38 protein-coding genes and 2 riboswitches (2 of these 40 cut by a window edge) are annotated in these 57,671 nt (G+C 66.7%); of the genes, 13 read left to right on the top strand and 25 right to left on the bottom strand.

What is annotated here, in order from left to right:
- A protein-coding gene (gene kbl / locus AACH06_RS20805) for a glycine C-acetyltransferase (RefSeq protein WP_341427685.1) crosses the window boundary here: on the top strand, nucleotides 1-381 show its final stretch. It extends 822 nt beyond the left edge of the window; 381 of the gene's 1,203 nt are visible here — the last part of the coding sequence; its start codon lies beyond the left edge, outside the window; it ends in the stop codon at nucleotides 379-381.
- The gene (locus AACH06_RS20810; RefSeq protein WP_341427686.1) at nucleotides 378-1,337 is read left to right on the top strand and encodes an NAD-dependent epimerase/dehydratase family protein; all 960 of its coding nucleotides are present in this window, start codon (nucleotides 378-380) and stop codon (nucleotides 1,335-1,337) included. Before kbl ends, AACH06_RS20810 begins: the two co-directional genes overlap by 4 nt.
- On the opposite strand, the gene AACH06_RS20815 is transcribed toward AACH06_RS20810, so the two are convergent.
- The 3 genes from AACH06_RS20815 to AACH06_RS20825 form a co-directional block, all read right to left on the bottom strand.
- On the bottom strand, nucleotides 1,327-3,666 hold the full coding sequence (locus AACH06_RS20815; protein WP_341427687.1) for a putative bifunctional diguanylate cyclase/phosphodiesterase: 2,340 nt from the start codon (nucleotides 3,664-3,666) through the stop codon (nucleotides 1,327-1,329). The two genes, AACH06_RS20810 and AACH06_RS20815, sit on opposite strands and share 11 nt — an antisense overlap.
- Nucleotides 3,667-3,972: 306 nt before the next feature.
- A complete protein-coding gene (locus AACH06_RS20820; protein WP_341427688.1) occupies nucleotides 3,973-4,773 on the bottom strand; it encodes an alpha/beta fold hydrolase in 801 nt (266 codons plus the stop codon).
- Nucleotides 4,770-6,071, bottom strand: a complete 1,302-nt coding sequence (locus AACH06_RS20825) for an O-acetylhomoserine aminocarboxypropyltransferase (RefSeq protein WP_341427689.1) — start codon at nucleotides 6,069-6,071, stop codon at nucleotides 4,770-4,772. The genes AACH06_RS20820 and AACH06_RS20825 overlap by 4 nt, the downstream gene beginning before the upstream one ends.
- Before the next feature lie 134 nt (nucleotides 6,072-6,205).
- Here AACH06_RS20825 and AACH06_RS20830 point away from each other — a divergent pair, with 134 nt between their 5' ends.
- Nucleotides 6,206-6,673 (top strand): CBS domain-containing protein, encoded by a 468-nt coding sequence (locus AACH06_RS20830; protein ID WP_341427690.1) that lies wholly within the window; start codon nucleotides 6,206-6,208, stop codon nucleotides 6,671-6,673.
- 75 nt (nucleotides 6,674-6,748) lie between these two features.
- Here AACH06_RS20830 and AACH06_RS20835 read toward each other — a convergent pair whose 3' ends face one another.
- Nucleotides 6,749-8,968, bottom strand: a complete 2,220-nt coding sequence (locus AACH06_RS20835) for a putative bifunctional diguanylate cyclase/phosphodiesterase (RefSeq protein ID WP_341427691.1) — start codon at nucleotides 8,966-8,968, stop codon at nucleotides 6,749-6,751.
- Between the two features lie 264 nt (nucleotides 8,969-9,232).
- On the opposite strand from AACH06_RS20835, the gene aroC reads away from it, so the two are divergent.
- Nucleotides 9,233-10,330 carry a chorismate synthase gene (aroC, locus tag AACH06_RS20840; RefSeq protein WP_341427692.1) on the top strand — a complete coding sequence of 366 codons (1,098 nt, stop codon included), beginning with the start codon at nucleotides 9,233-9,235 and terminating at the stop codon, nucleotides 10,328-10,330.
- A 79-nt stretch (nucleotides 10,331-10,409) separates the two neighbouring features.
- On the opposite strand, the gene AACH06_RS20845 is transcribed toward aroC, so the two are convergent.
- A complete protein-coding gene (locus AACH06_RS20845; protein WP_341427693.1) occupies nucleotides 10,410-13,637 on the bottom strand; it encodes an efflux RND transporter permease subunit in 3,228 nt (1,075 codons plus the stop codon).
- A 3-nt stretch (nucleotides 13,638-13,640) separates the two neighbouring features.
- Nucleotides 13,641-14,864: an efflux RND transporter periplasmic adaptor subunit gene (locus tag AACH06_RS20850; protein ID WP_341427694.1), complete on the bottom strand. Its 1,224-nt coding sequence runs from the start codon at nucleotides 14,862-14,864 to the stop codon at nucleotides 13,641-13,643.
- Nucleotides 14,865-15,182: 318 nt separating this feature from the next.
- On the opposite strand from AACH06_RS20850, the gene AACH06_RS20855 reads away from it, so the two are divergent.
- Nucleotides 15,183-16,364 carry an efflux RND transporter periplasmic adaptor subunit gene (locus AACH06_RS20855; protein WP_341427695.1) on the top strand — a complete coding sequence of 394 codons (1,182 nt, stop codon included), beginning with the start codon at nucleotides 15,183-15,185 and terminating at the stop codon, nucleotides 16,362-16,364.
- An 82-nt stretch (nucleotides 16,365-16,446) separates the two neighbouring features.
- On the top strand, nucleotides 16,447-19,704 hold the full coding sequence (locus tag AACH06_RS20860; protein ID WP_341427696.1) for an efflux RND transporter permease subunit: 3,258 nt from the start codon (nucleotides 16,447-16,449) through the stop codon (nucleotides 19,702-19,704).
- Between the two features lie 86 nt (nucleotides 19,705-19,790).
- Here the strand turns inward: AACH06_RS20860 and AACH06_RS20865 are convergent, their stop codons facing one another.
- The gene (locus tag AACH06_RS20865; RefSeq protein ID WP_341427697.1) at nucleotides 19,791-22,133 is read right to left on the bottom strand and encodes a methyl-accepting chemotaxis protein; all 2,343 of its coding nucleotides are present in this window, start codon (nucleotides 22,131-22,133) and stop codon (nucleotides 19,791-19,793) included.
- Between the two features lie 294 nt (nucleotides 22,134-22,427).
- Here AACH06_RS20865 and AACH06_RS20870 point away from each other — a divergent pair, with 294 nt between their 5' ends.
- Nucleotides 22,428-23,690, top strand: a complete 1,263-nt coding sequence (locus AACH06_RS20870) for a PQQ-dependent sugar dehydrogenase (RefSeq protein WP_341427698.1) — start codon at nucleotides 22,428-22,430, stop codon at nucleotides 23,688-23,690.
- Nucleotides 23,691-23,817: 127 nt separating this feature from the next.
- Here the strand turns inward: AACH06_RS20870 and AACH06_RS20875 are convergent, their stop codons facing one another.
- The 12 genes from AACH06_RS20875 to AACH06_RS20930 all read right to left on the bottom strand — a co-directional run bounded on the left by AACH06_RS20875 (nucleotide 23,818) and on the right by AACH06_RS20930 (nucleotide 41,848).
- A complete protein-coding gene (locus tag AACH06_RS20875; RefSeq protein ID WP_341427699.1) occupies nucleotides 23,818-27,465 on the bottom strand; it encodes a pilus assembly protein in 3,648 nt (1,215 codons plus the stop codon).
- Nucleotides 27,466-27,774: 309 nt separating this feature from the next.
- The gene (locus tag AACH06_RS20880; protein ID WP_341427700.1) at nucleotides 27,775-30,201 is read right to left on the bottom strand and encodes a penicillin acylase family protein; all 2,427 of its coding nucleotides are present in this window, start codon (nucleotides 30,199-30,201) and stop codon (nucleotides 27,775-27,777) included.
- Nucleotides 30,202-30,327: 126 nt separating this feature from the next.
- Complete coding sequence (locus tag AACH06_RS20885; protein ID WP_341427701.1) at nucleotides 30,328-31,599, bottom strand: AGE family epimerase/isomerase; 1,272 nt, start codon at nucleotides 31,597-31,599, stop codon at nucleotides 30,328-30,330.
- A 190-nt stretch (nucleotides 31,600-31,789) separates the two neighbouring features.
- The gene (locus tag AACH06_RS20890) at nucleotides 31,790-32,863 is read right to left on the bottom strand and encodes an ABC transporter ATP-binding protein (protein ID WP_341427702.1); all 1,074 of its coding nucleotides are present in this window, start codon (nucleotides 32,861-32,863) and stop codon (nucleotides 31,790-31,792) included.
- Nucleotides 32,864-32,890: 27 nt separating this feature from the next.
- Nucleotides 32,891-34,021: an ABC transporter substrate-binding protein gene (locus AACH06_RS20895; RefSeq protein ID WP_341427703.1), complete on the bottom strand. Its 1,131-nt coding sequence runs from the start codon at nucleotides 34,019-34,021 to the stop codon at nucleotides 32,891-32,893.
- A 13-nt stretch (nucleotides 34,022-34,034) separates the two neighbouring features.
- Nucleotides 34,035-34,892 (bottom strand): carbohydrate ABC transporter permease, encoded by an 858-nt coding sequence (locus AACH06_RS20900; protein WP_341427704.1) that lies wholly within the window; start codon nucleotides 34,890-34,892, stop codon nucleotides 34,035-34,037.
- A 76-nt stretch (nucleotides 34,893-34,968) separates the two neighbouring features.
- Nucleotides 34,969-35,847, bottom strand: a complete 879-nt coding sequence (locus tag AACH06_RS20905) for a carbohydrate ABC transporter permease (RefSeq protein WP_341427705.1) — start codon at nucleotides 35,845-35,847, stop codon at nucleotides 34,969-34,971.
- A gap of 178 nt (nucleotides 35,848-36,025) precedes the next feature.
- Nucleotides 36,026-37,300 (bottom strand): ABC transporter substrate-binding protein, encoded by a 1,275-nt coding sequence (locus tag AACH06_RS20910; RefSeq protein ID WP_423222065.1) that lies wholly within the window; start codon nucleotides 37,298-37,300, stop codon nucleotides 36,026-36,028.
- A gap of 28 nt (nucleotides 37,301-37,328) precedes the next feature.
- Nucleotides 37,329-38,504: a maltoporin gene (locus AACH06_RS20915; protein ID WP_341427707.1), complete on the bottom strand. Its 1,176-nt coding sequence runs from the start codon at nucleotides 38,502-38,504 to the stop codon at nucleotides 37,329-37,331.
- A 335-nt stretch (nucleotides 38,505-38,839) separates the two neighbouring features.
- Nucleotides 38,840-40,348, bottom strand: coding sequence for a sensor histidine kinase (locus AACH06_RS20920; RefSeq protein ID WP_341427708.1), 1,509 nt, complete (start codon nucleotides 40,346-40,348; stop codon nucleotides 38,840-38,842).
- A 160-nt stretch (nucleotides 40,349-40,508) separates the two neighbouring features.
- A complete protein-coding gene (locus AACH06_RS20925; RefSeq protein ID WP_341427709.1) occupies nucleotides 40,509-41,192 on the bottom strand; it encodes a response regulator transcription factor in 684 nt (227 codons plus the stop codon).
- A 59-nt stretch (nucleotides 41,193-41,251) separates the two neighbouring features.
- Nucleotides 41,252-41,848, bottom strand: a complete 597-nt coding sequence (locus tag AACH06_RS20930) for a dienelactone hydrolase family protein (protein WP_341427710.1) — start codon at nucleotides 41,846-41,848, stop codon at nucleotides 41,252-41,254.
- Between the two features lie 374 nt (nucleotides 41,849-42,222).
- On the opposite strand from AACH06_RS20930, the gene AACH06_RS20935 reads away from it, so the two are divergent.
- Nucleotides 42,223-43,677, top strand: coding sequence for a sensor histidine kinase (locus AACH06_RS20935; RefSeq protein WP_341427711.1), 1,455 nt, complete (start codon nucleotides 42,223-42,225; stop codon nucleotides 43,675-43,677).
- On the opposite strand, the gene AACH06_RS20940 is transcribed toward AACH06_RS20935, so the two are convergent.
- From AACH06_RS20940 to gcvT, 5 genes are all read right to left on the bottom strand, one after another.
- The gene (locus tag AACH06_RS20940) at nucleotides 43,678-44,379 is read right to left on the bottom strand and encodes a response regulator transcription factor (protein ID WP_341427712.1); all 702 of its coding nucleotides are present in this window, start codon (nucleotides 44,377-44,379) and stop codon (nucleotides 43,678-43,680) included.
- A 283-nt stretch (nucleotides 44,380-44,662) separates the two neighbouring features.
- On the bottom strand, nucleotides 44,663-46,054 hold the full coding sequence (locus tag AACH06_RS20945) for an L-serine ammonia-lyase (RefSeq protein ID WP_341427713.1): 1,392 nt from the start codon (nucleotides 46,052-46,054) through the stop codon (nucleotides 44,663-44,665).
- A gap of 153 nt (nucleotides 46,055-46,207) precedes the next feature.
- Complete coding sequence (gene gcvP, locus AACH06_RS20950) at nucleotides 46,208-49,111, bottom strand: aminomethyl-transferring glycine dehydrogenase (RefSeq protein ID WP_341427714.1); 2,904 nt, start codon at nucleotides 49,109-49,111, stop codon at nucleotides 46,208-46,210.
- A 96-nt stretch (nucleotides 49,112-49,207) separates the two neighbouring features.
- On the bottom strand, nucleotides 49,208-49,582 hold the full coding sequence (gene gcvH, locus AACH06_RS20955) for a glycine cleavage system protein GcvH (protein ID WP_341427715.1): 375 nt from the start codon (nucleotides 49,580-49,582) through the stop codon (nucleotides 49,208-49,210).
- Nucleotides 49,583-49,684: 102 nt separating this feature from the next.
- Nucleotides 49,685-50,836, bottom strand: coding sequence for a glycine cleavage system aminomethyltransferase GcvT (gcvT, locus tag AACH06_RS20960; protein WP_341427716.1), 1,152 nt, complete (start codon nucleotides 50,834-50,836; stop codon nucleotides 49,685-49,687).
- 47 nt (nucleotides 50,837-50,883) lie between these two features.
- A riboswitch (glycine riboswitch) is annotated at nucleotides 50,884-50,998 on the bottom strand.
- A gap of 16 nt (nucleotides 50,999-51,014) precedes the next feature.
- A riboswitch (glycine riboswitch) is annotated at nucleotides 51,015-51,109 on the bottom strand.
- 117 nt (nucleotides 51,110-51,226) lie between these two features.
- Between gcvT and AACH06_RS20965 the strand changes: the two genes are divergently transcribed.
- The 5 genes from AACH06_RS20965 to AACH06_RS20985 all read left to right on the top strand — a co-directional run bounded on the left by AACH06_RS20965 (nucleotide 51,227) and on the right by AACH06_RS20985 (nucleotide 57,420).
- A complete protein-coding gene (locus tag AACH06_RS20965) occupies nucleotides 51,227-52,150 on the top strand; it encodes a toll/interleukin-1 receptor domain-containing protein (RefSeq protein ID WP_341427717.1) in 924 nt (307 codons plus the stop codon).
- 65 nt (nucleotides 52,151-52,215) lie between these two features.
- The gene (locus tag AACH06_RS20970; RefSeq protein WP_341427718.1) at nucleotides 52,216-53,001 is read left to right on the top strand and encodes an enoyl-CoA hydratase; all 786 of its coding nucleotides are present in this window, start codon (nucleotides 52,216-52,218) and stop codon (nucleotides 52,999-53,001) included.
- Nucleotides 53,002-53,102: 101 nt separating this feature from the next.
- Nucleotides 53,103-54,629 (top strand): putative bifunctional diguanylate cyclase/phosphodiesterase, encoded by a 1,527-nt coding sequence (locus AACH06_RS20975; RefSeq protein ID WP_341427720.1) that lies wholly within the window; start codon nucleotides 53,103-53,105, stop codon nucleotides 54,627-54,629.
- A gap of 240 nt (nucleotides 54,630-54,869) precedes the next feature.
- Nucleotides 54,870-56,078 (top strand): glycosyl hydrolase family 18 protein, encoded by a 1,209-nt coding sequence (locus tag AACH06_RS20980; protein WP_341427721.1) that lies wholly within the window; start codon nucleotides 54,870-54,872, stop codon nucleotides 56,076-56,078.
- 289 nt (nucleotides 56,079-56,367) lie between these two features.
- Nucleotides 56,368-57,420, top strand: a complete 1,053-nt coding sequence (locus AACH06_RS20985; RefSeq protein ID WP_341427722.1) for a hypothetical protein — start codon at nucleotides 56,368-56,370, stop codon at nucleotides 57,418-57,420.
- On the opposite strand, the gene AACH06_RS20990 is transcribed toward AACH06_RS20985, so the two are convergent.
- A protein-coding gene (locus AACH06_RS20990) for an ABC transporter ATP-binding protein (RefSeq protein ID WP_341427723.1) crosses the window boundary here: on the bottom strand, nucleotides 57,414-57,671 show its final stretch. Its footprint extends 885 nt past the window's final position; the window shows 258 of its 1,143 coding nt (coding positions 886-1,143); its start codon lies off the right edge, out of view; its stop codon occupies nucleotides 57,414-57,416. The genes AACH06_RS20985 and AACH06_RS20990 overlap by 7 nt on opposite strands.

Here is a 57,671-nt window from a genome sequence, read left to right on the forward strand (position 1 = left end):
TTCTCGAACACGGTGGCGCCGAGCATCGTCGGTGCATCGATCGCGGTGCTGGATTTGCTCGAAGGCTCGACCGAGCTGCGCGACAAGCTGGAAGCGAACACCCAGTACTTCCGCCGCGCCATCCAGGAGGCCGGCTTCGAGATCAAGCCCGGCGAGCACCCGATCGTGCCGATCATGGTCTACGACGCGGTCAAGGCGCAGCAGTTGGCAGCACGCGTGCTGGAACTGGGCGTCTACGTGGTCGGCTTCTTCTTCCCCGTCGTGCCCAAGGGCCAGGCCCGCATCCGCGTGCAGATGAGCGCCGGCCACGTGCGGGCGGACCTTGAAAGGGCCGTGGCGGCGTTCCGCCAGGCCGGGCTGGAACTGGGGTTGGTGAAATGAGCAAGGCGATTCCCAAGATCCTGATCATCGGGGCCAACGGCCAGATTGGCACCGAGCTGGCCGAAGAACTGGCTCGCCGCCATGGCCAGGGGGCGGTGGTCACCAGCGATCTGGCGCCCAAGGGCCGCGTGCCCGGGCTGGCCCACGAATCGCTGGACGTGACCGACGCGGCCGCGCTCACCGCGGTGGTCGAGCGCCATGGCATCACCCAGATCTACCACCTGGCGGCGGCGCTTTCGGCACGCGGCGAGCAGCACCCGCAATGGGCGTGGGACCTCAACATGAAGGGCCTGCTCAACGTGCTGGAGCTGGCCCGCACCCACAAGCTGGACAAGGTGTTCTGGCCGAGCTCCATCGCTGCGTTCGGGCCGACCACGCCGCGCGACCACACGCCGCAGAAGACGATCATGGAGCCGACGACCGTCTACGGCATCTCCAAGCTCGCGGGCGAGGGCTGGTGCGCCTGGTACCACCGGATGCATGGCGTGGACGTGCGCTCGATCCGCTATCCGGGCCTGATCAGCTGGAAGACGCCGCCCGGTGGTGGCACCACCGACTACGCGGTCGAGATCTTTCATGAGGCGCTCAAGTCGCGCCGCTACACCAGCTTCCTCGGTCCTGAGTCGGCGTTGCCGATGATGTACATGCCCGATGCCATCCGTGCCACGCTTGAGCTGATGGATGCGCCGGCCGAATCGATCAAGGAACGCCATGGCTACAACCTGGCGGGCGTGACCTTCACGCCGGCCGAGATTGCCGCGGCCATTGCCGAAGAGATCGAAGGCTTCGAGATCGGCTACGCGCCGGACTTCCGCCAGGCGATCGCCGATTCATGGCCCCGTTCGATCGACGACACCGCGGCACGCACCGACTGGGGCTGGAAGCCCGAGTACGACCTGCGCGCCATGGTGCGCGACATGCTGGTGAATCTCGCGCCGCTGGCCGTCACCGCGTGAGCAGCAGGCCCTCGGCCTGGGCCACCATGGCGCGCATCTGCGCGATGGGCGCCGGGCGCGCCAGCAGGTAGCCCTGCAGCTCATCGCAGCCCAGGCTCACCAGCAGCCGCAACTGGTCTTCCGTTTCAACGCCTTCGGCGACGGTGCGCATGCCCAGGCGCCGCGCCAGTTGCACGATCGTGCCCACGATGGCCCGGGCGTCGTCGCGCGTCATCAACTCGCCAATGAACTGGCGGTCGATCTTCAGCACATCGAAGCTGAACTGGCGCAGGTAGCCCAGTGACGAGTAGCCGGCGCCAAAGTCGTCCAGCGCGATGCGCACGCCCAGGCGGCGAAGGGCGGTGAGGCGCTGGACGGCCGACGCCGCGTCGTCGATGAAGAGCGACTCGGTGATTTCAAGTTCCAGCCGCTCGGGTGGCAGGCCCGAAGCGAGCAGCGCCTGCCGGACGTCGTCCTCGAAAGCGGCAGATCTGAGCTGGGCGGGCGACACGTTGACGGCGATCGTCAACCCCTGCAGCTGGGTGCCTGCCAGCCGGCAGGCCTCTCTCAGTACCCAGGCGCCGATGTGGCCGATGCTGCCGGTGCGTTCGGCGATCGGCACGAATTCGGCGGGCGACACCGAGCCCAGCACCGGATGCTGCCATCTAAGCAGCGCCTCGACGCCCACCACCCGCCCGCTGGCCACCGCGAGCTTGGGCTGGACGTGCAGGTGGAGTTGGCCCTCTGCCTCCGCGGTGCGCAGCGCCTCGCTGATCGCCGACTGGCGTCGCGACGTTTCACCCAGCTGGGCATCGTAAAGCGCCGCCTGGGCTCGTCCGCTGGCCTTGGCCTGGTACAGCGCGAGGTCGGCATTCCCCATCAGTTCGTCGATGGCCTGGCCGTGGTCGGGCGTGAGCGCGACACCCATGCTCACGCTCGCCTGCAGCGTCAGCGCGCCCAGGTCGCAGGGTGGGGCAAAAGCCTCGCTGAGGCGCTGGGACAAGGCGTGGATGCCGTTGCGGGTGGTGTCGGTCTGGATGAGCACGGCGAACTCGTCGCCCCCCAGCCGGGCCACGAGATCTTGCGGGCGCACGCAGGTACGCAAGCGCAGTGCGACGGCCTTCAGCAGCGCGTCGCCCACCGAGTGACCATGGGTGTCGTTGACGCTCTTGAAGTGATCGACATCGATCGCCATCAGGGCCGCGCGTTCTCCCTGGCTCAAGACCTGGGCCAGGTGAGCATGCAGCGTCACGCGGTTGGCCAGGCCGGTGAGTGCGTCGAAGTGCGCCATGTGGCGCATGCGGTCTTGCGCAGACACCTCGTCCGTCACATCGACGATGACGCCGCGCCAGCCGCCATCGCCAACATTGACGGGCGCCACCGGCTTGGCACTCAGCATCCACCAACCCGCGCCGTCGCTGCCCGTGAGCTCGATGGTCAGGTTGCGGAACGGGCGTCCCCGATCGAAAGCGTTCGATAAGGCTTGCCGATGGCTGGGGCTGCGATCGCCCAGCAACTGCAGCAGCACTTGACCGTGCAAGGCCTTGGGCTCGCAGGCGAACAACTCGCTGGTGCGGGCCGAGGCGTAGCGCAGCCGCCCTTGGGCATCGGTCTCCCACAGGCCTTCGGCGGCGTGCTCTTCAAAGTCATGCAACAGCATGGACACCAGCTCCTGCTGCCGGGTGGCGTCACGCTGGGCGATCAGCAACGCCGTGGCCTGCCGGCCCGCCGCCATGGCCCCGAGTGCGCAGATCGCGGCGTAGACCAGCAGCAGCCCCGAAACGGGCGCCGCCAACGCGCCGCCGTGCGCCCACAGCCCGACGAGCGATCCACTGACGATGGTCGCCAGATAAGCCAGTGCCGCCCCCGGCAAGCGGCCCATCGCGAAAGCGCCCGCTGAAAGCATGCCCGTCGTCAGCGTGGCGATCAACAAACGCACTTCGGCGGGCGCCGATGCAAACCACATCGCCGGCACCGCGGCCCACAGCAGGCCCAGCAGCCCTGCATGCCAGGTGCTGTGCCGCATCGCCCGGCGAGACGCGAGGGACCGCGGCATCTTGCGCCGCCGCCACCAGGACCGCAGCGCGGTCGCCACGATCAGGCCGATGAGCACCACCCACACGATCAGCAGCGGCCGACCGGCAAACCCCAATGCCGCCGACACGAGGGCCGCGTTGATGAGGTTGGCCGCCATCATGGCCGGCGTGAGCCGCAGAACGTAGTCGAGGTGCTGGGCCCGGATCGACGCTGAGTCTGCGTCCTCTGCGTGGTAGAGATGAAATGTGTCGCGCCACGCCTGGCCGGCACGTGCGAAATACGAGGAGCCGAAGCGCACGGGGTGAGAGGGCACGGATGGAGGTGGACGACTCACGCACCCATCGGCCTGAAGCGCGTCATCTGTGAGCGGTACACCTCGCGGAGTGTGAAGCTGTTCTCGCCGAGCGCGGCTCGGCGTCTTCCCAGGGCGATGCGGGGCCCGCCCCGTGCCTGTCATCTGCCCGAGTTGGCCGCGCGTACTTCAGCAGGTTGGCCCGCCCTCGCACGCGACCATGTGGGCCGGCCGCTCGAACCCCACGGCCTGCTTGCAGGGGCCTTCATGGCCTCCGGCCACCGGGCGGTGGGTTCCGATGGCGGCCGTGTCGTCTCTGGGTGGCGTTCAGGCCAGGGCCCTACGCAACGCGGCCAGCGTGGCATCGGGCGCCTCGGCCATCAGCACGTGCCCCGCGTCCACGGTTTCGATGTGCGCCTTCAACGCCACGCCGATGTCATGGGCGGCTTTCGGGGGTGTCATCTGGTCGCGCCGCCCGAGGATCAGCGTGGTGCGTGCGGTGACCTTCGCAGCGGCGTCCAGTGCGCCGCGGTAGGCGTCGCAGGCTGCGAAATCCTGGTGGTACAGCATCGGGTTGTCTTGCTTGGCCAGCACCAGGCGGCACAGGGCCCGACCACCTCCGCGCACCCAGGCGCCAGGGCCGGGGTAGCCCGGTTTCTGGGCGATGGAAGAGTACGACAGCGTGGTGACCAGGTCGATCGCCGCCAGCGGCTGACTACGTGCCAGCTCCAGCAGCGCCGGCGACACCTTCATCGGGTACGCCGTTCCCACCATCACCAGCCGGCTGGCGCGTTCGGGTGCGCGCCCGGCGGCTTCGAGTGCCACCAACGAACCCATGCTGTGACCCACCAGCGCGGCCTGCTGGACGCCGGCTGCGTCGAGCAGCGCCAGCACCCAGTCGGCCATGGCCTCCACGGTCTCCAGCGCCGGACCGGCGCTCTTCATGTGCCCAGGCAGGTCGATGGCCAGCACGCTGAAACCGTGATGGGCGCACCACCGCGCCAGCAGCGTCCAGACGGAGTGGTCGTGCAGCGCGCCATGGATGAAGACGACGCAGGGCAGCCTGGGGTCGAAGGGTTTGCCGCCGGTGTAGGCGTAGGCCTCTCGGCCTTGAACGACGAGCTTCATGCCGCCGCCCTTTCTGCCGCCTTCAGCGCCCGTTTCAAATCGTCGACGAGATCGTCCGCGTCTTCCAGCCCGATCGACAGCCGGATCGTGCCCGGGCCGATGCCCGCCTGCGCCAGCGCGGCGTCGTCCATCCGGAAATGGGTGGTCGATGCGGGGTGGATGACGAGCGAGCGGCAATCGCCCACGTTGGCCAGGTGAGAGAAGAGCTTCAGCGCCTCGATAAAGGCCTGGCCTTGGCGGCGCGAGCCCTTGATGTCGAAGCTGAAGACCGAGCCGCAGCCTCGGGGCAGCAGCTTGGCGGCCAGGGCATGGTCGGGATGCGATTCAAGCTCGGGGTAGCCCACCATGGCTACCATCGGGTGGCTGGCCAGAAAGGCAACCACCTTGCGGGTGTTCTCGATGTGGCGCGCCATTCGCAGGGGCAGGGTCTCGATGCCCTGCAGAATGAGCCAGGCGGTGTGCGGGCTCATGCAGGCGCCGAAATCGCGCAGCCCTTCGCGCCGGGCGCGCATCAGGAAGGCGCCATCGGTGCTTTCCTCGGCGAACACCATGCCGTGGAAGCCCTCGTAGGGCTCGGTCAGCTCGGGAAAGCGCGTGCCGGCCGTCCAATCGAAACGCCCCCCGTCCACCAAGAGGCCGCCGATCACCGTGCCATGGCCCGAAAGGAACTTGGTGGCCGAGTGGTAGACGAGGTCGGCGCCATGGTCGAGCGGTTTCATCAGCCAGGGCGTGGTGAAGGTCGAGTCGACCAGCAGCGGCAAGCCCGCTTCATGCGCGATGGCACCGATGGTGGGGATGTCCAGCACATCCAGCCCGGGGTTGCCCAGCGTTTCGCCGAACAGCAGCCGCGTGTGGGGCCGGATGGCGGCGCGCCACGCGTCCACATCGCGCGGCTTGACGAACGTCGTGTCGATGCCGAACCGCTTGAGTGTGTAGTGCAGCAGGTTGTGCGATCCGCCGTACAGGGCCGAACTGGCGACGATGTGCGAGCCGGCGCCAGCCAGCGTCGCAATGGCCAGGTGCAACGCCGCCTGCCCGCTGGCGGTGGCGATGGAGCCGACACCGCCTTCCAGCGCGGCGACCCGCTCTTCGAGCACGGCGGTGGTCGGGTTGGAGATCCGGCTGTAGACGTGGCCGGAGCGCTCCAGGTTGAACAGCGAAGCGGCGTGCTCGCTGGATTCAAAGACAAATGACGTCGACAGGTGGATGGGCACCGCGCGGGCGCCGGTGGCCGGGTCGGGCGTGGCGCCCGCATGGAGCGCCAGGGTGTCGAAGCCGGGGTCGGAAACTCCAGGCATAGGGTGTACCGGGTCTACGGCAACTGTGTGGGGCCACGATTGTGTGCTATGTTGGCCCCGTGGGCCGTGCCGCCCATGCCCCGTGGGGAGCGACGACAACCTGTGCCAAACCTCGAGCCGAAGGAGCGCCAAGCATGAAAGTCAGTGACATCCTGAGAGTGAAGGGCAGCACCCTCTTCACCGTCGGGCCGGACAGCCCGTTGGCGGGTGCCGTGACGACCATGGCCGAGCACGACATCGGTTCGCTGGTGGTGATGACCCACGGCGACCTGATCGGCATGCTGACCTTCCGCGAGGTGATCCGCGCGGTGGTGAAGAACGGCGGGCAGATCGGCAACACCACGGTGCGCAGCGTCATGGACGATGCGCCCTTGACCTGCACGCCCGAGACCGACATCAACGAGGTGCGCCGCATGATGCTGGGCCGCCACGCCCGTTACATGCCAGTGCTCGACGGCCGCACCCTGATGGGGGTGATTTCGTTCTACGACGTGGCCAAGTCGGTGGTCGAGGCTCAGGACTTCGAAAACCGCATGCTCAAGGCCTACATCCGCGATTGGCCGGTTGAAGAAGCGGCCGAATCGAGCGAAAAGGCGGGTTGAACGGCAGGTTGAAAGGCAAGCTGAAGGGCAGGTCGGCGGGCGGCTCGACGCGCCTTGCGGCCCCGGGAGGGGCCGTCAGGCGTCCAGCGCCTGCAAGGCGGCCCGTCGTTTGACGATCCACTCGGCCACCGTGGCCGCATCCAATGGCTTGCAGAAGCGGTAGCCCTGCATCGCCTCGCAGCCCTGCTGCCGCAAGAACGCCGCCTGCTCATCGGTTTCCACGCCCTCGGCGATGGTGGTGAGGTTCATGGCGTGGGCCAACTGCACGATGGCCTGCACGATGGCGCGGTCGTCAGCATCGTGGCTGATGTCGCGCACAAAGCTCTGGTCGATCTTCAGCGTGTGGATGCGAAAGCGCTTGAGGTAGTTCAGCGACGAGTAGCCGGTGCCGAAGTCGTCGATCGACAGGCGAACACCCAGTGCGTGCAGCCTGTCCATCATGGCGATGGCGGCGGTGGGGTTGCCGGTAGCCACGCTTTCGGTCAGCTCCAGCTCCAGGCAGTGAGGCGGCACGTCCGCCGCCTCGACGATCGATTTCACGGTGTCCGGCAGCGCCGGGTCGCGGAACTGGACGGCTGAGAGGTTCACGGCCACGACGAGGTTGTCCAGGCCGTCGGCCACCCAGGCCTTGATCTGGCGCACGGCAGTGCGCATCACCCATTCCCCGATCACCTTGATCTGGCCGCTGCTCTCCGCCAGCGGGATGAATTCGCCCGGCGACACCATGCCCAACTCGGGGTGCTTCCAGCGGACCAGCGCCTCCACGCCCAGCACGGCGCCGGTTCGCCCATCCACTTGCGGTTGGTAGTGCAGCAGCAGCTCGTCTCGTTCGGCGGCGCGGCGCAGTGCAGCTTCGAGCTGCATCTGCCGCACCGAGCGTTGCTGCATGCCGGCGGTGAAGAACTGGTAAGTGCCCCGGCCTTCCAGCTTGGCTCGGTACATGGCGGTGTCGGCGCAGCGGGTGAGCACGTCCACCGAGTCGGCATCGGCGGGGTACATCGCCACGCCGATCGACAGCGTGAGGCTGAGCTCGTGGCCGCTGACGACGAAGGGCTGGGCCACATGTTCAAGCAGCTTGGCCGCCACCTGCGCGGCGCCCTCCGCGCAGGTGCCGGGCAGGGCCACGGCGAATTCGTCGCCGCCGATGCGGGCGACGAAGTCGGTGTCGCGCAGGTTGTCGCGCAGGCGATGGGCCATTTCCAGCAACACGCCGTCGCCGGTGCGGTGCCCGAAGTTGTCGTTGATGTGCCGAAACTGGTTCAGATCGATGAACAGCAGCGCCAGCGGTTCTTTCTGCCGCTGGGCGTGGTCGAGCGCGACCTCCAGCCGGTCTTCCAGCTGATGTCGGTTGGGCAATTCGGTCAGCGCATCGAAATGGGCCTGGCGCAGCAGCTTCTGCTCGGCCTCTTTCGAACGGGTGATGTCATTGATGATGCCGATCAGGTGGCTCAGATGCCCGTTGGCGTCACGGCGATAGCTGATGGACACCCAGGCGGTGAAGGGTTCGCCGGTCTTGCGAGCACTGCGAAGTTCGCCGTGCCAGTGGCCCAGGCGAATGAGGCTGCGGCGGATGCGACGGGCCAGCGCCGCGTCTTCGAACGAAGCGGTCAGCATCGCCGGGGATTGGCCGACGACGTCATCCGCCTCGAACCCGGTGATGGTGCTGAACGCCTGGTTCACCGAAATGATCACGCCGCGCGGATCGGTGATCAAAATGCCTTCGCGGGCCTGCTCGAACACGGCAGCGGCCAGTCGCATCTTGTCTTCGGCTTGGCGGCGCATTGTGACGTCGCGCGCCTCAAGCAGCAGATGTCCCGCAGTCGCGCTGCCCTCGTTGTCGGCGCCTCGGCGCATGGGCCGCACCGAGAGCTCGACACGCCTGGCCCCCGTGGCGGTGGCCACGCCCAGCTCAATGTGCTGAGGCCGGCCTTCGGCCGCGTGGGAGACGGCCCGGCGCAGCCGGTCGGCGTCGTCAGGGGCATGGACCCATGCCGGCAACGTCCACAGCGCCTGGCCCTGGGCATGGCGCCCGGAGGTCCCCAGCCATTCGTAGGCGACGTCGTTCAGCCGTAGCACTTGGCCCTGCAGCGTGAGCAGGCCGATGAGCGTCGAGCTGTGATCCAGCATCTCTTCGGCGAGCGAGGCATCGCCATCCGTTGGGCCGGCGGGTTGAGCGACCCGTCGAAATGCGAGCCACGCCAGGCTCGCCAACGCGGCGGCCAGCGCAGCCACGGCGACACCGAACCAGGGCCAGGCGGGCAGTACGGCAGTGGCAGGGGCAGCAGGCGATATCACGGTGGCAGCAACAATGAGGGTAGGTCATCACTGTGCCGCCAAACCCTCAAGGGTATTTTTCCGATGCGGCCGGCAAAAACCGGCCATTTCAAACGCCGACGTCTGAAAAAGGGCGACGGAAGAGGGCGCCGATAAAATCGACGGCGCAGGGGGAGCGGGTGCCGCTGCCCTCTGATGAAGCGGGCTGGCCTCGGCGCCTGCCTGCTCCCACCACCGTCACCATCCGGGCCCGCTCGCCGGCGCCCGGTCGTCACAAGGGTCTTCATGTCCGGCAGCAGCTTCGGCGAGCTTTTCACTGTCACCAACTTTGGCGAAAGCCACGGCCCGGCCATCGGCTGCGTGATCGACGGCTGCCCCCCCGGCCTGGCGTTGAGCGAAGCCGACATCCAGCCCGACCTCGATCGTCGTCGCCCCGGCACCTCGCGCCATGTCACGCAGCGCAACGAGCCCGATGCCGTCGAGATCCTGTCCGGCGTGTACGAGGGCAAGACCACCGGCACCCCGATCTGCCTGCTGATCCGCAACACCGACCAGCGCAGCAAGGACTACGGCAACATCGTCCAGACCTTCCGGCCTGGCCATGCCGACTACACCTACTGGCACAAGTACGGCATCCGCGATCCGCGCGGCGGTGGCCGATCATCGGCCCGGTTGACGGCGCCGATGGTGGGCGCTGGTGCGGTGGCCAAGAAGTGGCTGAAGGAGCACCACGGCGTCACCATCCGCGGCTGCATGACGGCCCTGGGCGAGATCGACATCCCGGTCGAGGACTGGAGCCAGGTCGGCGAGAACCCCTTCTTCGCGGCGACCACCCAGCACATCCAGCAGTTGGAAGACTACATGGATGCGCTGCGCAAGTCGGGCGATTCGGTCGGCGCGCGCCTGTATGTGGAAGCTTCCGGCCTGCCGCCCGGGTGGGGCCAGCCGCTGTTCGACAAGCTCGACGCCGACATCGCCTACGCGATGATGGGCATCAACGCCGTCAAAGGGGTGGAGATCGGCGCCGGCTTCGAATCGGTGCGCCAACGTGGCACCGAACACGGCGATGAACTGACGCTCGAAGGCTTTGCGAGCAACAACGCCGGCGGGGTGTTGGGCGGCATCTCCACCGGCCAGGACATCCGGGTCTCGATCGCCATCAAGCCCACCAGCTCCATCCGCACGCCTCGGCAGTCGATCGATCTGGCGGGCCAGCCGGCGACGGTGGAAACCTTGGGCCGCCATGACCCGTGCGTTGGCATCCGCGCCACGCCCATTGCCGAGGCGATGCTGGCCTTGGTGCTGATCGACCATGCGCTGCGGCAGCGGGCGCAGTGCGGCGACGTGCGGGTGGACACACCAGCGATTCCGGCGCAGCGCTGAGCCCGGCCGGCGCACCCGAAGCCCGCCCCAAGAACAACGGCCACCCGAGGGTGGCCGTTGTGGTTTCAGCGCGTGGCGGTCAAACGACTTCCGAGGGCGAAACGCGGGGTGCAGCACCCGCGCTGCCCGGCCTCGTCATGCCCACGGCCCAGCGGCCCAGGCGCCACCACAGGCGCAGTGTGGTGATGAACGCCAGGATCTCAAGGAACGTCAGCAGCCCACCGACGAAGGGGTTCCAGCGCTCAGTGCGCGCGTGGAACTTCTCGATCATGTGGTCGCGCTTGATCTCGATCGAGTCGTAGAAGCTCGGAATCACCAGCAGCGTCAGGAAGGTCGAGGTGATCACGCCACCGATGATGGCCACCGCCATCGGGCGGTAGAACTCACCGCCTTCGCCAACACCGATGGCCACCGGCAGCATGCCCGCGATCAGCGCGAAGGTGGTCATCAGGATGGGGCGCAGCCGCATGCGGCCGGCCTGCATCAGGGCCTCTTCGCGGTCGACGCCTGCGGCCTCGCGCACCCGGGCAGCGTCGAGCAGCAGGATCGCGTTCTTCGCCACCAGCCCCATCAGCATGATCACGCCGATCAGGCTCATCAGGTTCATCGTGCCGCCCGTGGCCAGCAGCGCCAGCACCACGCCGATCAGCGACAGCGGCAGCGACAGCATCACCGGCAGCGGCGCCGTGAACGAGCCGAACTGCATCACCAGCACCAGGTACATCATGCCGATGCCCGAGAGCAGGGCGATGCCCATGTCGGTGAAGACCTGCTGCTGGTCTTTCGAGGCGCCGCCCAGCTCCAACCCATAGCCAGGTGGGTAGCTCATCGCGTTGGCGATCTTCATCGCGTCGGCGGTCACTTCACCGGCCGAGCGGCCCTGGGCGTTGGCCGACACGGCGATCATGCGCTTGCCGTCCGAGTGCTGGATTTGTGACGGGCCTTTGCCCATCGTCACCGTGGCGATCTGGTCCAGCGGCACCACGGTGCTGCTGCCGCTCACGGCGATCGGCAGGCGTTCGATGTTGGCTGCGTCCACCCGGTCGGCGGGCGCCAAGCGCACCGCCACGTCGCGGGTTTCGCCGCTCGGGTCGACCCAGTCGCCTACCTCGACCCCCGCGAACGCCACCCGCAGCGCCTGGGCCGCGTCGTTCACCGAGATGCCCAGCGCGTTGGCCAGCCCGCGGTCCAGTTCGATCTTCAGCTCGTTCTGCGGGTCTTGCTCGGACAGGCCCACATCCACCGCGCCGGGCACCTTGCGCAGCTTCTCCATGAACTCGTTGGTGATCGCCTGCAGCTTGCGCGAATCGGTGCCGTGGAAGCGGATCTGCACGGGCTTCTGCGCGCCGTTGTTCAGGTCGTCCAGCACCACGTACTCGGCGCCCACCAATCGCTTGAGCCGCTCGCGCAGCTCGGTGGCCACCTCGATCGCGCTGCGCTTGCGCTGCGTGCTCTTGCCGATGTCCACGTAGATGCGGCCACCGGTCGGGTTGACGTAGCTGTTGGTCGCCTTGGTCTCCTTCATCTCGCGCGCCAGCTGGGCCGCGTTCTCCAGCTTGAGCCGGGCGTACTCCAGGCTGCTGCTGGGCGGCGTACGCACCTCGATGGCCAGGGTGCCGTAGTCCGACGCCGGCAGGAAGCTCGATCCGCCCACGGTGGCCTGCAAGGCAATCGCCGCCACGAAGCTGAGGAAGGCGAACGCAAACATCCAGATGCGGTGGTGCAGCGCCCAGGCGATGATGCGGCCGTAGCGGTCAGCCTGGTGGTCGAACCAGACATTGAACCGCGCCAGCACGGCCGAGATGCCGCGCTTCGGGGCGTGGTGGTGCCCCGGCGGGTCACCCCAGTAGGCCGACAGCATCGGGTCGAGCGTGAAGGAGATGAACAGGCTCACCATCACCGAGGTGACCACCGTCAGGCCGAAGGGGCGGAACCACTCGCCCGACACGCCGGGCATGAATCCCACCGGGATGAACACCGCCACGATCGAGAAGGTGGTGGCGGCCACGGCCAGGCCGATCTCAGCGGTGCCGTTCAAGGCGGCCGTGCGCCGGTCTTCACCCGCCTCCATGTGCCGGACGATGTTCTCTCGAACGACGATCGCATCGTCGATCAGCACGCCGATGGCCAGCGAGAGGCCCAGCAGGCTCATGAAGTTCAGCGTGAACCCGCACAGCCAGACGGCGATGAACGCCGCGATCACCGACGTGGGCAGGCTCAGAGCCGTGATCAAGGTGGAGCGCCAGGAGTTCAAGAACGCGTAGACGACGAAGATCGTCAGGCCGGCACCGAAGAACAGCGCGTGCACGACGTTGTTCAGGCTGTTCTGCGCGTCCTTGCCGCCGTCCTGGGTGATTTCGAGCTGCGTGCCTTCCGGCAGCGTCTTGCTGATCTCGGCGACCAGCTTGCGCACCTCGTCGGCCACGCCCACGGTGCTCGATTCGCGCGAGCGGGTGACCGACAGGCCCACGTTCGGCCGGCCGTTGCGCACCGACAGGTTGCCCACCTCGGCGAAGGCATCTTGCACCGAGGCCACCTGGCCCAGCCGCACGATCTGCTCGCCGCGGCGCTGAACAACGATCTGCTCGAACTCGGCCGGCGATTCCAGCCGCCCGACCAGCCGGATGCTCTTGTCTTCGAGCTCGCCGCGCACCTTGCCCACCGGGGCGGTGGCGTTCTGGATGCGCAGGGCGTTCACCACCTCGGCCACCGAGACGTTGAACTCGCGCAGCTTCTCGGCCTTGAGCAGCACCGACAGCTCGCGGTGCAGCGCGCCATTGACGTTGACCACCGCCACACCCGGGATGCCGCGGAACCGGTCGGCCAACTGGTCTTCCGCCAGGCGGGAGATCTCGGCATGGGTCTGCTTCGACGATGACAGCGCCATCTGCATGATGGGCTGGGCGGCCGGATCCAGCCGCTGCAACACCGGCTCGCGCATTTCCACCGGCAGCTTGTAGCGCACCGTGCCAATGGCGTTGCGCACCTCGTCCGCCGCTTCGATCATGTTCTTGCTGAACTTGAAGATCATGACGATGTTGGCGTAGCCCTCGCTGGCGGTCGAGCGCACCTCGTCCACGCCGGAGATGCTCTGCAGGGCCTTCTCGACGCGGTTGACGATCTCTCGTTCCACCGTCTCGGGCGATGCGCCGGGGTAGGTGATGCCCACCACGAGCACCGGCTGCTGCACATCCGGGATCTGGTTGACCCGCAGCTTGTTGAGCGCGAGCAGGCCCAGGCACATCAGCGCCAGGATGATCACGACCGTCGCGACCGGCCGCTTGATGCTGAAATCTGAAAGGAACATGGCTTACTTCCCTGCGGAAGCGGCGGCCGAAGCCGCCACGGCGGGCGCCGGGGCGCTGGCGGCCCCCTTGGCGCGCTCGATGCGCTGGCCATCGACCAGCGAGGCGCCGGGGGCGCGAAGGATCTGGTCGCCCGCCGACAAGCCGGCGCGCACCACATATTCGCCGCTGCGCAGGTCGCGATCGCCCAGCTGAACCTTGACCTTCTTCAAGGTGTTGCCTTCGACGCGCCAGACGTAGACGTTGTCGCCTTCCTTGGTCAATGCGCCTTCGGGCAGCATCAGCGCCTGCTCGCCGCTGGTGGCCACCTGGCCCTCGGCGTAGAGGCCCGCCACCTTGGGCACGGTACCGGAATCGATGGACACCTGGACGGCGACCTGCCGTGTCGAGGCGTTGGCCGATGGATCCACCCGCTTGACCTTGCCTGTGAAATCGCCGTCGGTGGCGCCGATCACCCGGAAGCTGACCGACTGGCCGATCTTCAGCTCGTTCATCCGGTCGGCCGACACCAACCCGTCAAATCGCATGCTGGCCGGGTCGATCACCTTGACCAGTTCCTTGCCCACCTGCGCGGTGTCGCCCGCCGAGGCCTTGCGGTCGCTGACCACGCCGTCGAACGGCGCGCGCACTTCGGTGCGCTGCAGCTGCTGTCGTGCGGCCACCGCACGCGACCGCGCGGCGACCAAATCGCTCTGCGCGTTGTTGCGGCGGACTTCGGCGTCGTCCATCGCCTGCATCGAGCTCATGCCCTGGGCCTGCAGCGTTTTCAGGCGCTGGAACGTGCGCTCGGCCTGCTCGGCCGACTGGGTGGCGGCCCTGACGGCTTCTTCCGCCGAGGCCAGGCTGTCGCGGATCGAGGTGTCGTCCAGCCGCATCAGCAGATCGCCCTTGCGCACGGCTTCGCCGTTCTCTTTCAGAACCTGCAGCACAACCGCCGGCACTTCGGCGCGCAGATCGGCGCGCCGCTCGGGCTGGATCGAGCCGGTGATTACCGGGCCCATGGCGTGCGTGCCGGTGGAGGCGGTGCGAAGGTCTTCCGGCGCGATCAGCAGCGTCACCGCCGACGAGGCAGCCGCTTCCGGCGCGGACGCGGCCTTGGCTGCGCCGCCGGCGCTGCCGCCCTTGCTGCACGCAGCCAGCATGGCGGCCAGCATGCCGGCGGCCACGCCCACGGCCAAGCGAGTGGGCAGGCTGGCCGGCAGGGCCAGGGACGGACGGCGACGCAACATCGGAAAACCTCCTGATCGTTCGAGGAATCGTGGGTGGCTGGCTTTTGGCCAGAAAAAGCCGCGCGAGCTTATCGTGAACCGGGTGCCCACCGCCATGGTCTGCGACGAATTGCAGCCCGCGCGGGCGAACGGCGAACCGGCCGCCGCGGGTTGCGGCGACAAGTGACGGGGCGCCCGACTGGCGCGCGGCTCATCCGCGCCGGGTGCATTTCGTCGCCGCCTCACTGCGCTTCGTCGGCACCCTGGTGATCGGGCCGGCACGCACTCCTACACTCCGCTCCGCCTGACCGAGGCAAGACGATCTATACAGGAGCACGCATGAACAAGCGCTGGGTCATTGGAGGAGTGGTGGTTGCTGTGCTGGCGGTCGGCGGCACCGTGGCGGCAGTCTCCGCCCGCAAAGGGGGCGAGAAGAGCGACACCAAGCCAGAAGACAAGGTGCTCGACTTCACCACCAAGGAAGTGGTGCTGCCCAAGTCGCAGCCGCTGGCCGGCGCGATCGAGTTCTCCGGCCCGCTGGTGGCGCCCAATACCGCGGTGGTGCGCGCCAAGGCGGCCGGCACCCTGCTGAACCTCACCGTGGCCGAAGGCAGCCGGGTGACCGCCGGGCAGAAGCTGGGCACGTTGGATCTGGCCGATCTGAATGCACGCCTGAATGAACGCCAGGCGCAAGTCGAAGCGGCGCGCGCCCAACTGGTGCAAGCAGAGCGGACCCACGCGTCCAACCAGCGCCTGGCCGAGCAATCGTTCATTTCGCCCAATGCGCTGGAGTCGTCCAAGGCCGCACTCGACAGCGCCCGGGCCAACCTGACCGCCGCCCAGGCTCAGACGGAGACCGTCAAGATCAACCTGCGCGAAGCCGGGCTGGTGGCGCCGATCTCCGGCATCGTCGCCAAGCGCCATGTCGTGCCCGGTGAGAAGGTCTCGAACGAGCAGCAGATCGTCACCATCGTCGATCTCACCAAGCTGGAGGTGGCGGGCAGCGTGGGCACGCACGAAGTCGGCATGCTGCAGCCGGGGATGGCGGTCACGGTACAGGTCGAGGGCGTGGCCGAACCGGTGAAGGGCAGCCTGGCCCGCATCGCGCCAGCGGCCGAGCCGGGCACCCGCTCGATCGGCGTCGCGATCGCCATCGCGAACCCCAAAGAGAAGCTGCGCGCCGGCCAGTACGCCCAGGCCCAGGTGGTGATGCCTGAGGCGACGCCGCGGCTGACGCTGCCGGTGGCAGCCGTGGCCACCGCATCCGGGCAGGAATATGTGTGGACGATCGAGCAGGGCAAGTTGCTGCGCCGCTCGATCACCACCGGCCGGCGTGACGATGGCAAGGGGCTGGTCGAGGTGAAAGACGGCCTGCAGCCCCAGGCGCAGGTGCTGGCGATGCGCTTCGACAACTTGCGAGAAGGCGCCGCGGCGCGGGTGATTGCCCCGGCCCCGGCGACCGCGGCCTCGGCGGCGTCGCCGTCGTCGGCCCTGGCCAGCGTCGCCACCGCCAGCAACTGATCCGGCCATTGGACAGGCCAGCGCCCGAATGCGGTGCCGGCCGGGCCGGATTCATCGAACGAGACAGGAACAGAGGTTCACCATGTGGATGACCCGAGTCGCCATCAACAACCCCGTCTTCGCGACCATGGTCATGGTGGCGTTGTGTGTGCTGGGGCTGTTTTCGTACAGCAAGCTGGGCGTCGAACAGATGCCCGACATCTCGCTGCCCGGGGCGTGGATCGATGTGCGCTACCCAGGCGCGTCGCCCGAGGCGGTGGAGCGTGAGGTCGCCAAACCGCTGGAAGAGGCGATCAACTCGATCGCCGGTGTCGACCGCGTGCAGTCGCGCAGCTTCGAGGGCCGGGTGCAGGCCAGCGTCGAGTTCACGCTGAACACCGACATGAGCCGCGCCATGCAGGATCTGCGCGACCGCGTGGCGGCAGCCCAGGCGGCATTTCCGAAGGATGTGAAGCAGCCCAGCATCTCCCGCTTCCAGGCCGACAACGCCCAACCGGTGGTGGTGATGGCGCTGATGAGCAAGACCCGCTCGGCGCGTGAGCTCTCGACGCTGGGCGAGCTGACGATCGCCAAGCGCCTGGGCCGCGTCGAGGGCGTGGCCAAGGTGGACGTGGGCGGGCTGGTCTCGCGTGAAGTGCGCATCGACCTGGACCCGCTGCGCCTGAAGGCCTATGGGGTCACGCCGGCCGAGATCTCCTCCGCCCTCGCCGCGGCCAATGCCGACCAGCCGGTCGGACTGGTGTCGGACCGGGTGTCTGACGCGATCCTGCGTGTTGAAGGCCGGGTGAAAGACCCGAAGCAGTTCGCCAACGTCGTGGTGGCCCACCGGGGCAACCTGGCCTTGACGCTGAACGACCTCGGCACCTTGGTCGAGCGCGAGCGCGAGCCCGATTCGATCGCCCGCACCAACGGCCAGCCGGCCATCAGCTTCTCCGTCTTCAAGCAGCAGGACGCGAACATCGTGGCCACCGGCGATGCGGTGAAAGAGGCGATGGAAGAGCTGCGCAAGCAACTGCCCAGCGACATCGAGCTGAACCTGATCTACGCCTCCAGCGACTTCGTCAAGGGTTCGCTGGACGGCCTGCGTCACACCTTGATCGAGGGTGCGCTGCTGACGGTGGCGATCGTCTTCCTGTTCCTGCACAGCTGGCGCTCGACGATCATCACCGGCCTGACGCTGCCGATCGCGGTGATCTCGAGCTTCATCGCCGTGTACGCCTTCGGCTTCACGCTGAACTTCATGACGATGATGGCGCTCAGCCTGTGCATCGGCTTGCTGATCGACGATGCGATCGTGGTGCGAGAGAACATCGTGCGCCACGTCGCCATGGGCAAAGACCACCACACCGCCTCGTTCGACGGCACCAACGAGATCGGGTTGGCCGTGATGGCGACGACCTTCGCGATCTGCGCGGTCTTCGTGCCGGTGGCTTTCATGGGCGGGGTGATCGGCAAGTTCTTCTACCCCTTCGGCATCACGGTGGCGGTGGCGGTGATCGTGTCGCTGTTCGTCAGCTTCACGCTCGATCCGATGCTCTCCAGCGTCTGGAAGGACCCGCCCAGCGCCCGCCTGCGTGACGTGCCGGTGATCGGCCACATGATCCGCGCCACCGACCGCGGCATGGATGGGTTGCACGCCGTGTACGGCCGCCTGATCGCCTGGGCGTTCTCCGGCCGCCGCTATCGGGTGTTCGTGCCGCCGATCCCGGCGTATGGCCGGCCGTTCGATGCCCAGGGCCAGCGCGATCGCACCCAGCCTCGGCGCCTGCGGTTTGCCACGCTCACGCCGCGTGGTCTGGTGTGCTGGAGTGGTTTCGCCAGCTTCGTGGTGGCGATCGGGCTGGCCGGTGTCGTCGGCACCGAATTCGTGCCGCAGACCGACCAGGGCTTCACCCAGCTGAACCTGCGTTTCCCGGTGGCTTCGAGCCTGGACCGGGGCAACGACAAGGTGTTGCAGGTCGAGAACATCCTCGCCGGCCGCTACCCCGAGATCAAGACCGTGCAGACGGTGATCGGCTCCACCGGTGAAGGCATGGCCACCGGCCGCAACCAGGCCTCGCTGAACATCGCGCTGGTCGATCGCAAGGACCGCAAGCGCAGCCAGAAGGAAATCGAGGATGCAATCCGCGCCGACATCGCCGGCATCCCCGGCCTGGAGGCCAGCGTGGGCTTTGACCGGCCGGTCTGGATCACCATCCTCGGCGCCGATGGCGAGCAACTGACCAAGGTGGCCAAGGACTTCGCGGAGAAGCTGAAGAAGATCAAGGGCGCGGTCGATGTGGACACCACTGTCAAGCCCGGCCTGCCGGCCTTCGCGGTGCGCCTGAAGGATTCGGCCGTCCGCGAGTTGGGCCTCACCGGCCCGCAGGTGGCCTCGTCGCTGCGTGCCTATGTCAATGGCGACGTTGCCACCTACTGGACGACGCCGGACGGCAACCAGGTCGAGGTGCTGCTGCGCCTGCCCCAAGGCCAGCGCGAACGCATCGACCAGATGAGCAAGCTGCCGGTGGCGTTTGCCAAGGATGGCTCGCCCATCGCGCTCGACCAGGTGGCCACCATCGAGCAGGTGTTCAACCCCGAGGTGATCCGCCGTCAGAACCTCCAGCGTCGCGAAGCGGTGTTTGCCGGTGTCGAAGGACGGCCGTCGGGCGACGTGAACGACGACGTGCAAAAGCTGATCAAGGAAACCCAGTTGCCCCCGGGCGTGAGCTTCATGGTCGATGGCGCCGGCAAGCAGCAGGCTGAGGCTTTCGGCGGCCTGCTCAGCGCGATGGCGCTGGCGGTGATCTTCATCTACATCGTGCTGGCCAGCCAGTTCGGCAGCTTCCTGCAGCCGATCGCGATCATGATGTCGCTGCCGTTGTCGCTGATCGGTGTGATGCTGGCGCTGCTGCTGTGGCGCTCGACGCTCAATGTCTTCTCGATGATCGGCCTGGTGATGCTGATGGGCCTGGTGACGAAGAACGCCATCTTGCTGGTCGACTTTGCCAACCACGCCCGCAAGGCCGGGGCCTCGGTGCGCGATGCGCTGCTGCAGGCAGGCCAGATTCGGATGCGGCCGATCATGATGACGACGGCGGCGATGGTCTTCGGCATGCTGCCGATGGCGATTGCGCTGAACGATGGCGGCGAGATCCAGGCGCCGATGGGCCGGGCGATCATCGGCGGCGTGATCACCTCCACGCTGTTGACGCTGGTGGTGGTGCCGGTGATGTACAGCTACCTCGACAACCTGTCGTCGTGGTTCAGCCGCAAGTTCCTGAACCGGCACGAGGCCGCTGCCAGCACGGTGCCGGCCACGCCCAGCCACGGGCCGCTGGGTGCCCCGGCTGATCGCTGATCCAAGGGTGTGAAAAGGGCAGGGCGGGGGAAACCCCGCCCTTGGCGTTTCTGAAGGACGAATCCTTCACTTACCCAGGCGGCCTCTCAGGCGGCGGTGAGCGTCTGCCCGCTTTGGGTGTAGATGCCGCAACCGACGAGCTGGCGGTCGTTGAGGGCGACCACATAGCTGGCCTTGGGCTGGATCTGGCCCGTCTTCTGATTCAGGATGGTGTACTCCACCCAGTGGCTGCCGCTGGTGGCTTGCCAGGATTCGCGGGCGAAGCGGTCGCCATCAATGCCCGGCACCTCGTGCACCAACTTGCCTTCCATGGCCGGCTTCGCGCCATGCACGTGGTAGCGGCCTTCGCGATCGGTGACGAAGATGTAGAGATCGCGGTCGAGGAAGCCACCTTTCGGATCGCGGAAGATGGCCGAGGCGGCGGACAACCCCCTGGCTTGGATGAGCTCGACGGCGCGGTCCACCAATGCGCGGGCCTCGTCGGCGCTGCCCTGGCGCAAGCGGATGGCGCCCACCGCGTCACTCAAGACCGCCGCGCGGGTCACCAAATCACCCGAGGCCTTGGACGATTCCACCACCATGGTGGCGTTCTGGCGTGTCAGTTCGTCCAGCGTGGCCACGCTGCGCGACACTTCTTCCAGGCTGGCCGATTGCTGAGAGCTCGCCTGCGCAATGCCACGCAGCTTGTCAGACACATTGCGCACGCCCGCCACCAGGGCGTCCAGCGAGTGGTGGGTGTTCTGGATGCGGCTGGATGACTGGCTGACCTGTTCGGTGGATTGCCCGATCAGCTGCCGGATCTCTGCCGCCGCCGACGCACTGCGCTGCGCCAGCTGACGCACTTCCGTGGCCACCACCGCGAAGCCGCGGCCCGCCTCGCCGGCACGCGCCGCCTCGACGGCAGCGTTCAGCGCGAGGATATTGGTCTGGAAGGCGATGCCATCGATCACGCCGACGATCTCGCTCACCTTGCGCGAGCTTTGCTCCAGCGAACTCATGGCCTCCACGGTTTCACGCATCGCCGTGCCGCCGGCTTCGGCCTGGTCGCGGAGCCGGCCAGTGAGCTCGTCCAGCTCGTGCGCGGCGCCCGCGTTGCTCGTGACGGCCTCACTCAACTTGCCGACGGTGCTCACCGTCTGCTCCAGGTTGTCGGCCTGCGCCTCGGTGCGCTGAGACAGCGCCTCGCCGCTGGCCGCCAGTTGCTGGCCCGACAGGCCCACCCGGACGGCGCTGCTGCGGATCTGCGCCACCATCACCGACAACCTTTCGCTCATGCGCTCGACCACGGTGCCGATGTCCGCCAGCTCGTCGCGCCCTTGCACTTCGATCTTGTGTGCCAGATCGCCCGCCGCGATGGCGGTGACCCCGCGTTGCAGCACCTCCAGCGCGCCAGTGAAGCTGGCATAGAAGGCGACACCCAGGTAGAGCATCAGGCCCACACCGATGATGGAAACACCCAGCTGCAGCGTCATCTGGAAGGTCAGCCGTTCCTCCCGCTCTGTCAGCTGCTCGACCAGCAGCTGGTGCACATGCCGATCGAATTCGACCACCTTGCTGATCGCGTCACTGCCCTGTGCGAAGTAGGGGGCGGCCTCGCCCGTGATCGCCTCGGCAGTGAAGGTCTTGCGCGCGGTCTCTTCAAAAGCCAGGGTGGCGGACCGGGCGGTCTCCCATTCGGCGGGCGGATTCACTCCGGCGCGTTGGAGCGCCTCGATTCTGAATTCGACGTCCACCAAGGCGGCGCGAAGCGAGTCGGCGCGTCCGACCAGCGTGGCCCGCTCGGTGGTGCTGGCATCGCCGCGCGAGAGCAGCGCCGCACCTTGGCCGCGAGCCTGGCCCAGCGCTTCGATCCACGGAATGACGCGCTCGACCGCCAGGTCCATCAGGAAATAGCTGCCCGCTTCCGGGTCCAGCATGAGCCCAGACCGTTCCCCCGCCAGAAGCAGCAGCTGGCGCAGGCGCTCGATGTGTTGACTGTGCTCCAGGAAGGCCTCGGTGCGGCGGTCGGCGTGCTTGCCCTCCGCCAGCGCGAGCGTGGTCGTCCGGACGTCTTGCCAGGCTTTCTCGATGTCAAACGGCATCCCTGTCGCCAGCGTCTTGTCAAACGCGGCGACGGTGGTCTTGATCTGGCCGCGCACCGCGTCCCGCTCGGCGACTGCAGAGGTTTCGCTGGACAGCACCCGGTTGGTCAGCCCACGGTGCACCTGCACCTGGGTGATGAGGCCCGTCAATTGGTGGACCAATTCAGCGCCCAGCCGCTCCGAGCGCACCGTCGCCAAATCCCGGCGGGCTTGTTGCGTGCTGTAAGCGATCAGCAGCAGCAGCGGCACGAGCAGCATGAGGCCCATCACCGCCATCTTGATGGGCATGCGCAGCTGGCGCATCAAGCGGGAGGCGGGGTGCAGTAGCTGTTGGCCGAGCGGGTTCATGTGGGCGGTCTCCGAATGGGCAGGGTCGCAGACGCCCCCAGCCCCGGGAGTGCTCGACGGGCCGATCTTGAGCCGGCCGGCCCGCCTTCGATGCCTGGAAAAGCGCTTGGACGACGTGGCAGATGTCCCGCCAGGGCCGATCCAATGCGTTACGAGTTCGTTTCGCACCAGGCCCCGAATGCCGCCAGACTCGGCCGCGGGAGGCCGAACGGCCCACGCCGGCGGCCCCGATCGAGGTGCCGTATCACCCGCACGGTGCCCCCATCCACGATTTGCTCCTGAGGAGACCCAGTCATGAAGAAGTTGCCGCACTGGCGCATGGGGCTGACCGCCTGCGCCCTCGCTGTCTGCGCCTGGCCCGCGCTTGCCCTGGAGGGCAGGGTGGTGGCCAACGGCCTGAGCGATCCCCTGTATGTCACCGCGCCCAAGGGAGATGCCCGCCTGTTCGTGGTGGAGAAGGGCGGCGTCATCCGGGTGATCAAGAACGGCAAGATCACCAAGTTCCTGGACATCTCATCGCGGGTTGGCACCGCGGGCGAGCGTGGGCTTCTGGGCCTCGCGTTTGACCCGGATTACGCGACGAACGGCCGCTTTTATGTCGACTACACCGATGTGACGTCGGGCGCCACCAAGATCGCGCGCTTCACCGTCTCTCCGCCCACGGCCAACAAGGCGGACGCGTCGACCCGCCAGGAAATCATCTCGATCAACCAGCCCGGCTTTGACAACCACAAAGGCGGCTGGATCGGCTTCCGGCCAGGCGACAAGAAGAACCTCTACATCTCGATGGGTGATGGCGGCAGTGGCTATGACCCCGACAACAACGCCCAGAACGGCCAGGTGCTGCTGGGCAAAATGCTGCGCATCGATGTGAGCGGCACCGGGGCGGGCTACAAGATTCCGGCCGACAACCCGTTCGTCAACTCCAGCTCGGTCAAGCCCGAGGTCTGGGCCCTGGGCCTTCGCAACACCTTCCGCGCCAGCTTCGATCGCAAGACCGGTGCGTTCTGGATGGGCGACGTGGGACAGGATTCACGCGAAGAGATCGATTTCGAGGCGGCTGGTGATCCAGGCGGGCGCAACTACGGCTGGCGGCTGCGCGAAGGCATGATCAAAACCCCAGGTGGGGTGGGCGGGGACAAGCCGGGTCTGACCAACCCCGTCTTCGACTACCCCCACCTGGGCAGCCAGGGCAGCCTGGGCAATTGCGTGACCGGTGGCTACGTCTACCGTGGCCCGACGGTGAACGACGCCAACGGCCGCTACTTCTTCGGCGACTGCGTCAGCGACCGGGCGTTCTCGATGACCTTCAATGCCGACGGCACCCCCAAGGAACGCCGAGAAGAAACGGCCTCGCTGTTGAGCGGAAATGGCCTGACGACGCTGGCCTCGTTCGGCGAAGACGGCAAGGGCCGCTTGTACGTGGTGGGCCTGAGCGGCGTCGTGATCGTCATGTGCCCCTCTGCCGCAGGCCAGACCCGCAGCACCGTCCCGCCCTCCGTGGCCGGCGAGCCCCGCGTGTGGGCAGACGTGGCAAGCCCGTGTACGGCGCGATGAGCGGCTGACTCGACATCGAGTCAGGCAAGAAAAAAGAGGCGGCCCGCGGGCCGCCTCTTTTGTTTGTATGGCGCCGGGCCTGAAGCCGGCCCCGCGCGCTTTCAACCCCTGTTCGAGGCGAAGGGAGTCACTTCGACGGGGTCGGTGGATTCAGGATGTGCTTCCACAGACGATCCTGAATGCCTTCCGGTTCGCTCTTGCACTCAAGCTGGATCCATTCGCAAGTTTTGCCGCTGGAGCAATCCTGGTAGCGACGGAAGCCGTCGACACACGGGCTGTCTTGGCCATTGCCGGCATCGATCACCGCATCGCGGCCGTCGTTGCCGGTTTCGAAGCCGCCGACGATGTCGTCCTTCTCATCGATCACGCCATCGCCATTGGTGTCGAAGCTGGGTGTCGTTGGCAGGTTGCCATCGGCGGCGGAGAGCAGGTAGTTGTATCCGACCCCCGAGTTGGTTGAGCAGACCTCGGCCTTCGTGGCAGGCACCGAGGTGCTGAACAGCACGTACTTGTCGGCCAGGATGAACGACGGGTACAGCACGCGTTGGCGCTCGAAAGGCAGGTCCATGTACCAGCCAAATTGCGTCTTCCAGTCGACGGGCGTGGTTTTCACGGTCAGGTACTTGCCGTCGACCAGCGTGGTGTCGGTGTACTGGGCTTGCAGCAGCTTGCGGTCGGTATCCCCGCCAGCGAAGGGGCTGGTGGCCGACACCGAGGTCTCACCGATCTTGACGTTGTCCCACACACCATAGAAGGTCTGTTGAGCTGTTGAGTCCGCGTCGACTGCGTCGATCAACCGTCCGGTGCCGAACAGCACGACACGGCCGTATTCGGGGTGGGCGACCATGGACGGTGCGATGGTGATCGGCTGCGCCGCGCCTGCGGCCGAAGTCGCCGTGAAGAGCGCATTGCCTGAGAACCCGACCTCGACCTTGTCGTTGCTCTGGACATCAAAGCGCCACAGGCTGCCCTTCAGGTCCCCCGCGTACGCGCCGACCACTTCGTGGGTGATCTCGTCCTTGATCAGCGTCACACCCATCAGGCCGTTGTCTGCATCGCCCACTGCCAGACGGTGTTCGATGGCGCCTGTTTCGAGGTTGACGACCAGCAGCACGGCCTTGCCGTTCTTCGAATAGATGCCGTTGCCCACAAAGGCGCGCCATCCACCTCCCTTGATCTTGCCAACAGCGAAATCCGAGAAGATGTAGCCAATGTCCGGATCGGTGTCGCCGCTGTTCTCCCACATCACCGAATTGGCAGGCATGTCGGCAGCGTCCAGCGTGGCGCCAAACGACGTGGGGACATGCACGGCGAAGAAGGTCTTGCCACCGGCGCCCATGCTGCCGATCAGCAGGTTTGTCCACTGCGCTGTGCTGCTACCTCTCGGCTTGATGAAGGCATCCGTCTCATTGAGCGGGCCATCCACGAAGAAGCGGTGGTAATTGGACGGGGTGCCATAGTCCTTGGCTGCCACGATCTTCAGACGCGACAGGCCTTCGCGCGGGAGATACCCGAAGACCTCCGTACCATCCGACGAGCGGAACCCGTGCAGCATGCCGTCGTTGCTGCCCGCAAAGACGATGCCGTCCAGCCGAGTGCGCTTGGCGGTCACGTACTCGCTGTAGGTCGTGTCGAAGGCGTTGTAGCCGAGGTCCAACGAGCCTTTGACGAGCACTGGCGGCGAGTTGACGAAGTCACCGAGGAACTTGTTGTCACGCGAGCGATAGGCGCCGCCGTAGCCGGTTTGCGAATCGTCGCCCCGGATGTAGTTGACCAACTCCTTGGAGCCCACCAGGGACTGCGTCGGGCCATCCATCGAGTCCCAGCGGAATTCACCAGGCGCCGTGCCAAACCAGGTGAACAGGTTGCGCTTGTCTTGAGCGGGCAGGTGTTCGCTGGCTCTCCAGACGATGGTGTCGCCTTCGCGGCCGTTGACGTCCAGCGGCCAGGCTTCGAGGTCGCCCCACCACGAGATCGACTTGTACTTCGGTACGTACTTGACGTTGTCGGCGGTGATGTAGCCCGACGCGGTGGCGATCCCGGCTTCTTTTGCCTCATTGCCGGCCGAGCGACCGAAGGCATCCTTCAGTGCCGCGGTCAGTTCGGTCACGTTGCGCACCGAGTAGAAGTCACCGCCGGTATTCACGGCGGCATGCCACATGTCGTCGATCTTTTGCGGGTTGCCGTCAGCGGGGTTCGGCCATTTCAAGTCTCCTTCCCGGATCGACTTCAGCGTGGCGGTCTTGGCCGCTGCCGTCGAAGAATCGAGTGTGCCGCGCACGCCGAGACCCACGGTGAACTGCGTCAGGTGCTGCCAGAAGGCGATGTCACCGGTCAGCGGCGGCACCTTGTTGTCGATGGAGGTGTCCAAATCGGCCACGAAGTACTTCGTGGCGACGTCGGCCAAGGTCTTGGAGTAGCTGTCGACGAACGGGGTGACCGGCTCATAGCGCGTGGGGCTGTAGCCGTTGGGGTTGGAGTCGGCATAGTCAGGGCCCTGCACGCCATCCACATCCCCCACCGAATTGAAGTCGCTGTCGTTGTAGTAGCCGTCGGTCATTACCAGGCTGACCGCGCGGCGGCATGTCAGCTTTTCGGCGTTGTTGCTGCCTGGACGCGGATCCGTGAGCCAAGGGCTGCCTGTGGGATCACCAGTACGGTCAAAATACGCGCCCACCGAATACATGGCGGTGCGCAGCGGCGTGCTACCCCAGGAAGCGTATTTCTGAACGCCGCCCAGAACAGACGCCAGACGCGTCGCATCCAGCAAGCGCAAGGGACCGCCACTGGCTTCGCTTTCGATGATCGAGTACGTGCGCTTACTGCCGTCGATACTGACCGCGGTCGTGTTGTTGATCCGCCCCCAGCTGACTCGGAGCTTGTCCTTGAAACTGGTGAACGATTCCGAGACCGCCGCCTTGGTCAGGGTCTCGCGCATCCTGTAGTAGGTAAACCAGTTGGCGAAGTTCTGCAGTTCCTCTGCTTGAGTGCATCTTTTTCGGGCGCAGTCTGTGCGGCTCGGGTGTTTGGTCGCCGCTGCGTGTGAGCCGTCCTTGGCATTCACGTCATATGCGGTGTAGCTGCTCATCGACGTCGGATCGGCGCCGGCTTTCAGACGATAAACCAAGCCGGGATAGAACTCTCGCGTTGAGTCGCTGGTGGAGTCTGCCTTCAGAAACCAATTCGTTTTGATCTTGGCGCCAATACCACTGTCAGCCGTGTAGTTGATTGACAGATTGAAAGTGCCGTTGGTGACCATGGGGTCGTACGGGGCTGCTTTCGGGTCGGCATTGGGAAACCGCGAGCCGTCAGGCTTGTACCAGGGGTAATAGCGAACGTCAGGGTTGTAGAAAATGGCATTGGTTTCCGGCGAACGGAACTGCATCTGATAGACGTCTTCAGCTCGCTTTTGTGCGGCGGCCACGCCAGTCAGGAATGTTCCGGTGGGCCACTCGCCACCGACGCAGCCCTTTTTCCCATCTCGGCAGAGCTTGCGCCAGTCGGCTGGAAAACCGCCTACCCATTCATTGCGGGAGGTGCGGCTCAAAGTGACCGGCTTGTTGTTGATATTGAAGGTCTCCTCTGGCATGAAATCAGCCAGCATGGAGCCCGAATCATCGATCGTCAACGCGACGTTGGGGATCGGGGGTTCTGCGACGCGGCTCGACAGCGGAATCTGGGCTGGCTCCGCGGCGCTGGCGTAGTGCGCCGAAAGGTAAGCGAGTGTTGCTATCGATGCCCAATTGAAATTTGTATAACGCATTTGTTTGGACAATAGTTATCTCTCGGGCTCTTTGAAGTCCGATCAACGTGCAACGAAACCCGCGCCGGCGGTGCCGCAAAAGGGGCGACAGCACGCGCGGACGAAATGACACTCTTGGCGTCTGGCGGCGGATGTTCTTTCAGTCGGCTTCGTGAGATGTTTCACGGCCGACGAGCGGTCAAGCTTTTTGGATGAGCGGGGCAGGTATCCCTAATATGAAGGGATGGCCGTTTCAATTAGGGGCTTGCGCTCATATTTGGTTACGTCCGGACGGCCGCCCGTCGGCGTCAGGGCCCGGCGAACCGATGGGCCGGCTGCCCATTACCGTGGTGTCAGCACCAAGGTCTCTTGCGTGTGGCTCGCCACGTCGGCCGAGTCGAGGTACTGGGGCCGCGTCTGCCCCTGGGCATACCGCTCGGCTTGGTCCCGGTAGTGTCGATCGCCCCAGACGCCGCTCTGGCCCGTGGGCACGATGCCTCGTGCCGCAGCGGGCTGGGCGAAATCGACCACGCGGCGGGTTGAGGGGCCGTAGGTCACTGGCACCGGCACCGGGGCGATGGGACCACTGAGGTTGTTCGGCGTTTCACGCCCCCCTGGGGCGGGGAAGGGGCCGATGTTGAAAACCTTGTCCAGCGGGGCCTGTTTGCCGAGGGGGTGCTCGTGGGTCACGCGGTGCGCGCGGCCCCAGGTCCAACTGCCCGAATCGGTGCCCAAGGTGGCCTGCAAGTGCGCCAGCGAGCGGTGCCAGGCGGCGTTCACGATCTGGGCCCGCGATTCCTTCTCGGCGGTGCCCTGCCGGTCCCACCAGGGGGAGGCCGCGTTGGCCGCCAGCCGGGGCAGTGCATGGTCGAGGGCCCGCGTGCGGCGCAGCAGCTGGAAGGCATCGTCGCCCAGCTCGTCGGCCAGGGCTTCGTGCGCCAGATCGAACATGAATTGGCTGAACAGCGTGGGCGCCACTTTGTCCATCGGGTGGTCACCCTGCCAGGCGGCGAGTTGTTCGACCAGCGCCCGTTCGGAAGGATCCGGCGACGCTGCGCGCAGATCGTCGAGCAGAGGCTTCAGCACGCGAGGGCCATAGCCGGTCTGGGTGTCCAGCTGCAGGGCTTGCATCGCGGGGGCATCCCAGCCGGTGGCGCGTGCCGCCAGTTGCTGGTCCAGGCGCTGGGCACGATCCCACAGGTTGTAGTAGCCGGCGACGGGCGTGGGCCCGGCCGGCTGCTGATTGGCAGAGACGATGTAGCCGCGGGCCGGGTTTTCTTCGTGCGGGTTTTGTTCGAAGGGCAGGAAGCCTGTCTTATCGGCTTCCGGGCTGCCGCCGTCGAGGATGAACCCGGGGTTGACGCCATAGGGGCGCATTGGCACTTTGGCCGCCGCCCACCAGGCGATGTCGCCCTGGGCGTTGGCCCAGACGATGTTCAGGCCCGGCGCGTGGATCTTGCTGGCTGCGCGACGTGCTTTATCGAGCGTGTCAGCCCGGTCGAGTTCGTAGAACGCCTCGAAGACGGGGTTCTCCGTATTCAGCAGCGCCCACCACATGGCGATGGGCGTCGTCCCGGCCGTCTTGTCCAGCGCATCATTGATGATGGGACCGTGCGGTGAACGGCGCAGCGTGATCGTCACCGCGGCTGCGCCTTTGACCTGAATGGTTTGCTGCCGTTCCTCCAGGTTGGACCACTGGCCCTGGGCCCACACCTGGCGCGGGTTGTCGGGGCTGATCTTCTCCGCGATGAGGTCGATGTCGTCGTTCTGGAACATCGTGAGGCTCCACCCAAATTGCGCGTTGTGCCCGATCAGTGCGAAAGGGTTCAGCGCCTGGTGGTAGCCATAGAGCTCGATGCCTGGTGCAGACAGGTGGGCCTCATACCAGACGGCGGGCGTCGAGAACGAGATGTGCGGGTCGCCCGCCAGAAGCGGTTTGCCGCCTGCAGCACGCGCCCCCGAAATCACCCAGGCATTGCTGCCTTCGTACAGCGGTACGCCGGCGATGTCGAAGGCGCTCTGGCTCAACGCGGCCACACGGTCAAGCGTGTGCCAATCAGACGCCTGCAGCGACGGGCCGGCGGCACTGGCCGCCGGGGCCGCCGCAGCGGGCTGCCCCTGGTTCACGCCGTCGGGATACCAGGCCAGATCGAAGATGCCCAGATAGTCGGGGCCCCACTGCTGCCGGATGCGGCTCAGCACCGGCTCATGCCGGAAGGCGGCGGCAAAGCTGTAGGCGAGGTAGCCGCCCACGCTGGCGGTGTCTGCGGCGGTGAAAGGGCGCTTGGGAATGCCGAGCAACATGAACTCGATCGGCGCTGGGTGGCTGTCCTGAAACTGGTTGACGCCATCCAGGTAGGCCTGCAAAGCCCGGGTCGTGGGCGAGGCAGGGTCCATCTTGGCAGCAAAGTCATCGGCGTATTCGCGCAGGGTCAGGGTGCGGAACAGTCGATCGGTCTCGACCAGCTTCGGCCCCAACACCTCAGCCAGCTCGCCCCGCGCCAGACGCCGCAGGATCTCCATCTGGAACAAGCGGTCCTGTGCATGCACGTACCCGAGCGCACGGTACAGATCTGCTTCGTTCTCCGCGCGGATGTGCGGCACGCCGGACTCGTCGTAGCGCACCTGCACCGGAGCCGACAAGCCTGTCAGCGAGAGGCTTCCAGAACGTTGGGGCAGCCTGGCGTGCCACATCAAGGCCAGCGCGGCGATGGCGACGGTCAGCAGGGCGATCAGGCCGAGGCCGAGAAACTTGAAGAGGCGTTTCATGCAACGGCAGCGTCGCAGTGGAGACGGCCGCATTCTGCCGCCTGAGGGCAGCCCTCGGGGGCTGGGCGCAGCCGGGCCGCGCCCAGCCGGCATTCCGGTGATTGGGAAGCCGGCTCGGGGCTCTGACTACGCCGCGATGCTTGCGCCGCCGTTCAGACGCTCCAACGCCCCCAACACCTCATAGCACGCCCCCATGTTGTGGTAGTCCACCTTGCCGGCCGGGCTTTTCTGGTCGGTGAGTTTGCGGTTGTCGTGGGTGAGGATGCGGAACCAGGCGCCGTGCTGGTGGTCGACGAAGTGTTCCCAGGCGTAGAGCCAGATGCGGTCGTACCAGTCCCAGTAGCCGCCGTCGTGTGTGCGTTCGGCGAGTGCGGCCGCAGCCGCCATCGACTCGGCTTGTACCCAGTGGTACTTGTCGCCGTCGCAGACCTTCATGTGGGTGTCGGTGGCGGGGTCGCCTTCGGGGGCGAAGCCGTAGACGAGGCCGCTGTGGTGGCGATCCCAGCCGCTTTGGACGGCGGCGGCGAAGAGGTCGCGCGCACGGTGCAGCATCCAGCTGTCTTCGGGGGCGTCGGGCGTCAGCCGCTCCAGCGTCAGCAGCAGCTTGGCCCACTCGGTGAGGTGACCGGTCTGGAAGCCCCAGGGGCGGAAGATGTTGCTGCGGTCCTGGCGGTTGTAGTTCCAGTCGGGCGACCAGTCGGCGTGGTAGTGCTCCCAGACGAGGCCGTGGGCCTGTGCGGCCAGTCGCTGGGTGACGGATTCGGCGAGGGTGGTGGCACGGTTCAAGCAGAACGCATCACCGGTGGCCTCGTAGGCCGCGAGCATGGCCTCGCAGGCGTGCATGTTGGCGTTTTGGCCGCGGTAGGGGCGCAACTGCCAGTCGGGCGCGGCCTCGTCGGCATAGAGGCCGGCCTCCGCCTGCCAGAAGCGTTGCTCCATCAGGCCGATGGTGGCATCCAGCCCGCGGCGCGCTTCGCTGATGCCGGCTTGCAGCGCATGGGCATGGGCCAACAGAACGAAGGCCAGGCCATAGCAGTGCTGGGTGGCGTCGACCACCTGCTTCTTGCCGCCTTCCCAGTGCAGCAACCAGGTGTAGCCGCCGCTGGCTGGGTCTTTATGGACGTTCTCGACGAAGGCCAGAGCGTGGCGCGCCGTCTCCAGCCACTTCGCGGCCTGCGGGTGCTCGGGAAAGTGCCGCGCCGCGTTGGCGAATGTGAAGACGTATCGGGTGCTGCTGACGAGGTGGCGGGTGTGACGGTCGTACACCGTGCCGTCGTCGCGCAGGAAGTGGTACAGGCCGCCGGACGGGTCGATCACCCGTTCGTCGTAGAACGCCATGGTCTGCAGCAGGTGCTCGCGCAGAAACGCGGGGCTGCGGAAGTCCGGGAGGTGTTTCATGCAGTCGATGCTACGCCGCTCTGGTCCAGTGAAACGAAGAAATCGGATGTTCGGGGACAACGGCCAGCGGCGCCATCAAGTCGCCAAGCATCGCCGGGTTGGACACCCGGCGAGCATTGGCAACGCCGAGTGCGTCGCTGATACCCCGATGCGGCGACTCGGGCAAGCCGTTCCCCAGCGGGTGAACCTCTCAGGCCACGCGGCGGTCGTCGTCTCCGAACAGGTGCACGGCGCTGGCCTTCCACGCCAGGGCCACGGGCTTGCCCACGGCCTGGGTGACCTTGCCGGGCACACGCGCCGTCCAGGTGCCGATCGGCGTGTCGACCATGGCGTAGGTTTCAGGGCCGGTGGGCTCCACCATCGCCAAGGTGCCGGACATCGCACCCGCCGTGCCGGGCTCGACCAGCGTCACATCTTCGGGGCGAACACCGTAGCTGAAGGAGGTGGCGCTGCCGTTTTGCAGCGCGGCCGTTTGCGCGTCGGTCAGCGCCATGGCCACACCCTGCGCGGTGACGCTACCGTTGGTGCGCTGCACAGCCACGATGTTCATCGCCGGCGAGCCGATGAACTCGGCCACGTAGCGGGTGGCCGGGCGGTCATAGATGTCGTCAGGGGTGCCGAATTGTTCGACGCGCCCATCCTTCATCACCGCGATGCGGTCGCCGAGCGTCATCGCCTCGACCTGATCGTGCGTCACGTAGACGGTGGTCGTCTGGGTGCGCTGGTGCAGGCGCTTGATCTCGGCTCGCATTTCCACGCGCAACTTGGCGTCGAGGTTGGACAGCGGCTCGTCGAAAAGGAACAGCTTGGGGTCGCGGGCGAGGGCGCGGCCCATGGCCACGCGCTGACGCTGCCCGCCGGAGAGCTGGCCGGGCTTGCGGTCGAGCAGGTGCCCGATCTGCAGCATCTTGGCCACACGGTCCACCGCCGCGTCGCGCTCGGGCTTGGGCACCTTGCGCATTTCCAGGCCGAAGGCGATGTTCTGCGCCACGTTCATGTTCGGGTAGAGCGCGTAGCTCTGGAACACCATGGCGATGTCGCGGTCGCGGCTGGGCGCGAAGGTCACATCGCGATCACCGATGTGGATGGCGCCGCTCGTCGGCACGTCCAGGCCGGCGATCATGTTCAACAGCGTCGATTTGCCGCAGCCCGAGGCGCCGACAAGGATCAGGAACTCGCCCTTCTCGATCTCGATGTCGATCCCCTTCAGGATCTCGACGGTGCCGAAGGTCTTGCGCACATTGCGGATGGACAGGGCTCCCATGGGGGGATGAACTCCAGGTGAATCAGGTCAGAAAAGCAGTTGGCCGTTGGGGCCGATCACCGACATGTTGTGGTACTGCGGGCCTTGGCGTTTCAGGCTGAGCGGCAGGCCCGCCAGCTCGAACGCCTTCGGTGACGAGGCCAGCACTTGTTGCACCGCCGGGCCGTTGGCACTGGCGCTGCCGCGTTGCAACGCGTCGATGAACACACGGGCCGCGATGTACGACTCGGTCATGGCCAGCGTAGGGGCGATGCCGTTCGGGCCGAAGCGCTTGTAGGCCGCGGCAAAGTCGCGCATGAGCCGCACTTTCGGGTCGCGTGGGTGGGGCACCAGTTGCGAAACCAGCAAGCCCCGGGTCGTGTCCGGGCCCACCACGGCCGACAGGTGCGTGGCTTCGGCTGACGACAGCACCACCACGCGGCCACGGCCACCGGCGGCGGCATACAGCTTTGAGAAGTAGGCCACCGCCGAGGTGTTGGTCGCCAGCACCACCGCGTCGTGAGGCGTCTTCATCACGGTGGCCACGGCGTCGCTCACTTGGGCGGTCTCGGCCAGGTGCTGCTGCACCGAGACGAGGGTCACGCCCATCAACGGCGCGCGAGTGCGCGCCAGCGCGATGATCTCCTGGCCATCTTCGTCGTTGCCCGTCACCAGTGCGATGCGCTTGGCGAAGGTGGTTTCGGCATGTCGGAAGACCTGGTCGATCTCGTCGGCGACGCTGCCTCGGGTGGCAAACAGGCTGGTGGAGGAGAAGCCCGGTGCGCTCAGGCTGCCCGACATCACGCCCAGCAGCGGCAGGCCGGTGTCTTCGAGCAGCCGGGCTCGAGCGAGTTCGCCGACGCTGCGGCGCCCGTGCCAGGACAGCAGCGCCGCCGGGTTATCGCTTCGCAGGCGCTCGCGCACTTGGGCGACCACCTGGCCGGGTTCCTCATCGAGCGTCACCAGGCGCAAGGTTTTGCCATGCGGCGGGCCACCGGCGTTGGCCTGGGCGAAGGCCACCTGGGCGCCCACGGCCAGGTGCCAGCCCACACCACCGTTCACGCCAGTCAGCGGCACGATCTGCAGTGCGGTCCACTCGCCGCCGGGGGCGGAAATGGACGCCCCGGCGGCGAGCGCCGCAGCGCCGCAGAGTGCGAAGTGACGACGGGTGATCCCCATGGCAGCTGAAGCCTCAGCCCTTCACCGCACCGGCCGTGAGCCCGCGAACGAAGTACTTGCCGGCCAGCACATAGACCAGCAGTGTGGGCAGGGCAGCGATCATCGCGGCCGCCATGTCGACGTTGTATTCCTTGACCGTGCTGGAGGTGTTGGCCAGGTTGTTCAAACCCACCGTGATCGGCTTCGAATCGGCGCCCGAGAACACCACGCCGTAGAGGAAGTCGTTCCAGATGTTGGTGAACTGCCAGATCAGCGTGACGACCATGATGGGCGTCGACAGCGGCAGCACGATGCGCACGAAGATCTGCCAGAAGTTGGCGCCGTCCAGCATCGCGGCCTTGACCAGCTCGTCAGGCAGGCCAACGTAGTAGTTGCGGAAGAACAGCGTCGTGCTCGGGATACCGGCGATCACGTGCACCAGGATCAGGCCCCACACCGAGCTGGCCAGGCCGAGCCAGCCCAGTACCTGGCTCATCGGCAGCAGCACCACCTGCATCGGCATGAACACGCCGAACAGGATCATCGCGAACATCAGCTCGCTGCCGCGGAAGCGCCATTTGCTGAGCACATAGCCGTTGACGGCCCCGATCAGCGTGGAGGTGGCGACGGCCGGCACGACCATCATCACCGAGTTCATGAAAAAGGGCTTGAGACCGCCGCAATCGGTGCCGGTGCAGGCCTCGGACCAGGCCTTGGCCCAGGCCGCGAAGCTGGGGCTCATCGGCAGCGAGAGCAGGGTGCCGGTGCGGATCTCGTCCATGCTTTTCAGCGAGGTCGCGACCATCACGTACAGCGGCGTGAGAAAGAAGAAGGCGAACAGGCCGAGTGCGCCGAAGAGCGCCAGGCGGTGCCAGGTCAGACGATTGTTCATGGCGCCCCCGTGGTCGCGCGGCCCGTCTCCCCGAGGGAGAGCCAGCACTTTCGGAGCGGCCGTGCAGTGCTCACGTTCACTTCTTGGTCCTCAATTCGGAATACAGGTAAGGCACGACGATCGCAGCGACCGTGGCCAGCATGATCGTGGCGCTGGCGGCACCCAGGCCGATCTGGCCGCGGCTGAACGCCATCGTGTACATGAAGGTGGCCGGCAGGTCGGTGGCGTAGCCCGGGCCGCCGGCCGTCAGCGCCATGACGAGGTCGAAACTCTTGATCGCCAGGTGGCTCACCACCATCAGCGTCGAGAAGAACACCGGGCGCAGCGAAGGAATGAGAATGCGCCAATAGATGCGTGGCAGGCTGGCGCCGTCGACCTGGGCCGCTTTGATGATCGAATCATCGATGCCCCGCAGACCTGCGAGGAACAGCGCCATCACGAAGCCGGCGCTCTGCCAGATCCCGGCGATGACGATGCAGTAGATGGCCTTGTCCGGGTCAACCAGCCAGCCGAATTCGAAGTTCTCGAAGCCCCATTGGCGCATCAGGTGTTCGATGCCCAGGCCGGGGTTCAGGATCCACTTCCAGGCGGTGCCGGTGACGATGAAGCTCAGCGCCATCGGGTAGAGGTAGATCGTGCGCAGCACGCCTTCGGCGCGCACCTTCTGATCGAGCAGGATCGCCAGCAGCAGGCCCACGGCCATGCCACCGCCGATGAACAGGCCGCCGAAGATGCCGAGGTTCTTCAGGGCGACCCACCAGCGCTCGCTCTCCCACAGGGTCACGTACTGGGCGAGGCCGGCAAATTCGTAGTTGGGCAGCAGCCGCGACACCGAGAGCGACAGATAGCCGTTCCAGGCCATCAGGCCGTAGATGAAGAAGAACGACAGCGCGAACGAGGGGGCGACCACCAGCTTGGGCAACCAGGGCGTTCGCAGCGCAGACGGGGCGGACATGGGATGGATGGCGGCTGGTTCGGGAAAAAAGCCCCCGCGCCAAGATCGACGCGGGGGTGGAAAAGCCCGCTGGAGTGTGTCAGCGGCTTGAGGATCAGCCCGGGCCGGCCAGGTCTAAGCTGGCCAGCACGGGGGATCAACGGAGATCAACTCACAGAGATTAAATCCGACAGAACGATCACTTCGTCTTGGCGGCCGAGGCGATCTTGTCCATCGCTTCCTGGGCCGTCATCTTGTCGGTGTTCCAGAACTGGCTCACGGCGTCCTTGATGGCGCCTTCAGCTGCAGACGGAACCGCCATGCCGTGAGCGATCGAGGGCACCAGCGTGCCGGACTTGGCGGTGTCGACGAAGTCCTTGGCCGAGGTCTTGGCGCAGTCGTCGAAACGGTCCATCGGCATGCCCAGGCGAACCGGGATCGAACCCTTGTTCAGGTTGAACACCGATTGGAACTCGGGCGCCATGATCTGCTTGGCCAGTTCCTTCTGGGCAGCGATCTTGCTGTCGTCCTTCAACTGGAACATCGCGAACGAGTCGATGTTGAAGGTGTACGACTTGGCCGTGCCCGGAGCCGGCGTGCAGCCGAAATCCTTGCCCGGCGCCTTGCCAGCGGCGAGGAACTCGCCCTTGGCCCAGTCGCCCATGATCTGCATGCCCGCTTCACCCTTGATCACCATGGCGGTGGCCAGGTTCCAGTCGCGGCCGGCGGCGTTCTTGTCGGTGTAGTCCTTGATGCGCTTGAAGGTGGTCAGCACCTTCTCCATCGTCGGGCTCTTCAGCGAACCTTGGTCCAGCTGCACCAGTGCCTTCTTGTAGAAGTCGGCACCACCGATACCCAGCGCCACGGCTTCGAAGGTGGTGAAGTCTTGCCAGTTCTGGCCGCCATGGGCCACCGGCACGACGCCAGCCTTCTTCAGCGCATCGGCTGCGGTGAAGAACTCGTCCCAGGTGGTCGGCACCTTGGCACCGGCCTTGGCGAACACCGCAGGGTTCGTCCACAGCCAGTTGACACGGTGAACGTTCACCGGCACGGCCACGTAGTTGCCCTTGTACTTCATGATGTCCGAGACCACGGGCGGGAGCAGCTCGTCCCACTTCTCGGCCTTGGCCACATCATCGATGTTGGCCAGCACGCCTTCACGCGCCCACTCCTGGATCGACGGGCCCTTGATCTGCGCGGCCGACGGGGCGTTGCCCGACACCACGCGAGACTTCAGCACCGTCATCGCCGAATCACCGCCGCCGCCGGCGACCGCGAAATCGCGCCAACGGTGGCCGCTCTTCTGCAGCGACAGCTTCAGCGCGGTAGCGGCCTTCGCTTCGCCGCCCGACGTCCACCAGTGCAGCACTTCGATTTCACCGGCGTTGGCCGAGCCGGCGAACAGCGCGGCGATGCTGGCGGCCGCCAGGAAACCGTGGCGCAGCGCGGCGCGACGGGGTTGCTTGTACTTCATCATCATTTGTCTCCGAGATATCGGCGTATTAGAACCACCACTCGACCTGAGCACCATAGCTGGTGCCATTGGTCTTGTCGGCGAAGGCGGCTTGACCGGTCACATTGCCGGCGGGGGCATTCCACTTGGCCGTGGTCACGTACAGGCGGAACTCGGGGCGGCTCCAGAACTCGGGGCCGGTGGCCAGCGTCGGGGCGATCGTCAGCTTGGCCAGCTTCGCGGTGGGCGAACCTTCGGTCTTGTACTGCGAGTAGCCTGCTTCGGTGACCAGCTTGAAGTTCTTGGTGAAGGCGTAGGAGATGCGGCCACCAGCCGACAGCGACGTGGTGCGCACGCCGGCGCCGTCGGTCTGGCTGGCACCCAGCAGCATGGCCTGGCCGCCGAACACGCCGCGCTGCCAGTTCACGCTTTCAACGATCCGCCAGCCCTTGGCGTCGGAATCGGCCGTCAGGTCACCAAAGTTCTGGTTCAGGTTGGCCGAGCCTTGGGCGTACTGCAGGAACAGCACGTTGTTCACGCCCATGCCGAACAGGTCGGTCTGGTCGTGGCGCAGGGTCAGGCCAGCGCCGCTCTTGCCGTCTTCGAAGTCACCTTTGGTGATCGAGGCGAAGAGGTTGATCTTGCCGTTGGTGTTGGCGGCCACGTCGACCCATTCCGCGTTGAAGCGGTTGCCGGGGTGGACGGCGTCGGAGTCGGTCTTGTAGAACGCGACGCCGAACTTGCCGGTGCCGGCGGGCAGGCCCTTCATGCCGGCGCCCACGCCGAGCATTTCGACGAAGAAGGTGTCGACGATGTGCACGTCGCCGCGGCGGCCCCGCTCCTTGCCGATCCAGAAGGTGGCGGTCGGAGCGATGTCGAAGCCCTTGGCTTCGGCCCACATCTGCTCGATCTTCACGCCTTCGCTGCTGTTGTCGGTGGCGCCGGTGTAGTGGTTCACCATCAGGGTGGCCTTGGTGTCAATGCCATCCTTGGAGAAGCCCTGGGCGAGCTGGAATTCGCCGTAGAAGTCGCACTCGTTGCCGAGGCGGTACTTCATGCCGCTGGATCCACCGTTCAGCCCGTAGCAAGCGCGGGAGGCGTCTTCAGAGGTGAGGCCGGGGCCGGCACGGAAGTAGCCGGTGTAGTCAAGCGCATGCGCACCGCTGGCGCCGAGGCCCAAGGCCAGCGCGATCGCGGCGGGGGTGAAAGGAAGCTTCTGTTTCATCAAGGTGTCTCCTGGATACGAACGACCGGTCACTCGCGGGGAGTTGGCGCAGGGGCGCAGATGTTCATCTTGCGTTCATGTACCTTGCGAGTGCTGCAATTATTAAAGACACCTTAAAGTTGTATTGATAGGTAGTTTCCTTAGTTGGGTGCATCCACGCACCAAGCTGTGGCCTGTACGCGACAAGCTGGGGCGGCTGCTGCGTGCCGAACCGCGCCAAGGCGTTGATTTGCCGAGAGCCGTGGCCGCGCCGGCCAGCGCCGATCGGCGCCAGGCCAGGGCCGGCGCAGCGCGATGTTAATAATTTGTTCAGGTATGGCGCAAGGCCAGGGGCGTCAGGCCAAGCTGATCGGACGCTCTGCCAGGGGCAGCACGATGCGCAGGGTGAGCCCCTGCGGCCGCGTGTCCGACAGCTCGACGTGCCCGGCGTGCCGCTCGACGATCTCTTTCACGATCGCCAAGCCCAGGCCGCAGCCGTTGCCTTCGGTGGTGCCGCGCACAAACCGCTCGAACAGATCCGGCTGCAATTGCGCTGGGACACCCGGCCCAGTGTCACTCACTTCGATGCAGGCTTGGTGCTGCAGAACGCTCACGCGCACCGTGACTTCGGCGCCCCGGCCGGCATACCGCAGAGCGTTGTCCAGCACATTGGCGAGCGCTTCACGCAGCAGCAGCGGGATGCCGAGCACCTCGACGGCCGGCTCGGTGCCGTCTTCGCCGTCAGGGGAGGGCTCATAGCCCAGGTCGATGCCAGCCTGGCGCGCACGCGGCACCAACTCGGCTGTCAACTCCCGCGCCAGGCGGGCGACGTCGACCCGCGCGCGGGCCTGTACGGTGGCGGACTCGGGCTCGGCCCGCGCCAGCGTGAGCAACTGATTGACCAGATGGGCGCTTCGGGTCGCGCTCTCGTGCACGCGCTGCAAGCGGGCCTCGAGTGCCGGGTCGTGCGCTTCTTTCAGGGCCAGCTCGGTCTGGCTTTTCAGCCCGGCCAGCGGCGTGCGCAGCTGATGAGCCGCGTCGCTGATGAAGCGTTTTTGGGAGACGACGTTGTGCTGCACTGCGCCAAGCAGGTCATTGATGGCCTGGGCGAGGGCTCGCACTTCGCTGGGGGCCGCGTGCAGCTCGATCGCGGTCAAGTCATTCGGTGCCTTGCCTTCCACCAAAGCCCGCAGGCGCGCGAGCGGCGCCAAGCCGGCCCGGATGCCGGCCCAGACGATCATGGTCATCAGCACGATCAGCGCGGACAGCGGCAACACCGTGTCCACGAGGATGCGGCGCGCCAGCTCTTCCCGGTTGGCGCTGCTGCGCGCCACCTGCACCAACATGGTCTGCATCGGCTCGGAGCCGTCGCCATAGCTCAGGAAGAGTGCTGCCACGCGTACCCGCTCGGTGCCGCTGCCCTGGGCGGCGGGCACCTCGCCGTTGTAGAAGTAGGGCTCACCGAGGGCGGGCTGCGGCGGGATGTCTTTGGGCGTGGGCAGGTTGCGGTTGCCCAGGATGAATTCGCCGGGCGGGGAGCTGACGGTGTAGAGCACCCGATCGTTCGGGTCGGCTTCCAGGATGTCCTGCGCGGCACGCGGAAAGTCGATGAACAGCCCGTTGCCGATCGGCTTGACCTGGCGCGCCAGCGACCGCGTGGCTTGCGACAGCGTGGCATCGACCGCTGCGTTGGCGTAGCGGGCGGCGAGGTTGTAGGTGACGAAGGCGCCACCGATCCACAACACCAGCTGGGGCAGCAGCAGCCACATCAGCAGCTGGCGGTGCAGCGAGGGGCCGCCAGCGGCCCGGCGCACCGCGGCATCGTCAGGCCCTTGCGGCGAGCTGCGGCGCCAGAGCCGGCTCATGAGAAGAACTGGCTTTGCCAGGCTTCTCGTGCCCCCCACGGGGGGCGGGCTGGGCGCAGCCCGGCCCTGGGGGCTGCGGCTGAGAAGAACTGGCTTGGCCAGGCTTCTCGTGCCCGCCGAGGGGCGCGCGCTGGGTGCAGCCCGACTCTGTGGATGGTGCTCATGCACTGGTTTCGGCTTCGGCTTCGAGCAGGTAGCCCAGGCCGCGCACCGTGCGGATCGCCAGACCAGACTGCTCGAGCTTGCGCCGCAGGCGGTGGATGTAGACCTCGATGGAGTTGGTGCCACTGGCCGCTTCGGTACGGTCCAGCGCCCAGGCCTGCTGGATCTGATCTTTGGTGACCACCTTGTCGCGTTGCGACAGCAGCAGGTCCAGAAGCATCCACTCGCGGGGGCTCAGATCCAGGGGCTCGCCGCGCACGGCGGCACGACGGGTATCGCGGTCAAAGCTGAGATGGCCCAGCTCTGCAGAGCTGCCGATCGGCCGCGTGCGGCGCAGCAGCGCGCGCAGCCGCGCCTCCAGCTCGGGGAAGTCAAAGGGTTTGGTCAGATAGTCGTCGGCCCCGGCGTTCAGGCCGGCCACGCGGTCGTCCAGGCTGTCCAGCGCGGTGAGCACCAGCACGGGCAGGGCGGGCTTGGCGGCGCGCACACGTTTGAGCACCGTCAAGCCGTCGACCAACGGCAGTCCCAGGTCGAGGATGGCCAGATCGAAGGGTTGCTTGAGCAGCAGGTACTCGGCCACGGCGCCATTGGGCGCATGCTCGACATCGAAACCAGCCTCGCGCAGCTGGGATGACAGGGCATCCGACAAGATGGCATCGTCTTCGGCGAGCAACAGGTTCATGTCTGAAAGCGTAAGAGAGTTCTGCAAGACGGGCTGTGCCCGATCGGTGGTCGACAGGTTCACGCTGAATGCCGCTGAGCGGAAGACATTTCCAGGAAGGAAAGCACCCGTCGGGTGAGCAGTGCTGCCGAGGCGGCGTCGTAAGACGGCAGGCTCGCGTCGGCGAACAGGTGCTGATCCCCCGGATAGAGGAAGAGCTCGGCCGATGGTGTGGATCGAACGAGTGACCGAGCGGCCTCCAGATCGCCATCGCCACCGAACACCGGATCGCCGTCGCGTCCATGGACTTGCACCGGCACGCCGGCCGGCCAGACGCCGCCGACGTATTCGAGGGGCACACAGGCTTCGATCAGCACCGCACCCGCCGCGCCGGGCCGCGTCATGGCCAGGCGTTGCGCGGGCATCACCCCGAGCGACATGCCGACATACACCAGCGACGCCGGCAGCTTCTGCGCGGCTCGAACCCCGCGCTCGGAAATCTCTTCAAACCCGATGCGCTGCGCATGCGCCACGCCGTCTTCGAGCCGACTAAACACCTGACCTTCGAACAGATCAGGCGTGTGCACCGTGTGTCCCGCCTGACGCAGCGCGTGGGCCCATGCCAAGAACCCGGGTGTCTGACCCCATGCGTGGTGGAACAGAAGAATCTCCGACATCCCGGCTCCTGGTTTCGTCGACCCTTGCCCGCGCTGCCAGGCACATCCCGGCAGGCCGGCCAGCAGCGCCATGCTCAGCAGCACACCGCGTCGCCGCAGGCCTCCACCCATCGGCGTCACAGCCGATGCCTCCACGCCGCCGGTGGGCGGCCGAGCAGCCCCTGACGGAAGTGGAAGGGTGCGCATCGCGGCATCTTATCGTTGCCTTCAGGGGCCTAGATCGTGTGCGCCGTGCCGGCGCCGCGCGTCAAGGCTCAGGTGATCGGACAGTTGGGTCTCTGGCTCCGGGCTGGTCGCGGGCGGCAGGCTGACCCAGAATTCGCCTCGCCCCCATCCCACCATCGGTTCACTTCCGCTGCGAGAGCTCATCCGCCTTGTCTGAATACCTCGTCATGCCGCTCGTCCCGCTCGACACGCAGACGGCGCTGTATCTGCTGGGAGTCGTGTACCTGTTGATGTCGGGCCTGGTGTGGATGATCTTGCGGCCCCACCATGAAGCGGCGGCCATCAGCTTGTGGTGCGGCGGCGGCGGGGTGGTGGGCATCACCTACTTCATCTTCACCCTCGGCGGGCTGCTGCCGGCCTATTGGACGACGCAGGTGCCGGTGTCCTTGGGCTTGCTGGGCATGGGCCTGCGCTTGTGCGCGCTGTACCGCGAGAGCGGCCGTGAAGGCGGGTGGCGCGTGGTGATGGTCGCTGTGGCCATCGCGATGCTGCTCGTGCTGACGCTGGGAGCGGCCATGCCGTCGTGGCGCCGCGTGCTCAATGGCACCTTGATGATCGCCGCGGCGGTTTGGATCGCCGTCATGGCCGTGCGTCTGGGGCGGTTTCCCCATGGACGTGGTTCAGAGCACATCGCGGTGTCGTACGCTTTTTTTGCGGGCAGCTATTCGCTGCGCATCGGCGTCAGCGTGCTGGCCGCGGCCTCGGGCACCTATGTGCCGCCCAACCTGGCGCCCACGCTGGACCTGTTCCTGGTGCTGGCCGGTGGCCTGGTCGCGGGCATCTTCGGCAATGTGGGCTACGTGGGCATGGCCTTGGAACGGGCCCGGATCCGGCGCGACGCGCAGGCCGCCGACCTGGCCCGCGAGCAGGCACAACGCAGTGCGGCGGAGGCCCGCGCCGCGGTGCTGGCCGAGCGCCTGGCTGAGCGTGATGAGTTCGTGCGCGTTCTGGCACACGAGGTGCGGCAGCCGTTGAACAACGCGTCGGCTGCGCTGCAGAGCGCGGGCGCCGCGTTGCAGGTGGGCGAGATGAGCGATGCGGGCGAGGTGCAGGCCCGCTTGCATCGGGCGCAAAAGGTCATCAGCCACATCGTGGGGTCGATCGACAACACTTTGGCCGCCACCACCGTGCTGGCCAGCGAGCAGCCGCTCGCCCCGCGCGATGCCGACGTCAATGTGTTGCTCGAGATGGCGCTCGGCGATCTGGACCCCCAACAGCGGGTGCGTGTTCTGCGCGACGCCAGTTCGTCCCATGCGCGAACGGCCGCCATGGACATTGGCCTCATGCGCCTGGCCTTGCGCAACCTGCTGTCGAACGCGCTGGCCTATTCGCCGCGAGGCTCGCCCGTGGTGCTGCAGGTCAGTGACAGTGACGAGCCGCTGGGCCTGGTGTTCGAGGTGCGCGACCAGGGCCCGGGCATCGCGCCCGAGATGCGGGATCGCCTCTTTCAGCGTGGCGCCCGGGGTGACCATGGCTTGCCCAGCCACGGGCTGGGTCTCTACGTGGTCCAGCAGATCATGCTGAGGCACGGGGGGCGCGCCAGCTGGGCGCCCCATGAGCCGCAGGGCAGCGTCTTCAGGCTGTGGCTGCCCTTGGTGGATTGATCAGACGCCGCGCAGAGGCGCGCGGAACACATACCCCACCCGCGATTGCGATTGCATCGGAACGACCACCGGGGTGGCCCGCTCGATGCGGCGACGCAGGCGGTAGAGCGTGGCGCTCAGGGTGTTGTCGGGCTCGTCGGTCACCGGGCGGCCCAGGCGGCGGCACAGCACCTCGCGGGTGACGGTCTTGCCTTCGGCCTCGACGAAGCACTCCATCACCGTGATGTCGCCTTCGCTCAGGTCCACACGCACGCCGTCCGGGGCGACGAGCTGCCCGGCGTGACGATCGAGCACCCACTCTTTGGAGCCCGCCTCGGTGGCCACCACGCGGCGGTGCACCGCGCGGATGGCCACCACCACCTGGTCGAAGGTGACGGGCTTGGCCAGGTGCATGTCGGCCCCGGCGTCCACCACCGACGAGAACACGTCTTCCGCCACGCGACCCGAGACGACGAGCACGCCAGCGTGGGTGCGGCGGCGCAGCACGCGGATCAGCTCGACGCCGTCGATCCCGGGGAGCATCAGGTCCACCAAATAAAACCCGTAGCTGAAGGGAGACGAGTCGGCCAGCAATTCATCGCTGTCGGCAAATCGATGGACTTGGACACCCAGGCCGCGCAAATGCTGGGCGAGAAATTCGGTGTACTCCACGTCGTCGTCGACGAGCGCGATGGAGGCGGGCAGGGATCCGGTGTGGGGCATGGAATGCGTCGACAACGCTGGGAGAAACGTGACGAATGATTCTAGGCAGCACGACGCGGCTGCAGTGCACTTCCCGGGGAAATCAGGATCACGAGGCGGTATTTCGGCGATGGAAAATTGACCCGCGTTGCCATTGAGCGGGAATATCTGATTCGCTGAGTAATCAATGATCGAAGCTGCGCCATTCGGCGTGGCCTGCGCACCACGCCAGGGCTTCGATCCGCGGCCTACCTGAGCGCCGCGCTGGGTGCTCAGGGGCTGCTTAGGGGGCTGCCGGCTGTCGTCAGCACTCGACGATGTTCACCGCCAGGCCGCCGCGCGCCGTTTCCTTGTACTTGGTCTGCATGTCGGCGCCCGTTTCGCGCATGGTCTTGATGACCTTGTCCAGGCTCACATGGTGGGTACCGTCGCCCCGCAGCGCCATGCGGGCGGCGTTGATGGCCTTCACCGAGGCGATGGCATTGCGCTCGATGCAGGGAATCTGCACCAGGCCGCCGACCGGGTCGCAGGTGAGGCCCAGATGGTGCTCCATGCCGATCTCGGCGGCGTTCTCGGCTTGAGCCGGCGTGCCACCCATTGCCGCGGCCAGCGCGCCCGCCGCCATCGAGCAGGCCACGCCCACTTCGCCTTGGCAGCCCACCTCGGCGCCCGAGATGCTCGCGTTTTCCTTGTAGAGGATGCCGATCGCTGCGGCGGTGAGCAGGAAGTCCATCACCCCCTGGTCGCTCGAGCCGTGCACGAAGCGGTGGTAGTAGTGCAGCACCGCCGGCACGATGCCCGAGGCGCCGTTGGTGGGCGCCGTCACCACGCGGCCGCCGGCAGCGTTCTCCTCATTGACCGCCAGTGCGTAGAGGTTGACCCAGTCCATCACCTGCAGCGGGTCGCGCAGGGCCTGCTCGGGGTTGGCCGTGAGGTCGCGGTAGAGCTGCGAGGCCCGGCGCTTCACCTTGAAGCCACCGGGCAGCACGCCATCGGTGCGCAGGCCGCGGGCCACGCAATCCTGCATGGCGCGCCAGATGCGCAGCAGGCCGGCGTCGATCTCGGTGTCGGTGCGCCAGTGGCGCTCGTTCACGCGCATGACCTGAGCGATCGTCAGGTTCTCGCGTTCGCACACCTGCAGCAGCTCTTCGCCCGAACGGAAGGGCAAGGGCAGCACGGTCGCATCGGGGGCGATGACCTTCTGCTTCGAGCCATCGGCCGCCACCTCGTCACTGACGACGAACCCGCCGCCGACCGAGTAATACGTGCGGTTCTCGATCTCGGCGCCTGCCGCGTCGTAGGCGATCAGGCGCATGCCGTTGGCGTGGAAGGGCAGTGTCTCGCGGCGGCGGAAGACGAGGTCTTCGCCTTCGTCAAAGGCCACCTCGTGCTCGCCGAGCAGCGCGATGCGCCTGGCGCCCCGGATCTTGTCGAGGATGGTTGGCACGGCGTCCACATCCACCGTGTCCGGCTCATGGCCCGCCAGGCCGAGCAGCACCGCCTTGTCGGTGCCGTGGCCCTTGCCGGTGGCCCCGAGCGAGCCGTAGAGCCAGCAGCGCACCCGCGCGGTCTGCGCCAGCAGCCCCTCGCTGCGAAGCCTAAGCCCGAACAGGCGCGCGGCGCGCATCGGGCCCACCGTGTGCGAGCTGCTGGGCCCGATGCCGATCTTGAAGAGGTCGAAGACGGAAACAGCCATGGTGTGGGCCTCGAGGGTTCGGCGGCGCCGCCTGGGCGCCGGGCTGCTCATGCCCAGGCCAGAGCCGACAGGGTGTGAGCAGGCGCGCGGCCGCCATCAGACGGCCGGGTCAGACCATTCAATCGTGGCGGCGAGGCTGCGCCGCCGGCAGGGTCATTCCGCGAAGGCGGACATCGGCACGCAGCTGCAGAACAGGTTGCGGTCACCGTAGACGTTGTCCACGCGGCCGACCGGCGACCAGTACTTGTACTGCCGCAGTTCGGCCACCGGGTAAGCCGCTTCTTCGCGGGTGTAGGCGTGGGGCCATTCGGCCTTCAGCAGGCTTTGCGACGTGTGCGGCGCGTTCTTCAGCGGGTTGTCTTCCTTCGGCCAGGCGCCCGACTCGACCTTGCGGATCTCTTCGCGGATCGAAATCATCGCGTGGCAGAAGCGGTCCAGCTCGACCAGCGGCTCGCTCTCGGTCGGCTCGACCATCAGCGTGCCGGCCACCGGGAAGCTCAGCGTCGGTGCATGGAAGCCGTAGTCGATCAGGCGCTTGGCCACGTCTTCCGCACTGATGCCGGAGGTCTCCTTGAGCGGCCGCAGGTCGAGGATGCACTCGTGCGCGACGCCGCCACCCTTCACACCGGCGATCCCGCCGCTGTAGTGGATGTCGTAGTGGTCAGAGAGCTTGGCTGCCACGTAGTTGGCGCTGAGGATGGCGGTTTCGGTGGCCTGCTTCAGGCCATCGGCGCCCATCATGCGCACGTACATCCAGCTGATCGGCAGCACCGCGGCGTTGCCCAGCGGCGCGGCCGAGACGGCGCCCACGCCGCCCTCGCGTACCTGGCCCGCCGTGGCATGGCCCGGCAGGAAGGGCACCAGGTCTTCCACCACGCAGACGGGGCCAACGCCCGGGCCGCCACCGCCGTGCGGGATGCAGAAGGTCTTGTGCAGGTTCAGGTGGCTCACGTCGCCGCCGAACTGGCCCGGGGCCGCCACGCCCACCAGCGCGTTCATGTTGGCACCGTCCACATACACGCGGCCGCCGTACTGGTGGACCATCGCGCACAGTTCCTTCACCCGGGGCTCGAACACGCCGTAGGTGGAGGGGTAGGTGATCATGATGCAGGCCAGATCCTTGGCGTGCTGCTCGCACTTGGCCTTCAGATCGTCCAGGTCGACGCTGCCGTTCGCATCGCACTTCACCACCAGGACCTGCATGCCCACCATCTGGGCCGAGGCGGGGTTGGTGCCATGGGCCGATTCAGGGATCAGGCAGACCTTGCGATGGCCTTCTCCGCGCGATTGGTGCCAGCCACGGATGGCCAGCAGGCCGGCGTATTCGCCCTGTGAGCCGGCGTTGGGCTGCAGGCTGATGCCGGCATAGCCGGTGGCCTGGCACAGCCAGCCGGTGAGCTGCTCGTTGAGCAGGGCATAGCCCTTGAGCTGGTCGGCCGGGGCAAACGGGTGAACCGCGGCGAACTCGGGCCAGGTGATGGGGATCATCTCGCTGGTCGCGTTCAGCTTCATCGTGCACGAGCCCAGCGGGATCATGCTGCGGTCCAGCGCCAGGTCCTTGTCGGCCAGGCGGCGCAGGTAGCGCAGCATCTCGGTTTCGCTGTGGTGCGTGTTGAACACCGGGTGGGTCAGGTACGCCGAGGTGCGACGCAGACCTTCGGGCAGGCGCAACGCGATGCCGGCGGCATAGTCGCTCACCTGGGGGCAGGCCTGGCCGGCCGGTGCGAACCAGCTCCAGAGCGCGGCGATGTCTTCGCGGGTGGTCGTTTCATCGAGCGACACGCCCACGTGTTGGGGTGACAGGCGGCGCAGGTTGGCGCCGCCGGCCAGCGCGCGGCCGATGATCTCGTCGGTGCGGTCGCCCGTTTCAATGGTCAGCGTGTCGAAGGCATACGGGTTCTGCACCTTCAGGCCGAGCTTGCCCAGGCCATCGGCCAGGATCGCGGTGAAGGTGGCCACGCGGGTGGCGATGCGCTTCAGGCCCTCGGGGCCGTGGTAGACGGCGTACATGCTGGCGATCACCGCCAGCAGCACCTGCGCGGTGCAGATGTTCGACGTGGCCTTCTCGCGGCGGATGTGCTGCTCGCGGGTTTGCAGGGCCAGGCGGTAGGCCGGGTTGCCGTGCGCATCGACGCTGACGCCGACGAGGCGACCTGGCATCGAGCGCTTGAACTCGTCGCGGCAGGCCATGAAGGCCGCGTGCGGGCCGCCACCGCCCATGGGCACACCGAAACGCTGTGAGTTGCCGATGACGATGTCCGCGCCCCATTCGCCCGGGGGCGTCAACAGCGTCAGGGCCAGCAGGTCGGCGGCCACGATGAATGCGGCACTCTTGGCATGCGCCTTCTCGACGACCTCGCGCATGTCGTGCACCAGGCCGCTGGTGGACGGGTACTGGGCCAGCACGGCGAAATAGTCGTGCTCTTCCATCAGCTTCGGTGCGAAGCCGACGATCACCTCGATGCCGAGCGGCTCGGCACGGGTCTTGACGACCTCGATCGTTTGCGGGTGGCAGTCGCCCGCGACGATCAGGGTGTTGCTCTTGCTTTTGACGCTGCGTTTGGCCAGCGTCATTGCTTCGGCGGCGGCGGTGGCCTCGTCGAGCATCGAGGCGTTGGCGATCGCCATGCCGGTCAGCTCGGCGATCATCGTCTGGAAGTTGACCAACGCTTCCATCCGGCCTTGCGAAATCTCGGCCTGGTAGGGCGTGTAGGCGGTGTACCAGGCCGGGTTCTCAAGGATGTTGCGCAGGATGACGCCCGGCGTCAGCGTGCCGTAGTAGCCCTGGCCGATGAAGCTCTTCTTCACCTGGTTCAGCGAGGCCACCGCGCGCAGCTCGGCCAGCGCTTCGGCCTCGGTGACGGCCGGCGGCAGCACCATCGGCTGGGCCCGGGCGATCGATTTCGGCACGATCGCGTCGATCAGGGCCTGGCGCGAGGCGGCGCCGATCACGCTCAGCATGTGCGCCTCGTCGGCCGTGTCCGGGCCGATGTGGCGGGCGATGAACTCGCCGTGGTTTTCGAGGGCGTCGAGAGGGGTGTGAGCGTGCATCAGCATGGCGCGTGGGAGACAGCGGCGAACATCGGGCCGGGCGCGGTGCGGGTCAGGCGCCGCGGCCGGCGGGCTACATCAGGAATCGGGAACGGCTCAGGCTCAGAGCGTTTTCAGCAGGGCGTCGTAGGCCGGCGGATCCATCAGCTGGTCGAACTCGGCCATGTTCGTGACATGGACCTTGAAGAACCAGCCGGCGCCCATCGGGTCGGTGTTCGCCAACGCCGGGTTGGCGCGCAGCTCTTCGTTGACTTCGACGATCTCGCCGGTCACCGGCATGTAGATGTCGGCCGCGGCCTTGACCGATTCGACGACACCGGCGATCTCGCCCTTGTTGTAGGTCTTGCCCACTTCGGGCAGGTCGACGAACACCACATCGCCCAGCGCATCTTGCGCGTGCAAGGTGATGCCGACCACGGCGGCTTCGTGATCCTCGATGTTGATCCACTCGTGATCGGCGGTGAACATGGTCGTCATGGGCAGGGCTCCTCGGTTCGGGTAAGCAGGGGTGGCTAGGTTGATTCAGGGCCGGCCGGCGGTCAAGACGGCAGACCCTCGGACGGGCGGGCTGACTGCCCTTCAGCCGCGGTAGTAACGGTGCGGGGCAAACGGCATGGCGGCCACCTTCATCGGCAGCCGCTTGCCTCGGACCTCGGCAAACACTTCGGTGCCGACGGCGGCGTGCGAGGCCGGCAGGTAGCCCATGGCGACAGGCTGGTTCACCGTGGGGCCCAGCGTGCCGCTGGTGACGGTGCCCAGCTCGGTGCCATCGGCGGCGACCAGCTTGGCGCCTTCGCGGACCGGGGCACGCTCCACGCCCACCAGGCCCACGCGCTTGCGCTTGGCGCCTTCAGCGAGCTGGGCGTCGATCACCGCCGCGCCAGGGTAGCCGCCGGCGCGGGCGCCGCCAGCGCGACGCACCTTCTGGATGGCCCAGGTCAGCGCGGCTTCGACCGGCGTGGTGGTGGTGTCGATGTCGTGGCCATACAGGCACATGCCGCCTTCCAGGCGCAGCGTGTCGCGCGCACCCAGGCCGGCGGGCTTAATCTCGGGCTGCGCCAGCAACTCGCGGGCCAGGGCGACCGCCTGGTCCTGGTGGACGGAGATCTCGAAGCCGTCTTCGCCGGTGTAACCCGAGCGGGTGACGAAGCACTCGGCACCGGCGATCGTGAACACGCCGCCGGTCATGAAGGTGAGGGTGGCGACGCCGGGGGCAAGGCGGGCCAGGGCCTCTGCCGCCTTCGGGCCTTGCAGCGCCAGCAGGGCGCGCTCGGGCATGGGCCGCACTTCGCAGCGCTGGCCGATCTTCGAGCTCAGGTGGGCGATGTCGGCGTCTTTGCAGCCGGCGTTGACCACGACGAACAGATCGCCAAACTTCGCCAGGGCCTCCACGGGCGGGCGGGTGATCATCAGGTCGTCGAGCAGGCCGCCTTGCTCATTGGTGAAGAAGGCGTAGCGTTGCTTGCCAGCGGGCAGGTCGATCACATCGACCGGCACCAGCGTTTCGAGCGCGGCCGAGGCGTCGGCGCCGATCAGTCGCAACTGGCCCATGTGCGAGACGTCGAACAGCGCTGCGGATTCGCGGCACTGCTTGTGTTCGGCCATCAGGCCGGCGGGGTATTGCACCGGCATCGCGTAGCCGGCGAACGGCACCATGCGGGCGCCGAGTTCGAGGTGGAGGGCGTGCAGTGGAGTCTGCAGCAGAGCGTCGGCGGCGTTAGCGGAGGACATCGCGGTTCCTGTGTCGAGGGCAATCCAAGGGACCTGATCGGTCGGAATTTGCCCTCGCTGTCCGCTTTACCTGAGAGATTGACGGTGTCGGCGTGTGGCCGGGCACCGCTTGCCCCTTCGGTGGACGGGCTCGAAGACCCGTCTCTCTCCAGTGAGGAACGCCCCGCATCCTGACGCGAAGCGCTTGCCAGTCCTTTTGCCTGAGCGTTCGAGGCCTGTACGGCCTCTGCGCCTTCGGCGGCCCCTGATGGAGCTCTCTCCTGGCAAGCGGGCAGTGTACCCGAGCCCGTTCGCGGTCGGGCTATGCTGCGGTGCGATTTCTCGTCCGGTTGCGGCAAGCTGCAACTGTTTCTTGGTGCCGTGGAAAAAGAGTCACTCACAGGGTCACTCATGCCGAGCTCTCCGGGCCCCCTGGTCTTCATCAGCTACCGACGCGACGACGCGGCGGGATACGCCCGAGCCATCGCCTCCGAACTGTCGCGGCGGTGGGGTGCAGACCGGGTCTTCATCGACGTCGATGACATCGGCGCCGGCCAGGGTTTCGCCCAAGTCATCGGGCAGGCGGTCGACACGGCCAGCATCTTGCTGGTGCTCATCGGCCGCCGCTGGCGGGGCGAGCGAGAAGGGCAGGCGCCGCGTGTTCAGGATCCGGGCGACTTCGTCCGGCTGGAGGTGGCGGCTGGTCTGCAGCGTGGCATGACGGTGATCCCCCTGCTGCTGGACGGCGCGGCCATGCCGCCCGGGGCCGACCTGCCGCCGGACATCCAGGCCTTGTCGAGCCTGCAGGCGCTGGAGCTGGGAAACAGCCGCTTCGCCGCCGACGTCGAGCGCTTGGTGGCAGTCGTGGGTGAGCGGCTCGGTTCGTCGCCAGTCCAGCCCGGCAGGCGAGGGTGGATCGTCGCGGCGGCGGGCGCCTTGGGAGCGGCCTTGCTGGCCGGCGGCTGGTGGGCCCGTTCGCGTTCGGTGGCCAGGCCAGCCATCGATGGGGACTGGGTCGCCGAGCTGCGATATGCCTGGGAGCCCGCGCCACGCACCGAGCGCTTTCACTTCACGGGCGAAGGGCGCCAACTGGCGGGCACCGCCAGCTTCCTCGGCGTGCCGCGTGGCCTGGTGGAGGGCGAGGTGGACGAGCGGCTGGTCCGCTTTGCCACCCGCACCGCCGAGATGGGCGGCGCCGAGATGACCCACCGCTACCAGGGCCGCCTGGATGATGACGGAGTCCTGCGTCTGATGATGCAGACCGAAGGCGGCAGCGGCCCGAACGCACCGCTCGAGTTCGTGGCCCGACGGGCCGAGGCGCATGCGCCCCGCTGATTCACCGAGCCACCCCGCGCTACATTGGACGACCGCTGCCACCACCTCTGGATGAGGATTCCGCCATGCTGACCGAACAAGACCCGCTTCTGCTGCGCCAGGACGATTCGCGAGGCGTGGTGACCATCACCTTGAACCGCCCGCAGGCCTTCAATGCGCTGTCCGAAGCCATGCTGGCGGCGCTGAAATCCGAGTTCGACGCCCTGGCGAGGGATGCGTCGGTGCGGGTGGTGGTGCTGGCCGCCTCGGGCAAGGCCTTTTGCGCCGGCCACGACTTGAAGGAAATGCGCGCCGAGCCTTCGCTCGACTACTACCGCGGCCTGTTTGCTCGGTGCGCCAAGGTGATGATGCAGATCCAGCAACTGCCGGTGCCGGTGATTGCGAAGGTGCAGGGGGTGGCCACCGCGGCCGGCTGCCAATTGGTGGCGGCGTGCGATCTGGCGGTGGCTGTGCGCGCGGCGCGGTTCGCCGTCAGCGGCGTGAACCTCGGGCTGTTCTGCTCAGGGCCCGCGGTGCACTTGAGCCGGAACGTGCCGCGCAAGCAGGCGTTCGAGATGCTGGTGACCGGAGAGTTCATCAGCGCTGACGAGGCGCGCGCGCGTGGATTGATCAACCGCGTGGCCGAAGATGCCGGCGCGCTGGACGCGGAGGTGGGCAGCCTCGTGGCCAGCATCCTCGCCAAGCCGCGCACCGCAGTGGCCATGGGCAAAGAGCTGTTTTATCGCCAGATCGAAGCGGGCGTGGAGGCAGCCTACATCGACGCCGGCCACACCATGGCCTGCAACATGATGGACGAGGCGGCGCTCGAAGGCGTGCAGGCCTTCAACGAGAAGCGACCGCCGCGCTGGTAGGGCCGACGTCGCCGCGCCGAGCCCTCATTCGTGATCGACTGGGCGCCGATGGGCCTGCCATCGGCCTCAAGACTGCAGCCCCATCGGTCGATAGACGATCGATGGATGTCTCTTCAGCGACGGGGGCGTGGTCAGCGCTCGATGGGCTGCTGGTCGCGCTCGTGGCCAGCGGGTTCGGCATGGCGGGCTACCTGGGCCTGAGGCTGCGCCAGGCCCGTCGTGGCAGCGCCGACGTGCAGGCTCAGATCGATGAGCTCAGAAAGGCGCTTCACGCCCGCGAACGTGAAAGCCGGCTGGGCGCGTTGATGAACCGCAGCCAGCTCGAAATTGCCCTGGATGACGCCGTCGAGCAGGCCAAGCGCGACCGCGATGGTTTCAGCGTGCTCTATGTCGACCTGGACGGCTTTCGCTCGATCAACGATGCGTTCGGCCACGACCATGGCGATGAGTTGCTGCGGGCGGTGGCCCGTCAGTTGGTTTCATGCGTGGGGCCGGCGGCCTGCCACATCGCGGGTGATGAATTCGCGCTGCTGGTGCCCGGCAGCATCCGGGTGGCGCATGTGATGGCGCAGCGCGTGGCGGATGTGCTGTCCAGCTCGCTCACGGTGGGTGGGCAGGCGGTGCCGCTGACGTGCTCGATCGGCATCGCCCACTACCCCGAGCATGGCTCGCGGCCCTTGCTGCTCTCGAACGCGACGCTGGCCATGCGCAGCATCAAGCTGTGCGGTGGGGGCGGGCAGAGCGAATACCACCCCGACATGGGCGCCGGCCTGCGCGATCAGGCCGAGCTGTTGCAAGAGCTGCGTCTGGCGGCAGAGCGCCAGCAGTTCAAGCTGATGTACCAGCCGAAGATCGATGCCCGCAGCCTGCAGGTGACGGCGGCGGAAGCCCTGCTGCGCTGGCACCACCCCAAGCGCGGCATGGTGCCGCCGTCGGTGTTCATTCCGCTCGCGGAACGGCATGGGCTGATCGGGCAGATTGGCCAATGGGTCATCGAAGAAGCCTGCCGTCAGGCGCAGCAGTGGCGCACCCGCGGCCTGCGCATGCGCGTGGCGGTGAACCTCTCGGGCTACCAGCTGCGGCAAGACGACATCGTCGAGCGCATCGAAGGGCTCTTGCGCCAACACCGCATTCCGCCCGAGCGCTTCACCTGCGAGATCACCGAGTCGGTGGCGATGGAAGACACCCAGGTCACCCGGCGCGCCTTCGAGCGGCTGCGTGACGCAGGCGTGCATGTGTCGATCGACGATTTCGGCACCGGCTACTCGAGCCTGGCTTCGCTGCGGCGGTTGCCGGCGGCCGAGCTGAAGATCGATCGGGCCTTCGTCTGCGATCTCGAAGGCAGCAGCGACGCACAATCGATCGTTCAGGCCATCGTGCAGATGGCGCACACGATGGGGCTGCGGGTGGTGGCTGAGGGCGTGGAAACGCCGGCGCAGCGCGACGCGCTGGTGGCGATGGGTTGCGATGAGCTGCAGGGCTATCTGTTCGCCAAGCCCATGTCGCCCCAAGCGCTGGAGCTGTGGGCCACGGACGATCGTCCCACCGAGGCGCCGCCCTTTCGCGCGTCGCTGTTTGAAGAAACCCGCCCTGCGGACGTGGAGCGAGGCGGCGACCGTCCCGCGTGAGGGCGTGTAACTGGTATTGCTACCAGTATTGGATTCGCTAAATACCACTGGCATACCGGTACGTGATTGGTTAGATTCCGGTCCGCCGGCCGCAGGCGGATGCCGCCCCTGGGACCCCGCCGGGTACCCACCCTTCCACAGACGACCCCACAGTCGCGTGGCTTCCGCACCGTGCAGCCGGTGGTGTGCTTTGGCTCAGCCAGAGGCATCCCTTCCCCAAGCACTGAACAGGAGCCATTCATGACCATGACCACGCGAGCGCGTGCCGTTTTCGGCCACGCCTTGATCGCCTTGGCCGCCATCACCGCCGCCGCACCGGCGCTGGCCCAATCTGACCTGCCGCCCGAGGCCCTCAGCACCAAGCCCGACGGCCGCTACTACACCGGCTACTACCCGTCGTGGAGCGACAACTGGTTCGACGCCACCGGCAAGACGCCCGGCCAGGTGTATGCCGCCAGCAAGCTGGCTCGCATCCCGGCGACCTACACCCACGTCAACGCCTCGTTCGCCAACCCGAACTTCTCGTGGGGTGGCCTGGCCGCCAACTCGTGGTCGGGCACCGGCATCGACTTCACCGCGACGCCGAAGGACATCAAGGCCGCCATCGATGTGCTGCACATGCGCAAGATGAAGGTCATCCTCGCGGTGGGCGGTGCCACCTACAACGACTGGTCGCCGCTGGCGGCCGAAGGTGCCGCTGGCTCGGGCCCGCGCATCACGGCGCTGGCCAACATCATGAAAGACCTGGGCTTCGACGGCCTGGACGTCGACTACGAAGCCGATGCCGACGTGACCCGCTATGCCAACGCGACCCGCGCCATGCGCAAGGCCGTGGACTTGGCCGGCGGTGGCCGCATCCTGGCCATGGCCGGATGGTCGACCGGTGCAGACTGCATTGCCGCCACGTCGGGCATGGCCGACTGCGCAGGCAAGCTCTCGTACTGGGGCGGCAATGCCGGCCGCGAGCGCCTGCTGGTTCGGGATCATGCGGACGTCGCCAAGATGTTCGACCTCGTCAACGTGATGTCGTACGACGCCCGCTACGAGCACTACGACGGCGTGATGGCGTACAAGCAGTACCGCTCGCTGTTCGGCAAGAACACGGTGGTCTCGATCGGCTTCGAGCCGGCGCCCGAAGGCTGGGCCGGCGGCATCCTCGTCGTGAACAACGCCGATGCGCAGTGCACGGGCTCGCGCATCCTGCAAGACCAATACGGCAAGAACCTGGATTCGCCGTACTCGGTGGCGCGCTTCAACCTGGCCGTCAAGAAGAGCAAGAGCGCGAACAAGAACCCGCACGACGGCGCGATGATCTGGAGCATCCTGAAGACGGCCAGCGGCAACTGCGGCTCAGCGCAGATCGCCTCGCCGGGCACGGTGGGCCAGAAGAGCGCCAAGATGCTGGGCCTCGTCAACGACCCGCTGCTGAACGACGCCCCCTGGAAGTGACCCTTCCAACGGTCGAGGGCCGTCGCCCTTGATCGGCACCCGAACCAGGGCGCGCCCGGTCGATTCGACCGGGCGCGCTTTTGCTTTGGGGGCGCCGGCCTGTCTCGAATCTAGGGGGGGTGTGGCTCTGCGTAGTGTGAAACCTTGTCGACCGAAGATACTTTGGGGGCAAGCGCAGTGCCTGGCTTGCTGACCTACCCGCGGCGCGCGTCCTGCGTGCCCTGAGGATGACGGGCGATTCGGGTCAAACAAGTGGTCTGTACAGATAACCTACTACGTCAGGGTTCACATGAATATCTCGGTTCCAGTCTTTGCGCGTCTCGCACTGGTGGCCGGCACGCTGGCCGGCTTGTCTCAAGCCAGTCAGGCGCTGCCTACTTACGCGGTCCGCGTCGTCACCGATGAAGGGGGCGTCCAGTCTTCTACGGCGCTCAACACCCGCGGCACGGTGGCGATTAACACGGGATCGGATGGTGGTAGTTACAGCTGCAGCAAGACGGCCTGTACGCCCATTCCATCGCTGCCCAACGATCTTCAATTGCCGTTCGCCTATCCGCGCGATATCGATGATCGGGGCTACGTCGTCGGTGTCTCGTACACGGGGTCGACCTCGCACGCCATGCTTTGGGACGGCCAGACCGTTCGCGACCTGGGCACCTTTGGCGAAGACGATTGCGGCGGTTGCAAGTCGCACAGCGAGGCGTCGGCGATCAACGGAAACGGCGTTGTCGTGGGCTATTCCGACACCGCCAACATCGACTTCCAGGCGTTCATGTGGTGCGATGGCACGATGACCAAGCTGCCCACCCTGGGCGGCACCCGCAGCGGGGCCAACGGCGTCAACGACGCCGGTGATGTGGTTGGATTTGCCTCGTTGGCCACCGGCATGAACCACGCGTTCTTGTACCGGGACGGCCAGATGCGCGACCTGGGCGTTCTGCGCAGTGGCAAGTTCTCCACCGCCTTTGCTGTCAACAACCTCGGCCAGGTGGTCGGTAGCAGCGATACAGGCCAGAACAAGCCATCGACAGTGGCCTTCATCTACGACCAACAAGGCGGCATGCGTGAATTGCCGCTGTTAAAGGGCTGGCGCCAGATGAGTGCCAGTGCCATCAACGATGCCGGATGGGTGGTGGGTACGGCCGTCTCTTCGAGCGGGAACTTGGGCTTCGTCTTCGACGGCCACGGCAGCTTCGACCTGAACCTCGCCATGAGCGAGAAGGACCGCAAGCACTGGCGCATCTACCACGCGAACGACATCAATTCGAAAGGCCAGATCCTGGTCGAGGCGCAGGACAAGAAAAAAGGTGATTACCGCGTCCTGGTGCTCACGCCTCAGTGAACTTGCCCCGCCGTGCCGACGGCGCCTTCGGGGAACAGCCGCCGGCAGGCCCGGCCATCGGCGATGAACACATGCAGCGCTTCGGCCGGCGCCCACGCCACCACGCGTTCACCTGCCCGTAGCCGCGTGTGGGCGTTGCCGCGCACGACCAGGTCATGGTGGTCGTCGGCGCGCAGGTGCACCAGGTGCGATTCGCCCAACTGCTCGACCAGCACCACTTCGGCGTCGAGCCGGATGCCGTCCGCGAGGCC

Origin of the sequence: Ideonella lacteola, from assembly GCF_038066555.1 — a bacterium.
Lineage (GTDB): Bacteria > Pseudomonadota > Gammaproteobacteria > Burkholderiales > Burkholderiaceae_C > Ideonella > Ideonella lacteola.

What these genes read in the sequence shown, in the direction of transcription:
- AACH06_RS20810 (WP_341427686.1), top strand. Translation starts at nt 378, where the DNA reads ATGAGCAAGGCGATTCCCAAGATCCTGATCATCGGGGCCAACGGCCAG.
- AACH06_RS20820 (WP_341427688.1), bottom strand. Translation starts at nt 4,773, where the DNA reads ATGAAGCTCGTCGTTCAAGGCCGAGAGGCCTACGCCTACACCGGCGGC.
- AACH06_RS20825 (WP_341427689.1), bottom strand. Translation starts at nt 6,071, where the DNA reads ATGCCTGGAGTTTCCGACCCCGGCTTCGACACCCTGGCGCTCCATGCG.
- AACH06_RS20830 (WP_341427690.1), top strand. Translation starts at nt 6,206, where the DNA reads ATGAAAGTCAGTGACATCCTGAGAGTGAAGGGCAGCACCCTCTTCACC.
- aroC (WP_341427692.1), top strand. Translation starts at nt 9,233, where the DNA reads ATGTCCGGCAGCAGCTTCGGCGAGCTTTTCACTGTCACCAACTTTGGC.
- AACH06_RS20845 (WP_341427693.1), bottom strand. Translation starts at nt 13,637, where the DNA reads ATGTTCCTTTCAGATTTCAGCATCAAGCGGCCGGTCGCGACGGTCGTG.
- AACH06_RS20850 (WP_341427694.1), bottom strand. Translation starts at nt 14,864, where the DNA reads ATGTTGCGTCGCCGTCCGTCCCTGGCCCTGCCGGCCAGCCTGCCCACT.
- AACH06_RS20855 (WP_341427695.1), top strand. Translation starts at nt 15,183, where the DNA reads ATGAACAAGCGCTGGGTCATTGGAGGAGTGGTGGTTGCTGTGCTGGCG.
- AACH06_RS20860 (WP_341427696.1), top strand. Translation starts at nt 16,447, where the DNA reads ATGTGGATGACCCGAGTCGCCATCAACAACCCCGTCTTCGCGACCATG.
- AACH06_RS20865 (WP_341427697.1), bottom strand. Translation starts at nt 22,133, where the DNA reads ATGAACCCGCTCGGCCAACAGCTACTGCACCCCGCCTCCCGCTTGATG.
- AACH06_RS20870 (WP_341427698.1), top strand. Translation starts at nt 22,428, where the DNA reads ATGAAGAAGTTGCCGCACTGGCGCATGGGGCTGACCGCCTGCGCCCTC.
- AACH06_RS20880 (WP_341427700.1), bottom strand. Translation starts at nt 30,201, where the DNA reads ATGAAACGCCTCTTCAAGTTTCTCGGCCTCGGCCTGATCGCCCTGCTG.
- AACH06_RS20885 (WP_341427701.1), bottom strand. Translation starts at nt 31,599, where the DNA reads ATGAAACACCTCCCGGACTTCCGCAGCCCCGCGTTTCTGCGCGAGCAC.
- AACH06_RS20890 (WP_341427702.1), bottom strand. Translation starts at nt 32,863, where the DNA reads ATGGGAGCCCTGTCCATCCGCAATGTGCGCAAGACCTTCGGCACCGTC.
- AACH06_RS20895 (WP_341427703.1), bottom strand. Translation starts at nt 34,021, where the DNA reads ATGGGGATCACCCGTCGTCACTTCGCACTCTGCGGCGCTGCGGCGCTC.
- AACH06_RS20900 (WP_341427704.1), bottom strand. Translation starts at nt 34,892, where the DNA reads ATGAACAATCGTCTGACCTGGCACCGCCTGGCGCTCTTCGGCGCACTC.
- AACH06_RS20905 (WP_341427705.1), bottom strand. Translation starts at nt 35,847, where the DNA reads ATGTCCGCCCCGTCTGCGCTGCGAACGCCCTGGTTGCCCAAGCTGGTG.
- AACH06_RS20910 (WP_423222065.1), bottom strand. Translation starts at nt 37,300, where the DNA reads ATGAAGTACAAGCAACCCCGTCGCGCCGCGCTGCGCCACGGTTTCCTG.
- AACH06_RS20915 (WP_341427707.1), bottom strand. Translation starts at nt 38,504, where the DNA reads ATGAAACAGAAGCTTCCTTTCACCCCCGCCGCGATCGCGCTGGCCTTG.
- AACH06_RS20920 (WP_341427708.1), bottom strand. Translation starts at nt 40,348, where the DNA reads ATGAGCCGGCTCTGGCGCCGCAGCTCGCCGCAAGGGCCTGACGATGCC.
- AACH06_RS20925 (WP_341427709.1), bottom strand. Translation starts at nt 41,192, where the DNA reads ATGAACCTGTTGCTCGCCGAAGACGATGCCATCTTGTCGGATGCCCTG.
- AACH06_RS20930 (WP_341427710.1), bottom strand. Translation starts at nt 41,848, where the DNA reads ATGTCGGAGATTCTTCTGTTCCACCACGCATGGGGTCAGACACCCGGG.
- AACH06_RS20940 (WP_341427712.1), bottom strand. Translation starts at nt 44,379, where the DNA reads ATGCCCCACACCGGATCCCTGCCCGCCTCCATCGCGCTCGTCGACGAC.
- AACH06_RS20945 (WP_341427713.1), bottom strand. Translation starts at nt 46,054, where the DNA reads ATGGCTGTTTCCGTCTTCGACCTCTTCAAGATCGGCATCGGGCCCAGC.
- gcvP (WP_341427714.1), bottom strand. Translation starts at nt 49,111, where the DNA reads ATGCTGATGCACGCTCACACCCCTCTCGACGCCCTCGAAAACCACGGC.
- gcvH (WP_341427715.1), bottom strand. Translation starts at nt 49,582, where the DNA reads ATGACGACCATGTTCACCGCCGATCACGAGTGGATCAACATCGAGGAT.
- gcvT (WP_341427716.1), bottom strand. Translation starts at nt 50,836, where the DNA reads ATGTCCTCCGCTAACGCCGCCGACGCTCTGCTGCAGACTCCACTGCAC.
- AACH06_RS20965 (WP_341427717.1), top strand. Translation starts at nt 51,227, where the DNA reads ATGCCGAGCTCTCCGGGCCCCCTGGTCTTCATCAGCTACCGACGCGAC.
- AACH06_RS20970 (WP_341427718.1), top strand. Translation starts at nt 52,216, where the DNA reads ATGCTGACCGAACAAGACCCGCTTCTGCTGCGCCAGGACGATTCGCGA.
- AACH06_RS20975 (WP_341427720.1), top strand. Translation starts at nt 53,103, where the DNA reads ATGGATGTCTCTTCAGCGACGGGGGCGTGGTCAGCGCTCGATGGGCTG.
- AACH06_RS20980 (WP_341427721.1), top strand. Translation starts at nt 54,870, where the DNA reads ATGACCATGACCACGCGAGCGCGTGCCGTTTTCGGCCACGCCTTGATC.
- AACH06_RS20985 (WP_341427722.1), top strand. Translation starts at nt 56,368, where the DNA reads ATGAATATCTCGGTTCCAGTCTTTGCGCGTCTCGCACTGGTGGCCGGC.